Source organism: Aeromicrobium sp., from assembly GCF_049587115.1.
Lineage (GTDB): Bacteria > Actinomycetota > Actinomycetes > Propionibacteriales > Nocardioidaceae > Aeromicrobium.
In genome coordinates this window covers 1-55,853 of record NZ_JBAVDI010000010.1, presented here as the reverse complement: position 1 = coordinate 55,853, position 55,853 = coordinate 1, and the positions used below count along the sequence as shown (strand labels likewise).

At 67.7% G+C, this 55,853-nt stretch carries 57 protein-coding genes (1 of these 57 running past the window's edge); 39 read left to right on the top strand and 18 right to left on the bottom strand.

What is annotated here, in order from left to right; all coding sequences use genetic code 11:
* Positions 1-278, bottom strand: the 5' portion of a protein-coding gene (coaA, locus tag WB461_RS01025; protein ID WP_423850868.1) for a type I pantothenate kinase. It extends 664 nt beyond the left edge of the window; the window shows 278 of its 942 coding nt (coding positions 1-278); the start codon lies at positions 276-278; the stop codon falls past the left edge of the window.
* Between the two features lie 101 nt (positions 279-379).
* Between coaA and glmS the strand changes: the two genes are divergently transcribed.
* From glmS to WB461_RS00975, 10 genes are all read left to right on the top strand, one after another.
* Positions 380-2,224: a glutamine--fructose-6-phosphate transaminase (isomerizing) gene (gene glmS, locus WB461_RS01020; RefSeq protein ID WP_423850867.1), complete on the top strand. Its 1,845-nt coding sequence runs from the start codon at positions 380-382 to the stop codon at positions 2,222-2,224.
* Complete coding sequence (locus tag WB461_RS01015) at positions 2,224-2,577, top strand: holo-ACP synthase (protein ID WP_423850866.1); 354 nt, start codon at positions 2,224-2,226, stop codon at positions 2,575-2,577. Before glmS ends, WB461_RS01015 begins: the two co-directional genes overlap by 1 nt.
* Positions 2,571-3,968, top strand: coding sequence for a bifunctional ADP-dependent NAD(P)H-hydrate dehydratase/NAD(P)H-hydrate epimerase (locus WB461_RS01010; RefSeq protein WP_423850865.1), 1,398 nt, complete (start codon positions 2,571-2,573; stop codon positions 3,966-3,968). Before WB461_RS01015 ends, WB461_RS01010 begins: the two co-directional genes overlap by 7 nt.
* Entirely contained in the window at positions 3,965-5,086 is a 1,122-nt protein-coding gene (gene alr, locus WB461_RS01005) for an alanine racemase (protein WP_423850864.1), read from the top strand. Before WB461_RS01010 ends, alr begins: the two co-directional genes overlap by 4 nt.
* Positions 5,083-6,069: an alpha/beta fold hydrolase gene (locus tag WB461_RS01000; protein WP_423850863.1), complete on the top strand. Its 987-nt coding sequence runs from the start codon at positions 5,083-5,085 to the stop codon at positions 6,067-6,069. The genes alr and WB461_RS01000 overlap by 4 nt, the downstream gene beginning before the upstream one ends.
* Complete coding sequence (gene tsaE, locus WB461_RS00995) at positions 6,066-7,067, top strand: tRNA (adenosine(37)-N6)-threonylcarbamoyltransferase complex ATPase subunit type 1 TsaE (protein WP_423850862.1); 1,002 nt, start codon at positions 6,066-6,068, stop codon at positions 7,065-7,067. Before WB461_RS01000 ends, tsaE begins: the two co-directional genes overlap by 4 nt.
* Before the next feature lie 9 nt (positions 7,068-7,076).
* A complete protein-coding gene (gene tsaB, locus WB461_RS00990) occupies positions 7,077-7,712 on the top strand; it encodes a tRNA (adenosine(37)-N6)-threonylcarbamoyltransferase complex dimerization subunit type 1 TsaB (RefSeq protein WP_423850861.1) in 636 nt (211 codons plus the stop codon).
* On the top strand, positions 7,709-8,140 hold the full coding sequence (locus WB461_RS00985; protein WP_423850860.1) for a GNAT family N-acetyltransferase: 432 nt from the start codon (positions 7,709-7,711) through the stop codon (positions 8,138-8,140). The genes tsaB and WB461_RS00985 overlap by 4 nt, the downstream gene beginning before the upstream one ends.
* 61 nt (positions 8,141-8,201) lie before the next feature.
* A complete protein-coding gene (locus tag WB461_RS00980) occupies positions 8,202-8,594 on the top strand; it encodes a DUF5709 domain-containing protein (RefSeq protein WP_423850859.1) in 393 nt (130 codons plus the stop codon).
* Positions 8,595-8,656: 62 nt separating this feature from the next.
* Positions 8,657-9,421, top strand: a complete 765-nt coding sequence (locus WB461_RS00975; protein WP_423850858.1) for a lysophospholipid acyltransferase family protein — start codon at positions 8,657-8,659, stop codon at positions 9,419-9,421.
* 52 nt (positions 9,422-9,473) lie between these two features.
* Here the strand turns inward: WB461_RS00975 and WB461_RS00970 are convergent, their stop codons facing one another.
* Positions 9,474-9,974 carry a DUF664 domain-containing protein gene (locus WB461_RS00970; protein ID WP_423850857.1) on the bottom strand — a complete coding sequence of 167 codons (501 nt, stop codon included), beginning with the start codon at positions 9,972-9,974 and terminating at the stop codon, positions 9,474-9,476.
* A 63-nt stretch (positions 9,975-10,037) separates the two neighbouring features.
* Here WB461_RS00970 and tsaD point away from each other — a divergent pair, with 63 nt between their 5' ends.
* Positions 10,038-11,081 carry a tRNA (adenosine(37)-N6)-threonylcarbamoyltransferase complex transferase subunit TsaD gene (tsaD, locus tag WB461_RS00965; RefSeq protein ID WP_423850856.1) on the top strand — a complete coding sequence of 348 codons (1,044 nt, stop codon included), beginning with the start codon at positions 10,038-10,040 and terminating at the stop codon, positions 11,079-11,081.
* A 48-nt stretch (positions 11,082-11,129) separates the two neighbouring features.
* Positions 11,130-12,749 carry a glycoside hydrolase family 3 protein gene (locus WB461_RS00960; protein WP_423850855.1) on the top strand — a complete coding sequence of 540 codons (1,620 nt, stop codon included), beginning with the start codon at positions 11,130-11,132 and terminating at the stop codon, positions 12,747-12,749.
* Here the strand turns inward: WB461_RS00960 and WB461_RS00955 are convergent.
* The 4 genes from WB461_RS00955 to WB461_RS00940 are packed head-to-tail and all read right to left on the bottom strand — an operon-like array spanning position 12,746 to position 16,079.
* Positions 12,746-13,594: a biotin-dependent carboxyltransferase family protein gene (locus tag WB461_RS00955; RefSeq protein WP_423850854.1), complete on the bottom strand. Its 849-nt coding sequence runs from the start codon at positions 13,592-13,594 to the stop codon at positions 12,746-12,748. The two genes, WB461_RS00960 and WB461_RS00955, sit on opposite strands and share 4 nt — an antisense overlap.
* Positions 13,591-14,172 (bottom strand): 5-oxoprolinase subunit B family protein, encoded by a 582-nt coding sequence (locus WB461_RS00950; protein ID WP_423850853.1) that lies wholly within the window; start codon positions 14,170-14,172, stop codon positions 13,591-13,593. Before WB461_RS00950 ends, WB461_RS00955 begins: the two co-directional genes overlap by 4 nt.
* Entirely contained in the window at positions 14,169-14,885 is a 717-nt protein-coding gene (locus tag WB461_RS00945; protein ID WP_423850852.1) for a LamB/YcsF family protein, read from the bottom strand. Before WB461_RS00945 ends, WB461_RS00950 begins: the two co-directional genes overlap by 4 nt.
* Positions 14,886-14,924: 39 nt before the next feature.
* The gene (locus WB461_RS00940) at positions 14,925-16,079 is read right to left on the bottom strand and encodes a THUMP-like domain-containing protein (RefSeq protein ID WP_423850851.1); all 1,155 of its coding nucleotides are present in this window, start codon (positions 16,077-16,079) and stop codon (positions 14,925-14,927) included.
* Positions 16,080-16,334: 255 nt separating this feature from the next.
* Between WB461_RS00940 and groES the strand changes: the two genes are divergently transcribed.
* The 3 genes from groES to WB461_RS00925 all read left to right on the top strand — a co-directional run bounded on the left by groES (position 16,335) and on the right by WB461_RS00925 (position 19,810).
* A complete protein-coding gene (gene groES / locus WB461_RS00935; protein ID WP_056209271.1) occupies positions 16,335-16,628 on the top strand; it encodes a co-chaperone GroES in 294 nt (97 codons plus the stop codon).
* 83 nt (positions 16,629-16,711) lie between these two features.
* The gene (gene groL / locus WB461_RS00930) at positions 16,712-18,316 is read left to right on the top strand and encodes a chaperonin GroEL (RefSeq protein WP_423850850.1); all 1,605 of its coding nucleotides are present in this window, start codon (positions 16,712-16,714) and stop codon (positions 18,314-18,316) included.
* Between the two features lie 69 nt (positions 18,317-18,385).
* Entirely contained in the window at positions 18,386-19,810 is a 1,425-nt protein-coding gene (locus WB461_RS00925) for an RNB domain-containing ribonuclease (protein WP_423850849.1), read from the top strand.
* Between the two features lie 32 nt (positions 19,811-19,842).
* Here the strand turns inward: WB461_RS00925 and WB461_RS00920 are convergent, their stop codons facing one another.
* Positions 19,843-20,448, bottom strand: a complete 606-nt coding sequence (locus WB461_RS00920; protein ID WP_423850848.1) for a TetR/AcrR family transcriptional regulator — start codon at positions 20,446-20,448, stop codon at positions 19,843-19,845.
* A 106-nt stretch (positions 20,449-20,554) separates the two neighbouring features.
* On the opposite strand from WB461_RS00920, the gene guaB reads away from it, so the two are divergent.
* From guaB to WB461_RS00870, 10 genes are all read left to right on the top strand, one after another.
* A complete protein-coding gene (gene guaB, locus WB461_RS00915) occupies positions 20,555-22,066 on the top strand; it encodes an IMP dehydrogenase (RefSeq protein ID WP_423850847.1) in 1,512 nt (503 codons plus the stop codon).
* A 68-nt stretch (positions 22,067-22,134) separates the two neighbouring features.
* Positions 22,135-23,259, top strand: coding sequence for an NYN domain-containing protein (locus tag WB461_RS00910; protein WP_423850846.1), 1,125 nt, complete (start codon positions 22,135-22,137; stop codon positions 23,257-23,259).
* Positions 23,260-23,285: 26 nt separating this feature from the next.
* Positions 23,286-24,392, top strand: a complete 1,107-nt coding sequence (locus WB461_RS00905) for a GuaB3 family IMP dehydrogenase-related protein (RefSeq protein ID WP_423850845.1) — start codon at positions 23,286-23,288, stop codon at positions 24,390-24,392.
* Positions 24,389-24,856: a GNAT family N-acetyltransferase gene (locus WB461_RS00900; RefSeq protein ID WP_423850844.1), complete on the top strand. Its 468-nt coding sequence runs from the start codon at positions 24,389-24,391 to the stop codon at positions 24,854-24,856. The genes WB461_RS00905 and WB461_RS00900 overlap by 4 nt, the downstream gene beginning before the upstream one ends.
* On the top strand, positions 24,856-25,662 hold the full coding sequence (locus WB461_RS00895) for an MOSC domain-containing protein (protein WP_423850843.1): 807 nt from the start codon (positions 24,856-24,858) through the stop codon (positions 25,660-25,662). Before WB461_RS00900 ends, WB461_RS00895 begins: the two co-directional genes overlap by 1 nt.
* 117 nt (positions 25,663-25,779) lie before the next feature.
* Positions 25,780-26,148 (top strand): cupredoxin domain-containing protein, encoded by a 369-nt coding sequence (locus tag WB461_RS00890; RefSeq protein WP_423850842.1) that lies wholly within the window; start codon positions 25,780-25,782, stop codon positions 26,146-26,148.
* Positions 26,149-26,245: 97 nt separating this feature from the next.
* On the top strand, positions 26,246-27,976 hold the full coding sequence (locus WB461_RS00885) for a GMC oxidoreductase (protein WP_423850841.1): 1,731 nt from the start codon (positions 26,246-26,248) through the stop codon (positions 27,974-27,976).
* Positions 27,977-28,203: 227 nt separating this feature from the next.
* Positions 28,204-29,763: a glutamine-hydrolyzing GMP synthase gene (guaA, locus tag WB461_RS00880; protein WP_423850840.1), complete on the top strand. Its 1,560-nt coding sequence runs from the start codon at positions 28,204-28,206 to the stop codon at positions 29,761-29,763.
* A 49-nt stretch (positions 29,764-29,812) separates the two neighbouring features.
* On the top strand, positions 29,813-30,457 hold the full coding sequence (locus tag WB461_RS00875) for a hypothetical protein (protein ID WP_423850839.1): 645 nt from the start codon (positions 29,813-29,815) through the stop codon (positions 30,455-30,457).
* A 179-nt stretch (positions 30,458-30,636) separates the two neighbouring features.
* A complete protein-coding gene (locus tag WB461_RS00870; protein ID WP_423850838.1) occupies positions 30,637-31,068 on the top strand; it encodes an SRPBCC family protein in 432 nt (143 codons plus the stop codon).
* Between the two features lie 49 nt (positions 31,069-31,117).
* On the opposite strand, the gene WB461_RS00865 is transcribed toward WB461_RS00870, so the two are convergent.
* Together WB461_RS00865 and WB461_RS00860 are read right to left on the bottom strand one after the other, a co-directional pair.
* Entirely contained in the window at positions 31,118-31,330 is a 213-nt protein-coding gene (locus WB461_RS00865) for a CDGSH iron-sulfur domain-containing protein (RefSeq protein WP_423850837.1), read from the bottom strand.
* Positions 31,327-32,271, bottom strand: coding sequence for an iron-containing redox enzyme family protein (locus WB461_RS00860; protein ID WP_423850836.1), 945 nt, complete (start codon positions 32,269-32,271; stop codon positions 31,327-31,329). The genes WB461_RS00865 and WB461_RS00860 overlap by 4 nt, the downstream gene beginning before the upstream one ends.
* A gap of 279 nt (positions 32,272-32,550) precedes the next feature.
* Between WB461_RS00860 and WB461_RS00855 the strand changes: the two genes are divergently transcribed.
* The 3 genes from WB461_RS00855 to zwf all read left to right on the top strand — a co-directional run bounded on the left by WB461_RS00855 (position 32,551) and on the right by zwf (position 36,621).
* On the top strand, positions 32,551-34,047 hold the full coding sequence (locus WB461_RS00855) for a gamma-glutamyltransferase (protein ID WP_423850835.1): 1,497 nt from the start codon (positions 32,551-32,553) through the stop codon (positions 34,045-34,047).
* Positions 34,048-34,054: 7 nt separating this feature from the next.
* Complete coding sequence (locus WB461_RS00850) at positions 34,055-35,092, top strand: glycerophosphodiester phosphodiesterase (RefSeq protein WP_423850834.1); 1,038 nt, start codon at positions 34,055-34,057, stop codon at positions 35,090-35,092.
* Between the two features lie 92 nt (positions 35,093-35,184).
* Positions 35,185-36,621, top strand: a complete 1,437-nt coding sequence (zwf, locus tag WB461_RS00845) for a glucose-6-phosphate dehydrogenase (protein ID WP_423850833.1) — start codon at positions 35,185-35,187, stop codon at positions 36,619-36,621.
* Between the two features lie 4 nt (positions 36,622-36,625).
* Here zwf and WB461_RS00840 read toward each other — a convergent pair whose 3' ends face one another.
* Genes WB461_RS00840 through WB461_RS00830 form a run of 3 tightly spaced genes read right to left on the bottom strand, consistent with a single transcriptional unit; the run spans position 36,626 to position 37,629 of the window.
* Positions 36,626-36,784, bottom strand: coding sequence for a hypothetical protein (locus WB461_RS00840; protein ID WP_423850832.1), 159 nt, complete (start codon positions 36,782-36,784; stop codon positions 36,626-36,628).
* A 42-nt stretch (positions 36,785-36,826) separates the two neighbouring features.
* On the bottom strand, positions 36,827-37,180 hold the full coding sequence (locus tag WB461_RS00835; RefSeq protein ID WP_423850831.1) for a GntR family transcriptional regulator: 354 nt from the start codon (positions 37,178-37,180) through the stop codon (positions 36,827-36,829).
* A complete protein-coding gene (locus tag WB461_RS00830) occupies positions 37,177-37,629 on the bottom strand; it encodes a GNAT family N-acetyltransferase (RefSeq protein ID WP_423850830.1) in 453 nt (150 codons plus the stop codon). The genes WB461_RS00835 and WB461_RS00830 overlap by 4 nt, the downstream gene beginning before the upstream one ends.
* A gap of 71 nt (positions 37,630-37,700) precedes the next feature.
* Between WB461_RS00830 and pcrA the strand changes: the two genes are divergently transcribed.
* Positions 37,701-40,049, top strand: coding sequence for a DNA helicase PcrA (gene pcrA / locus WB461_RS00825; protein ID WP_423850829.1), 2,349 nt, complete (start codon positions 37,701-37,703; stop codon positions 40,047-40,049).
* A 55-nt stretch (positions 40,050-40,104) separates the two neighbouring features.
* On the opposite strand, the gene WB461_RS00820 is transcribed toward pcrA, so the two are convergent.
* Both WB461_RS00820 and WB461_RS00815 read right to left on the bottom strand, forming a co-directional pair.
* Complete coding sequence (locus WB461_RS00820) at positions 40,105-41,037, bottom strand: DUF559 domain-containing protein (RefSeq protein ID WP_423850828.1); 933 nt, start codon at positions 41,035-41,037, stop codon at positions 40,105-40,107.
* A 175-nt stretch (positions 41,038-41,212) separates the two neighbouring features.
* Positions 41,213-41,887, bottom strand: coding sequence for a M23 family metallopeptidase (locus tag WB461_RS00815; protein ID WP_423850827.1), 675 nt, complete (start codon positions 41,885-41,887; stop codon positions 41,213-41,215).
* A 282-nt stretch (positions 41,888-42,169) separates the two neighbouring features.
* Between WB461_RS00815 and WB461_RS00810 the strand changes: the two genes are divergently transcribed.
* Positions 42,170-42,454: a hypothetical protein gene (locus tag WB461_RS00810; RefSeq protein ID WP_423850826.1), complete on the top strand. Its 285-nt coding sequence runs from the start codon at positions 42,170-42,172 to the stop codon at positions 42,452-42,454.
* Here the strand turns inward: WB461_RS00810 and WB461_RS00805 are convergent.
* On the bottom strand, positions 42,411-43,301 hold the full coding sequence (locus tag WB461_RS00805) for an alpha/beta fold hydrolase (protein ID WP_423850825.1): 891 nt from the start codon (positions 43,299-43,301) through the stop codon (positions 42,411-42,413). The two genes, WB461_RS00810 and WB461_RS00805, sit on opposite strands and share 44 nt — an antisense overlap.
* A gap of 140 nt (positions 43,302-43,441) precedes the next feature.
* On the opposite strand from WB461_RS00805, the gene sucC reads away from it, so the two are divergent.
* Both sucC and sucD read left to right on the top strand, forming a co-directional pair.
* A complete protein-coding gene (gene sucC, locus WB461_RS00800; RefSeq protein WP_423850824.1) occupies positions 43,442-44,608 on the top strand; it encodes an ADP-forming succinate--CoA ligase subunit beta in 1,167 nt (388 codons plus the stop codon).
* A 1-nt stretch (position 44,609) separates the two neighbouring features.
* Positions 44,610-45,491, top strand: a complete 882-nt coding sequence (gene sucD, locus WB461_RS00795; RefSeq protein ID WP_423850823.1) for a succinate--CoA ligase subunit alpha — start codon at positions 44,610-44,612, stop codon at positions 45,489-45,491.
* A gap of 57 nt (positions 45,492-45,548) precedes the next feature.
* Here sucD and WB461_RS00790 read toward each other — a convergent pair whose 3' ends face one another.
* Positions 45,549-47,360, bottom strand: a complete 1,812-nt coding sequence (locus WB461_RS00790) for a hypothetical protein (protein ID WP_423850822.1) — start codon at positions 47,358-47,360, stop codon at positions 45,549-45,551.
* Between the two features lie 68 nt (positions 47,361-47,428).
* On the opposite strand from WB461_RS00790, the gene WB461_RS00785 reads away from it, so the two are divergent.
* The 3 genes from WB461_RS00785 to purH are packed head-to-tail and all read left to right on the top strand — an operon-like array spanning position 47,429 to position 50,734.
* Entirely contained in the window at positions 47,429-48,643 is a 1,215-nt protein-coding gene (locus WB461_RS00785) for a DUF6350 family protein (protein ID WP_423850821.1), read from the top strand.
* Positions 48,537-49,181: a phosphoribosylglycinamide formyltransferase gene (gene purN, locus WB461_RS00780; protein WP_423850820.1), complete on the top strand. Its 645-nt coding sequence runs from the start codon at positions 48,537-48,539 to the stop codon at positions 49,179-49,181. The genes WB461_RS00785 and purN overlap by 107 nt, the downstream gene beginning before the upstream one ends.
* Complete coding sequence (gene purH / locus WB461_RS00775) at positions 49,178-50,734, top strand: bifunctional phosphoribosylaminoimidazolecarboxamide formyltransferase/IMP cyclohydrolase (RefSeq protein WP_423850819.1); 1,557 nt, start codon at positions 49,178-49,180, stop codon at positions 50,732-50,734. The genes purN and purH overlap by 4 nt, the downstream gene beginning before the upstream one ends.
* A 39-nt stretch (positions 50,735-50,773) precedes the next feature.
* Here the strand turns inward: purH and WB461_RS00770 are convergent, their stop codons facing one another.
* The gene (locus WB461_RS00770) at positions 50,774-51,421 is read right to left on the bottom strand and encodes a TetR/AcrR family transcriptional regulator (RefSeq protein ID WP_423850818.1); all 648 of its coding nucleotides are present in this window, start codon (positions 51,419-51,421) and stop codon (positions 50,774-50,776) included.
* A gap of 66 nt (positions 51,422-51,487) precedes the next feature.
* Between WB461_RS00770 and WB461_RS00765 the strand changes: the two genes are divergently transcribed.
* Together WB461_RS00765 and WB461_RS00760 are read left to right on the top strand one after the other, a co-directional pair.
* Positions 51,488-52,339, top strand: coding sequence for a bifunctional methylenetetrahydrofolate dehydrogenase/methenyltetrahydrofolate cyclohydrolase (locus WB461_RS00765; protein ID WP_423850817.1), 852 nt, complete (start codon positions 51,488-51,490; stop codon positions 52,337-52,339).
* The gene (locus tag WB461_RS00760) at positions 52,336-52,611 is read left to right on the top strand and encodes a DUF3017 domain-containing protein (RefSeq protein ID WP_423850816.1); all 276 of its coding nucleotides are present in this window, start codon (positions 52,336-52,338) and stop codon (positions 52,609-52,611) included. Before WB461_RS00765 ends, WB461_RS00760 begins: the two co-directional genes overlap by 4 nt.
* Positions 52,612-52,683: 72 nt before the next feature.
* Here the strand turns inward: WB461_RS00760 and WB461_RS00755 are convergent, their stop codons facing one another.
* Positions 52,684-53,673, bottom strand: coding sequence for a malate dehydrogenase (locus tag WB461_RS00755; RefSeq protein ID WP_423850815.1), 990 nt, complete (start codon positions 53,671-53,673; stop codon positions 52,684-52,686).
* Between the two features lie 121 nt (positions 53,674-53,794).
* On the opposite strand from WB461_RS00755, the gene WB461_RS00750 reads away from it, so the two are divergent.
* Both WB461_RS00750 and katG read left to right on the top strand, forming a co-directional pair.
* Complete coding sequence (locus WB461_RS00750) at positions 53,795-54,247, top strand: Fur family transcriptional regulator (RefSeq protein ID WP_423850814.1); 453 nt, start codon at positions 53,795-53,797, stop codon at positions 54,245-54,247.
* Between the two features lie 15 nt (positions 54,248-54,262).
* The coding region (gene katG, locus WB461_RS00745) for a catalase/peroxidase HPI (protein WP_423850813.1) at positions 54,263-55,853 on the top strand (1,591 nt) is incomplete at its 3' end.

Genomic DNA, 55,853 nt, shown 5'->3' with positions numbered 1-55,853 from the left:
GAACCGGCGATGCCGATGACGAACGGCGTGCGCCTGGTCTGCGGCTCGTGCAAAAAAGCCTCGGTGGCCTGGTAGAGCGCGCCGGCGAGGCGGACGCGCATGCTGATGAGCTGGGTCATCGGCAGATAGACCTGACGGACCTCCTCGAGGTCCAGCTCGTCGCCCAACCCCCGAACCCGCTCGATCTCGGCCGGTTGGAGCGGCTGGGGGGCGTCCCCTGCCAGCTCCGCCCACGCAGCGCGCTCGAGCTCGACATACGGTGACTGGTCGCGCGGCATGCTGCCATTGTCCCGCGTGCTCCCGCGGGGTCATGCACTCGGCCCCCTCCACGGCTCACAGTGCGCACCTTCCGCGCCTTCGGCGCTAGTACCCTGATCCCATGTGCGGAATTGTCGGATATGTCGGTCATCGGTCAGCCCTGGACGTCGTGATGGGCGGACTCCGACGACTGGAGTACCGCGGATACGACTCGGGCGGGGTCGCCCTGGTGCACGAAGGTGCGATCGTCTCAGCCAAGAAGGCTGGCAAGCTGGTCAATCTCGACGCCGAGCTGGCGGCCCGCCCGCTGCCGGTCGCGCACACCGGCGTCGGGCACACCCGGTGGGCCACGCATGGCGCGCCGAACGATCGCAACGCCCATCCGCATCTCGATGAGACCGGGCGCATCGCCGTGGTGCACAACGGCATCATCGAGAACTTCGCGACGCTGCGCGCCGAGCTCGAGGCAGGCGGCCACGAGCTGAAGTCCGAGACCGACACCGAGATCGTGGCTCACCTTCTGCACGACGTGCTGGAGACGACCGGCGACCTGTCCGATGCGGTCCGCACGGTGTGCCGCCGTCTCGAGGGCGCTTTCACCCTGGTGATCTGCGACGCGCGCCAGCCCGACGTCGTCGTCGGTGCCCGTCGCAACTCGCCACTGGTGGTCGGCCGCGGCGATGGGGAGAACTTCCTCGGATCCGATGTCTCGGCGTTCATCGAGTTCACGCGTGAAGCAATCGAGCTCGGCCAGGACCAGGTCGTCACGATCACGCCGGACGACATCGTGGTCACCGACTTCGACGGCGAACCGGCTGACACCAACGCGTATCACGTTGACTGGGACGTCTCCGCGGCCGAGAAGGGTGGCTATGACTGGTTCATGCTCAAGGAGATCGCCGAGCAGCCGCAGGCCGTCGGTGACACCCTGTTGGGTCGGCACTCGGCCGATGGTCGCCTGCAGCTTGACGAGATGCGGCTGTCCGACGACGAGCTGCGCGAGATCGACCGGATCATCATCGTGGCGTGCGGCACGGCGGCGTACGCGGGCCTGGTCGCGAAGTACGCGATCGAGCACTGGACCCGCATCCCGTGTGAGGTGGAGCTGGCCTCGGAGTTCCGCTATCGCGACCCGATCATCGACCGCTCGACGTTGGTCGTCTCGATCAGCCAGTCCGGCGAGACCATGGACACCCTGATGGCGGTCCGTTACGCGCGCCAGCAGAAGGCGCGGGTGCTGTCGATCTGCAACACCAACGGATCGACGATCCCACGTGAGTCAGACGCCGTGATCTACACCCACGCCGGGCCCGAGATCGCTGTCGCCTCGACCAAGGGGTTCCTGGCCCAGATCGTCGCGTGCTACCTCCTGGCGTTGTACCTCGCCCAGGTCAAGGGCACGAAGTACGGCGACGAGATCGCCGACATCATCTCCGAGATCGAGAAGATCCCGGCCGCGATCCAGCGCCTGCTCGACGAGGGCGACCAAGTGCGCAAGATGGCTGCCGAGCTGTCTGGCTCGCGGTCGATCCTGTTCCTCGGCCGGCACGCGGGCTATCCGGTGGCGCTCGAGGGAGCGCTCAAGCTCAAGGAGCTGGCCTACATCCATGCCGAGGGCTTCGCCGCCGGCGAGCTCAAGCACGGGCCCATCGCGTTGATCGAGGAGGGGCTGCCGGTCTTCGTCGTGGTTCCTCCCAAGGGCCGCGACCAGCTGCAGGAGAAGACCGTCAGCTCGATGCAGGAGATCCGCGCCCGCGGCGCCCGGACGATCGTGCTGGCCGAGGACGGCGATGATGACGTCGTGCCGTACGCCGATCACCTGATCCGGCTGCCCAAGGTCCCGACCCTGCTTCAACCGCTGGTCGCGGTGGTCCCGCTGCAGATCTTCGCCTGCGAGTTCGCCAGCCAGCTCGGCCACGATGTCGACCAACCCCGCAACCTGGCCAAGTCCGTCACGGTGGAGTGATGGCCATCCTGGGAATCGGGGTCGACGTCGTGGACCTCGCCCGCTTCACCGCGACGCTGGAGCGCACACCGACGATGCGCAGCCGGCTCTTCACCACGGCGGAGGCTGATCTACCCGTGGAGTCCCTCGCCGGACGGTTCGCCGCCAAGGAGGCGTTCGTCAAGGCTCTGCGGGCGCCGGCGGGCATGTCGTGGCAGGACATCGAGATCGTCAACGGGCCCCAGGGTGCTCCGGAGTTCCGGCTCCACGGAGCCGCCCTGGACCGCGCCACCGAGCTGGGCATCACGACGGCTCACGTGTCGATCTCGCACGACACCAGCGTGGCCACGGCATTCGTGGTGGCCGAATGCTGAGGGTTCACCGCGTCGAGGATGTCCGCGCCGCCGAGGAAGCTCTCGCTGCGACGCTGCCGGCGGGCGAGCTGATGCGACGCGCGGCTCGTGGGCTCGCAGACCACCTCGACTGCATTCCTCCGGGCGACCTGGTTCTGCTGCTGATCGGTCCGGGCAACAACGGCGGTGACGCGATGTACGCGGCCGTGCACCTGTTGGATCGCGGCGTACGGGTCGACATGAGCCTGCTCGACGCCGACGCGGTACACGCGCCCGGCCTCGCCGCCGCCACAGGCGCGGGCGCGCAGGTCGTCGACGGGCCGAGCGACCAGCGGTGGTGCGTCGATGCGGTGTTCGGCATCGGCGGTCGCGGCGGACTGACCGGTCGAGCGGCTGAGTGGGCCTCCTGGCTGGCAGAACGGCGGCCGTTCACGATCGCCGTCGACGTCCCGTCCGGCGTCGACGTCGACGGCGCGACACTCCCCATGTCGCATGTGGTGGCAGACCGGACCGTCACCTTCGGAACGCGAAAGGTCGCGCTGCTCGTCGACCCTGCGGCGGCCGTCGCCGGACCCTCGTCCCTGGTCGACATCGGGCTGGCAACGCACCTGCCTGCCCCTGCGCTGGAAGCGCTGGAGTCGAGCGACGGCGAGCTGCTCAGGTCGGTCGTGCCGGGTGGGGTTGCCCACAAGTACACCCGCGGGGTCCTGGGAATCGCGGCCGGATCCGAGCAGTATGCCGGCGCGGCACACCTCTGTGTGGCCGGCGCCCAGGCCGGACCGGTCGGGATGATCCGGTTCGTCGGCACGCCCGAGCTGGGCCGCCGGATCGTCGACCGCACGCCCGAGGTCGTCGCGGGACGCGGCCGTGTGCAGGCGTGGGTGATCGGGCCGGGCAGCGGTGACGACGCGGCCGATCAGCTGGCGATGGCGCTGGAGGATGGCGTCCCGGTCGTGGTCGACGCGAGCGCCCTGCAGCACCTGCCCGGCCGATTCGACGTGCCAGCTCTGCTGACCCCGCACGCCGGCGAGCTCGCTCAGATGCTCGGTACGACGCGCGAGGCGGTCGAGGCGGATCCACTCGGCCACGCCTCGGCAGCGGCCGAGCGGTGGAATGCGACGGTGCTGCTGAAGGGTCGACGGAGCCTGATCGCGCAGGCTGGCGCACCGACCCGGGTCAACCTGAGCGGAACGCCATGGCTCGCCACGGCTGGAGCCGGCGACGTCCTGGCCGGCTTCGCCGGATCCCTGCTGGCCGCGGGCCTCGAACCGCTCGACGCGGGCGCAGTCGCGGCATATCTGCACGGGGTCGCTGCGGAGCGTGCCAATCCAGGCGGCCCGATCGTGGCGACGGACGTCGCTCTGGAGCTGCCGGCCGCGGTCGCCGCCTTCATCCGCGGGAGCCTCGCATGACGGCACCACAGGCCGAGGCGGTCATCGACCTCGAAGCGTTCGGGACCAACATCATGGCGCTGGGAGGGTGCGCTCCCGGATCAGCGCTCATGACGGTCGTCAAGGCCAACGCGTATGGGCACGGGATGCTGCCGATGGCGCGGGCGGCCCGGCAGGCCGGGTCGGCGTGGCTCGGGGTCGCCACGATCGACGAGGCGCTGGCGCTGCGACGCGCGGGTGACAGCGGTGACGTGCTGTGCTGGCTCGCGGCGCCGGGGGCGGACTTCGCAGCGGCAGTCGACGCCGGTATCGAGGTGACCGCGTCCTCGACGGAACAGCTGGCCGAGATCCTCTCGGCGCCCACCTCGGTGCGCCCCCGGGTACAGGTCAAGGTCGACACCGGTCTCTCGCGCAACGGCGCCTTCGGTGAGCAGTGGAGCAGGCTTGCGGTTGCTGCCGCAGCGGCACAGTCGGCCGGCCATGCTGAGATCACCGGGGTGTGGTCGCACTTCGCCGCCGCAGACCAGCCGGGTCACCCGGCCAATGAGGCCCAGGAGTCGGCGTTCGCGGCAGCCGTGGCGGAGCTGGCGGACGCTGGGGTCGAACCGGCTCTTCGCCATCTCAGCAACTCTGCCGCCACCCTCGTCCGACCCTCGGCGCACCTCGATCTGGTGAGAGTCGGTATCGCGGCGTACGGCATCCGTCCTGACCCCGGGCTGAGCTACCCGACCAGCCTCACGCCGGTCATGACGTTGCGTGGCCGGCTCGCCGCGGTCAAGCGGGTGCCTGCAGGAGCTGGGGTTTCGTACGGGCACACCTGGATTGCCGAGCGGGAGACGACGCTGGGTCTGGTGCCGCTGGGCTACGGCGAAGGGATCGCCCGTACTGCCTCCAACCGTGCCGAGGTCGGCTTCGCAGGTGGTCGTGCACCGATGCGCGGGGTGGTGTGCATGGACCAGTTCGTCATCGACCTCGGCGACGCGACCGCGAACCGGGGCGACATCGTGACCCTGTTCGGCCCGGGCACTGATGGTGAGCCCCTCGCCGAGGACTGGGCGATCGCGGCAGGCACCATTGCCTACGAGGTCGTGACGCGCCTGGGTGGCCGCATTCACCGTACCTATCGAGGAGCCAAATGAGCCGCACAGCCAAGATCGCGACGACCGCGGGCGCCTTCGTGGCGGCCGGCGCGGTGGCGACTCTGTTCAACGGCCGGCAGCGGCGGCAGCGGCAGCGGCGACGTGGCGAGGATGTCGCCTTCGGTTCGGTGCACAGCGACCGCCAGCGGATCACCGCCTCTGACGGTGTCGTTCTCAACGCCGAGATCGACGAGATGGAGGAGGTCGATCCCGCGGCGCCGACGGTCGTGTTCGTGCACGGCTGGCTCGAGTCGATCGACGTGTGGCACTACCAGCGACTCGCGCTCAGGGGGTCGGTGCGCATGGTCTTCGTCGACCTCCGTTCGCACGGCCGGTCGGGACGTTCCTCCCGGGCGACCTCGTCGTTCGCGCACCTCGCGGACGACCTGCGTGACGTGCTCGGTCAGCTCGTTCCCGACGGCCCGATCGTGCTGGTCGGACATTCGATGGGCGGCATGACGATCATGCAGCTCGCGTCGACTGAACCCGATCTGTTCGGCGATCGGGTCAGGGGAGTCGTGCTGATCGGGACCAGCGCAGGACGGTTGATGCGCAGCAGCCCGGGCCTGCGCCACCTGATCCCGCTGCTCAGGATCGCCGCGCCGGCGCTGGACTGGGGGCGAGCCTTCAACAGCTATTCCGTCGTTCGGCGTTGGGGCCTGGGACCGCACGCGCAGGAACGCCACGTCGACATGACCAACGAGATGATTCTCAAGGCGCCGACCCACGTGCTGATGGACTTCTATCCCAACTTCATGTCGCTGGACCTGACGGCAGGCCTGGACGCACTGGGCCGGGCACGCACGGTGGTGGTGGGTGGCACGGCCGACATGATGACGCCGGTCAAGCACAGCCGGCGGCTGGCCGATCTGATCCCGGACGCCAAGCTCGTGGTGCTGGACGACGTCGGTCACATGGTGATGTTCGAGGAGCACCAGAGGGTCACCGAGATCATCCAGGACATCCTGGGGGCGATCACATGACCGGCAACGCGCTGAATGTCATCGACGCCCAGCCCGAGCACGCCGGCGTCATCGTCGACATCATCCACCGCTCGTTCGGTGCCCGGCCCAAGCTCGAGCCCCGGTCCACGGCGCTCGACGAGACCGTTGATTCCGTGGCGCGCCAGCTCGCGAGCGCCGGTGGCCTGCTGGTCGAGCGGCGTGGACTGCCGATGGGCGCGATGCTGTTCGACGAGTCGCGTCCGGGCCAGCTGGGTCTGCGGCGGGTCTGCGTCGACCCGGACATCCAGGCTCGCGGGGTCGCGTCCGCGATGCTGGGTGTCGCTGAGGACACCGCCGAGGAGCGGGGCAAGGACGGTATCTGGCTCGACGTGCGCGAGGAGCTGCCCGAGACCATTCAGTTCTGGTCGCGGAGGCTCTATCACCCGGTCGGACGGGACGAGCCGTTCATCGAGTTCGGGAAGACGTTGTGGTTGGCCCGTGAGGTGCCGACCCCCGACGAGATGCACGCGCTGGCGGCCAGCCTTGCGACCTTGCTGCGCGCCGGTGACCTGCTGGTACTGTCGGGCGATCTCGGCGCCGGCAAGACGACGTTCACGCAGGGCCTCGGCGAGGCCATGGGAGTTCGCGGTCCGATCACGTCGCCGACCTTCGTCATCGCACGCAGCCATCCATCGCTGGTCGAGGGAGTGCCACTGGTCCACGTCGACGCCTACCGGTTGGGCAATGCGGCCGAGCTCGACGACGTCGACCTCGACGCCACGACCGACGAGGCCGTGACGGTCGTGGAGTGGGGTGATGGGATGGCCGAGCAGCTCGCTGAAAGCTGGCTGCACATCCGCATCGAGGTTCGCGGTGCACGACCCATCGACCCGCTCGGAACCTCGCACGAAGGTGACCTCGTCGACGAGGCCGAGCCGCGCGTCGTCACGGTCAAGCCGCACGGCCCTCGCTGGGTCGGAGTTCCGCTGCGTTCGACCCTCCTCGCCACCTCCCCGCACGCTCCTTCGCAGCGTTAGGGTGCTGACGTGCTTCTGCTCGCGTTCGACACCGCCACCCCGGTCATCACCGTCGCCGTCCACGACGGCTCGCGCGTCGTGGGCCAGGCCGCCGGCGAGGGGACCATGGCGCACGGCGAGCTGCTCGCGCCGGCCATCCGCGACGCCGTCGCCCAGGCCGGCATGACGATGGCTGACCTGACCGACGTCGCTGTCGGGGTGGGCCCGGGGCCGTTCACGGGCCTGCGGGTGGGTGTCGTCACGGCACTGACCCTCGGTTCGACCCTTGGTCTGACGACCCACGGCGTGTGCTCGCTGGACATCCTTGCCGCCGACGTCCAGATCGAAGGAGAGTTCCTGGTGGCGACCGATGCGCGCCGCAAGGAGGTCTACTGGGCCCGCTACGGCGCAGATCACGTCCGTCTGGACGGTCCACACGTCGCGACCCCCGCCGATCTCGCCCGCCAGCACCCCGCCCTCCCGACCTACGGCCGGGGCGGCCAGCTCTATCCGGACGTCCTGCGTCCGGCCGGTGACGCGAGCGATCCGCACGCAGTGGCCCTCGCCCGGATCGTGATTGCCGGCTCCGTGCGGGAGCTCCCGCTCGAGCCGCTGTACCTCCGCCGGCCGGACGCCGTCCCGCAGGTGTTCCCCAAGCGCACATGATCACCGCCACCACGGCCGATCTCGACGCGATCGTGGCGATCGAGCTGGACTGCTTCGGGCCCGAGGGGTGGAGCTCTGGCCTCGTCGCCGCCGAGCTCAGCAGCGATCGACACATCGTTCTGGTCACCGAGGACCGGGACGGGTACGGCGCGATCTCGCTGGCCGGTGAGACCGCCGATCTCGACCGGATCGCCGTGCTCACCACGTCGCGAGGGCGGGGCCTGGGGAGCGGACTGCTCACCGGCCTGGTGGATCGTGCCCGGGACGTTGGTGCAGGACGCATGCTGCTGGAGGTCGCGGCCGACAACGGGGTCGCGATCGCGCTGTACGAGGCATCCGGCTTCGACACGATCAGCACCCGCACTGCCTACTATCCCGGCGGTGTCGACGCGCTCGTCATGGAGCTCACGATCCGGGAGTGGCGGTGAGAATCAGGTCGGTCATCTCGCGAGAGGTCGCGCTCTCGGTCTGGCGTGCAAGGCTGGGTTCATGACGCAGACACCTGATGACGTGAGTGGCGACGACTACCCGGACCAGGAGGCCCTGGTCGAGGATGTCGACGAGATGATGGACACGAGCTACTCGCCGCCGGAGAGCTACCGCGGCGAGGGATTCGGCACGACCGCCGACGAAGCCCTGCAGGGTGAGTCGATCGACGAGCGCATGCGGCAGGAGGAGCCGGATGTCGACCCGTACGCCGAGCAGGGCGAGGACCTCGACGACGGCGAGGTCGGGTCGACCCGGGCCGGGCGCCTGGTCGACCCGGACGAGGGCAGCGGCGACGACACGGAGAAAGACCTCGTGGGCGATGACGTCGGTATCGACGGAGCGGGCGCCAGCGCCGAGGAGGCCGCGGTGCACATCGTGGCCGAGGATGGATGAACGGTGGCATGAGCGGCTCTCGCTCAGGCTGCGGGGCGGCCCGGGTGCTCTAGTCTGACCTGATGCGCGACTACACCTATCCGGCCACGATCATCACGGCCAAGGCCTTGTTCAAGGCATTCGGGATGAAGTTCCAGATGTCCGGGACCGAGCACATTCCGCGCACCGGGGGAGCGATCCTTGCGGCCAATCACATTGGGTACGTCGACTTCATCTTCGACGGTCTCGCCGCACAACCCAGCAATCGACTCGTGCGATTCATGGCCAAACGGGATGCCTTCGAGCACAAGATCTCCGGGCCGATCATGCGGTCGTTCCACCACATCTCGGTCGATCGCGATCACGGCCAGGCGTCATACGACCAGGCGGTCGAATACGCGCGCAATGGCGAGATCGTCGGAATCTTCCCCGAGGCAACGATCAGCCGCTCTTTCGAGATCAAGGAGCTCAAGACCGGAGCCGTCCGCATGGCGGCCGAGGCGGGCGTGCCCCTGATCCCGATGGTCACCTGGGGAACGCAGCTGCTCAAGACCAAGGATCACGAGCCCGACCTGAAGCGGCGTGGACGGACGATTGGACTGCACGTCGGTGAGCCGCTCGAGGTCACAGGAGACGATCCGGTTGCCGAGACCATGCTCCTGCGGGACGCCATGAGCGCCCTGCTGGACAAGGCGATCACCGAGTATCCCGTCAGCCCGGAGGGGCAGTGGTGGGCGCCCGCGCGTCACGGCGGCACGGCGCCGACCTTGGCGGAGGCAGCGAAGCTCGACGAGCAGGAGCTCAGCGATCGCGCGGCGAGGCGAGCTTCGAGGAACGAGCAGTCCTGATGGCGGACGCCGCCCGGAATTGATACCGGCCGCGGCGCCGGAAGTCGCTGCCTCAGTCGCCGACCGCTCCGTCGGCCATCTCGCGCAGCAGGTCGAGGTGACCATTGTGGCGGGCGGTCTCCTCGATCAGGTGTCCGACGACCCAGCGGACCGTGGGATGGAAGTCCGCGAGCGCCTGCTCGGTCTCGGCGTCGAACGACAGCTCGGCCAGGAGCCTGCGGGTCAGCTGGACCTGGTTGCTGTACCCGTCGATGATCTCCTCGATCGGCAGCGTGAGCCCCTGCTCGAGCTCGCCGTCGGGGTTCTCGTCGCTCCACGGCGCGCGGTCCTCGCGCCCCATGGTGATGACCTCGACCCAGTAATGCTCGTTCCAGCGCAGATGGTGCAGGAGCGAGGCGGGGTTCGTCAACGGAGAGGTCGCCACCGGCGCCTTTCGCGCGAGCTCCTGGCTGAGACCGCGGACCTTGAACAGCGCGGTCTGCTGGACGTACTCCAGGAGCTGCATCTGGACTGAACGCTCATCGCCGGCGGCAGGCGTGTCGGTACGAACCATGCATTCACTCTGCCACGCTGGTCGGCCGCCGGAACCATTGCGCGACCCTGCCACAATGATCTGGTGAGCGAACCCCTGGTGATGGGCATCGAGTCGTCGTGCGACGAGACCGGCGTCGGCATCGTGCGCGGCACTGAACTTCTGGCGCACGCCCTCAGCTCGAGCATGGAGCAGCACGTCCGCTTCGGTGGGGTCGTGCCTGAGGTAGCGAGCCGCGCCCACCTCGAGGCGATGGTTCCGACACTGGAGCAGGCGTACGCCGAATGTGGCGTTCGAGTGCAGGATGTCGACGCCATCGCAGTCACCAGCGGCCCCGGGCTGACCGGTGCGCTGCTGGTGGGGGTCGCCGCAGCCAAGGCCCTCGCACTGGCCCACGACAAGCCGCTCTACGGCGTCAACCACCTCGCGGCGCACGTCGCGGTCGATCAGCTCGATCACGGCCGCTTCGACGAGCGCGTCGTGGCGCTGCTGGTCAGCGGCGGGCACACCGAGATCCTGCTGGTCGACGACATCGTCACCGACATCACGCTCCTGGGCCAGACGATCGACGACGCGGCAGGGGAGGCATTCGACAAGGTTGCCCGGCTGCTCGGCCTGCCCTATCCCGGTGGTCCGCACATCGATCGAGTGGCCCGCGAGGGCGATCCGACCACGATCGCCTTCCCCCGAGGCCTGACGGGGCGGGACCTGGACAAGCATCGTTACGACTTCTCGTTCTCCGGACTCAAGAGCGCCGTGGCCCGGCACGTTCAGCACGAGGACCGGATGGGGCGCAGATTCGCGGTCGCCGACATCGCGGCATCGTTCCAGGACTCGGTGTGTGACGTGCTGACGAGCAAGGCAATCGCGGCGTGCCTCGACCATGACGTCGAGACACTGATCATCGGCGGTGGGGTGGCAGCCAATGGCCGACTCCGGCACCTGGCCGAGGAACGCGCAGCCAAGGCCGGCATCCAGGTCCGCGTGCCGCGCATGGGCTTGTGCACCGACAACGGTGCGATGGTCGCTGCGCTAGGGGCCGAGGTCGTGCGCCGTGGAGTAGCGCCGTCGTCGCTGGACCTGCCGGTCGACTCGAGCATGCCGGTGATCCAGGTCGTGGCGGCGTAGCGGATGGCGCACCCAACTGACGGCGGGCGTCAGCGTGCCGCCGTCAGGATGACCCTTGCGCTCATGCTGGTCCTCGGCGGCGCGGGCTGGGCGGCTGAGATTGCGGGCCCCGGCGACGAGCGCACCACCCCAGCGGTGGTGTCCCCGACGACCACTGCGCCGACAGCCGAGCCCGCTCCCGAACCGGTCGGCTGGGTGCCGACCGATGCCGAGCGGGCCAGCGGTGCGTCGCTGGCAGCAGAACTGAGTCTGGACGAGCTCGCCGGTCAGCTCATCGTGGCGAGAAGCTTCTCCCACGAGTCGTCTCTCGCCCTCGTGCGGGACAAGCACTTTGCAGGGGTCATGGTCACGGGCCAGCAGATCCTCGACGTCACGACGAACGATCCGCTCGACCAGGTCAAGGCGTTCAACCAAGAGCTCCAGGACGCAGGTGAGGGGCGCGGTTATCCCGTCATGGTGCCGATCGATCAGGAGGGCGGCCTCGTGGCCCGGTTGACCGATCCGTTGACCACCTTCCCGACCTTCATGTCGGCCGGTGCGGCGATCACTGGCCACGGCCGCGACGGTGAGCTGGCCGTCACCGCGGCAGCACGCGCTTCCGGTGCCGAGCTGCGAGCAGCGGGCTACAACATGGTCTTCGCGCCGAGCGGTGACATCACGATCGGTCCGGCCGACCCGATCATCGGTAGTCGCTCGGCCGGGTCCGATCCCGACATCGTGGCGCGCGCCGTCGTCGCGGCGATCGACGGGTACTCCGACGCAGGTCTCATCTCGGCGGTGAAGCACTTCCCGGGCCACAACGTCGCGACCGACAGCCACCGTGGACTGCCGGTCCTCGACAGCGACCGAAGTCGCCTGCGCAATCACGATCTCGTCCCGTTCGTGGCGGCGATCAGCGCTGCAGCGCCCGGAATCATGACGGGTCACCTCGATGTGCCGTTGATCGAGCGGGGGGTTCCGGCTTCACTGTCCTACAAGGCTGTGACGAAGGGACTGCGAGACGACCTCGGCTACGACGGCATCGTGATCAGCGACTCGCTGGGGATGGGCGCAGTGATGTCCCGCCACCCCGGAGGCGATGCCACCGTCGCGGCGCTCAAGGCTGGCAGTGACCTGGCCCTGATGCCTGCCGACAACGAACAGGCCCATGCCGCTGTCCTGAAAGCGCTCAAGTCCGGCGAGCTTCCGGAGCAGCAGGCCCGCAAGTCTGCGGCCCGGGTGATCGCCCACCTGTTGCACGTGCAGCAGCTCCAGACGCTGCCCGGCACCCCAGGGAGCCATACCGAGGAGTCCGAGGCGCTCAGCGCCCTGGCGGCAACCGTGGTCGCCCACCCGTGCCCCGTGCCGGCGGTGACGGCGATCGTCCCGACCGGCCAGGCGTCGGCCGTGGCCGCCTTCCGGACGGCCGCGCAGGAGCTGGGTCTGCCACTGGGTGCTGGGACGTCGATCGCTTTCCTGGGCCCGGGCTACCGGTCGGCCAGCGCCGACATCGTGGTGTCGACCGACACCCCGTATGGGCTGGCGAGCAGCGCAGCGCCCACGAAGGTTGCTCTGTACGGAGCCGACGTGCCCGCGATGCGGGCCCTCGTCAAGATCCTGCTCGGGCGGCAGCGCGCTCTCGGTCGGCTGCCCGTCGAGGTCGGGCTCCCGGCCACGACCCGCTGCTAGAAGGTTCGACGGAATCGCACGACCTGGCCCGGTCGGACCTGGGCGAGCCGGTCGCCGTGCGTGTCGGCCACGACGGCCATGACTGGATAACCGCCCGTCACAGGATGATCGGGGCCCAGGACGATGGGCTGACCGTCGGACGCGATCTGGATGCTTCCGCGGACACACGGCTCGCTGGGCAGCTCGTCGTGCCGTGATCGTTCGAGAGTGGCACCGACGAGGCGGACGCCGATGCGGCTGGAGTCCGGGCTGACCTGCCACGAGTGCTGCAGCAGCAGTCGGACGGCCTCAGGTGTGAACCAGTCGTCGCGCGGACCCAACATCACGTCGAGGGTGGCGTCCCCGCTGCTCCCGAGCGGTGGGACGTCCTCCAGATCGGGTATCGCCGAGGACGGCCCAACCGCGAGACGTTCGCCGGATCGAAGGGGAGCGGGGCCGAGCCCCGACAGCGTGTCCGTGGACGCTGAGCCGAGCTCAGAACCCGGGTTGAGCCCCCCGGCGACGCCGACGTACGTGCGCATGCCTGTCGTGGGGATGCCGAGCCGCAGGACCTGTCCGGGTCGCAGCAGGACAGCCCGCCCGTAAGGCGCAGTACGTCCATCCACCGCGATGTCGCTGGAGGCGCCGGTCACCGCGACGGCGTGAGCGGACTCCGCGCGCAGCACGAGCCCGCCCAGGGACTCGATGAGGGGACGGCCGACCGGATTGGCGAGGATCGCGTTGGCCTGCCGGGCCGCACGGCGGTCGAAGGATCCAGACGGGCTGACGCCGAGATGGCCCAGCCCTGGCCGACCCAGGTCCTGGACCAGGCTCAGCGGCCCGGGCAGCTCGACAAGAAGTGTCATGAAGCCACGAACCGTACGGCCATTCCGGGGTGGAGCAGCGCCGGCGGCTCACGTCCGGAGTCCCACATCGTGGTGGCCGTGCGGCCGAGCAGCTGCCACCCGCCGGGCGACTCGCGGGGATAGATCCCACTGAACTCGCCGGCCAGGCCGACAGATCCCGCCGGGACCGAGATCCGGGGCGAGGCTCGTCGCGGCACCTGCAGGCGGCAGTCACCGTCGACCAGGTAGGAGAATCCCGGGGCGAATCCTCCGAACGCCACCCTCCACGAGGAGCCGGTGTGTGCTGCGATCACCTCCCGCGACGTCAGCCCGGTGAGTCGAGCCACCTCGTCGAGGTCCGGGCCGTCGTAGACGACGTCGATCTCGACCTGCTCCACCACTCCCGGGCCAGACGGTTCGGACAGCGAGGTACGTGCGACCAGCGCCCGGAGATCGGCTGGTCTGCCGCGGAGCAGGACGCTGCGCGCTCCGAGCACCACGTCGGCCTCGTTCCGCAGTGCCTCGAACCAGATCTGCGCCTCCGCCAGCGACCCGCAGTCCAGCAGGAGGGCGGTGTCTCCGCACGGTCTGATGTTCACGGTTCGACGCTCGCCAGCTGCGCGCCGGCCGCCTCGAGACCCGTCCGGGCGGCTCGGGCCAGGACCAGGGCGCCGGGGCTGTCGCTGTGAACGCACACCGACTCGACGCTGCCCATCAGTCGAATGGCCTGGGCTGCGACGAGATCCGGGTCATCGAGCACTGCGCCGGGCTCGCTGCGTGGGACGAGGCGCCCCTGGGACGTGTAGGCGCGGTCGGCGAACCCTTCGCGGATGCCCCGGATGCCAGCGGCCTCGGCAATCGCCAGGGAGACCGAACCCGGCAGGCCGAGCAGAGGCAGCTGCTCGGTGAGCGAGATCATGGCGTCGACGACTGCTCGGGCCTGCACCTCGTCATGGACGATCGTGTTGTAGAGCGCGCCGTGCGGCTTGACGTAGGTCAATCGGCCGCCGACCGATCGGACGATGTGGTCGAGCAGATTGATCTGGTCGCGCACCTCGTTGGTCAGCACGTCATCCGGCAGGTCGACGTCCCGGCGGCCAAAGGCTTCGCGATCGGCATAGCCGACCTGTGCACCGATGGCGACGCCGCGTCGTACGGCGGCCTCGCACGTCGCCCGCATCAGATCAGGATCACCCGCATACGCCCCACAGCAGACGTTTGCGCTCGTCACGATGTCGAGCAGCGCGACATCGTGCCCGGACTCCCAGCGCGCCCAGGACTCTCCGAGGTCGGCGTTGAGGTCGATCCGCATGTCCCGAGGGTAGCGCCGCAGTTCATGCCACCCGGTGGTTCAGAGTCGGTCGACCAGAAATGCGCGGCCCTCGCCCAAGACCCGAGTCATGACGACCGTCGCGGTGTTGGGCCCCTTGAGCTTGAGCCTGCGGATGACCTCTTCGGGAACGATGTCGACGCCGCGCTTCTTGATGGTCAGGGTCCCGATTCGTCGGACCTGGAGTGCCGCCTTCAGGGGCTTCTCCCGAAAGGGCAGCTCATCGACGATCCGGAAGCCACGCGCCAGCGGCGTCGGGTGGACGCCGTCTGACGCGATGTACGCGATGTGAGGATCGGGCAGCCAGCCGCCGAGCTTCGCCGCCAGCTCGCTCACGAGCCCGGCGCGGATGACCGCGTCGTCCGGCTCGTAGAGATACGGGCCGACGTCGGCGACCGCGGCCGGCTCACCGGTCGCGACGAGCTCAGCGCCGGAGGGCAGCACGGTGGCTCGTCGGGTTGCGGACGCGAACGGCGCGCCCCAGAGGCATGCCTCGACCAGACTGCCGCGATCGCTGACCCACTCGGCTTCGACGCCGTGTGGGACGACATCGTGAGCCAGACCCGGCATGAGCTTGGCGACGGCCCGTCCGGCCAGCAGATGGCGCACCCAGTCCCATGGTGGCTGCAGCTCCGCGGTCGAGAAGGTGCGCCCGCGGCCGTCCCGGCGCGCGGGGTCGACGAACGCGACCTCGTCGGGTCTGATCGCCGCCTCTCGCACGTCGCCGCAGATGACCTCGCCATCCAGCTCGAGCGCGCCCAGGTTCGCCGTGGCGATGGCCGCTCGTACGGGGTCCAGCTCGACGCCGCGTGCCCGCAAGCCAGCCCGGGCCAGCGCGGCGAGGTCGCCCCCGATGCCGCACCCGAGGTCGACGACGGCGGTCGCACCGTGGGTCCCGAGCCGCGCGGCGCGGTGGTCGGCGACGGACCTGCGGGTCGATTGCTCGAGGGCGTCGTGGGTGAAGTACATCCGGGCGGCGTCGTCCCCGAACTTCGCCACTGCCTTGCCCCGCAGGTGGTTCTGGGTGACCGCGGCTGCCACCAGGCCCGGTACATAGGTCTTGCGGAGTCGGGTCCCGAGCGCCAGATCCGATTCGACTCCGGCCCGCTCGGCGATCTCCGCGAGCAGCAGCTGACCCGCGGGGGTCAGCAGCTGCTCGAATGTCTCAAGATCCATGGAGTGAAGTGTGCCGTGCCGGTCGACCCGACCACCACCAGGAGGGTCGCGGGGAACCGTTCGGCGCGAGCGGCGAGATCCACACGAGCTCGAGAGGGGTCCGGTTAGCAGTCCCTTGGGTCGAGTGCCAGCGGCGTGCTAGATTTCGTATTGGCACTCTCACTATGAGAGTGCCAAGCATCGGTGAGTGCGACCCCCGCGACGGCGCGCCCACCAGCATCCACTGTTCCACCGCCTGAAAGGGGAGGTCGACACGTGTCGGTCACCATCAAGCCGCTCGAGGACCGTCTGGTAATCCAGGCCGTCGAAGCCGAGCAGACCACTGCATCAGGTCTGGTCATCCCGGACACCGCCAAGGAGAAGCCGCAGGAAGGCAATGTCATTGCCGTCGGACCCGGTCGGGTCGACGACAACGGCAACCGCGTTCCGCTGGATGTCGCCGTCGGCGACAAGGTCATCTTCAGCAAGTACGGCGGCACCGAGGTCAAGTACGACGGCCAGGAGTACCTCATCCTGTCCGCTCGCGACGTCCTCGCTGTCGTTTCGTGATCTGATGCCCCGGCGCCCCCACCGAGGGGCGCCGGGGCCTCTCACGTTTCCAGTCGCACCCACATTTTTCGAAAGAAGCTGACATGCCCAAGATTCTCGAATTCGACGAGACCGCCCGCCGCTCGCTCGAGCGCGGCGTCGACAAGCTCGCCAACACCGTCAAGGTGACGCTCGGTCCCAAGGGACGCTACGTCGTGCTGGACAAGAGGTGGGGCGCCCCCACGATCACCAATGACGGGGTGACCGTCGCTCGCGAGATCGAGCTCGACGACCCGTTCGAGAACCTTGGCGCCCAGCTGGCCAAGGAAGTCGCCACCAAGACCAACGACGTCGCCGGTGACGGCACCACGACCGCCACCGTGCTCGCTCAGGCGATGGTCCACGAGGGCCTGCGTGCCGTCGCGGCCGGCGCCAACCCGGTCGGTCTCAAGAAGGGCATCGAGGCCGCCGTGGCAGCCGTGGTCGAGCAGCTCCACACTGTCGCCCGGGATGTCGACGACATCAAGGACATGACCGACGTCGCGACGGTCTCCTCCCGTGACGGTGTCATCGGCTCGCTGATCGCCGAGGCATTCGACAAGGTCGGCAAGGACGGCGTGATCACGGTCGAGGAGTCCAACACGATGGGCACCGAGCTGGAGTTCACCGAGGGCATGCAGTTCGACAAGGGTTATTTGTCGCCCTACATGGTGACCGACACCGAGCGCATGGAGACCGTTCTCGACGATCCGTACATCCTGGTCAACCAGGGCAAGATCTCTTCGGTCAGCGACCTGCTGCCGATCCTGGAGAAGGTCGTCCAGGCGGGCAAGCCGCTGTTCATCATCGCCGAAGACATCGAGGGCGAGGCGCTCTCGACCCTCGTCGTCAACAAGATTCGCGGCACCTTCACCTCGGCGGCAGTCAAGGCTCCCGCCTTCGGTGATCGTCGCAAGGCCATGCTGCAGGACATCGCGACACTGACTGGCGCACAGGTCGTCACCCCGGACGTCGGCCTGAAGCTCGACCAGATCGGCCTCGAGGTGCTGGGCACGGCACGCCGTGTCGTGATCACCAAGGACAACACGACGATCATCGACGGCGGTGGCGACAAGGGCGAGGTCGAGGGTCGCGTGAGCCAGATCAAGGCCGAGATCGAGTCAAGCGACTCGGACTGGGATCGCGAGAAGCTCCAGGAGCGCCTGGCCAAGCTCGCCGGTGGCGTCTGCGTGATCAAGGTCGGTGCGGCCACCGAGGTCGAGCTCAAGGAGAAGAAGCACCGCATCGAAGATGCCGTCTCGGCGACTCGTGCGGCGATCGAGGAGGGCATCGTCGCCGGCGGCGGCTCGGCTCTCGTCCACGCCGTGTCGGTGCTCGACGACAACCTCGGCCTGACCGGCGACGAGGCAGTCGGTGTTCGCATCGTCCGCATCGGTGCTGACGCTCCGCTGGAGTGGATCGCCCGTAATGGCGGCGTCTCCGGCGAGGTTGTCGTCAACAAGGTCCGAGAGACCGGTCAGGGCTACAACGCGGCCACCGAGGAGTACGGCGACCTGGTCGCCCAGGGCGTTCTCGATCCGGTCAAGGTGACGCGCTCGGCGCTGGCCAACGCCGCATCGATCACCGCCATGCTGCTCACGACCGAGACGTTGATCGTCGAGAAGCCCGCTGACGAGGCGGACGACGCGCACGCCGGTCACCAGCACTGATCAGCACCACCTGAGAGCGGGCCGCCCCATCGGGCGGCCCGTTCTCGCTTTCCCCGATACATTCGTGCGATGACCGCAATCCCGCACGACTTCGACGGAGTGCGGGCGGAGCTCGAGCTCCCTTCCGCGACGTCGACAGACAGCTTCCCGCCCGATGTCCTGGCTGAGGCGGCGACGATCGCTGCGGCCCCCCGCGACGACCGCGAGGATGCGACCGAGGTCCCCTTCGTGACGATCGATCCGCCCGGCTCGAAGGATCTGGACCAGGCAGTCTTCCTCGAACGTGTGGGCGACGGCTTCAGGGTCCATTACGCCATCGCCGATCTGGGGTCGGCCATCCCGGCCGGTGGGGCCGTCGACACCGAGGCGCGACGCCGCGGTCAGACGATCTATCTGCCGGACGGGCGCGTCCCACTGCACCCGCCGCTGCTGTCCGAGGGAGAGCTGAGCCTGCTGGCGGGTCAGGATCGTGCGGCCGCAGTCTGGACCATCGAGGTGGGGTCGGACGGGGTCGCCGGTCCCGCCTCCGTGCGTCGCGCGGTCGTGCGCTCGGTCGCGCAGCTGGACTATGAGGGTGTCCAGGCCGCTTTCGATGCCGGCACTCCGCATCCGTCGATCGAACCGCTGGCGGATCTCGGCAGGCTGCGCCTGCAGGTCCGAGTCGAGCGTGGGGCGATCGAGCTCGCACTTCCAGAGCAGGAGGTGGTGCACGTTGGCGACAACTGGCGGGTGCGAATGCGAATCCGGACTGCCGTCGACGCATGGAACGCGGAGATCTCGCTGCTGACCGGGATGGCCGCCGCACAGCTCATGATCGAGGCCCGAATCGGCCTGCTGCGGACACTGCCGCGCGCAGATCACCGGGTCGGCGTGGAGTTCCTGCGCACCGCGAGGGCGCTGGGCGTGCAGGTGCCAGACGGGGCGACTCCGGCGCAGGTCATCGCAGGCCTCGATCCGGACCAGCCGGCCGCGATCGCATTGATGACCGAGGCGACCCGACTGCTTCGTGGCGCTGGCTACGAATCGTTCGACGGCTCGGAGCCCGAGCAGGCCGACCACGCCGGGATCGGCGGACCGTACGCACACGTCACGGCCCCACTGCGCCGGCTGGCCGACCGATTCGGCACCGAGGTGTGCCTCGCGCTGTGCACTGGGAGCAAGGTCCCGGAGTGGGTGCGCGATGCGTTGCCCACCTTGCCGGACATCATGCGCACGTCGGACCAGCGCGCTGCCGGGGCCGATCGTGCGTGCATCGACCTGGCCGAGGTGTGGATGCTCACGGGCCGTATCGGGGAGGCCTTCGAGGGTGTCGTGGTGCACGCCGACGAAACCGGTGGCGAGGTCATGCTGGTCGAGCCGCCGGTCATCGCGCGGTGCATCGGGGCTGGACTGGTCGAGGGGGCACAGGTCAGCGTGGTGCTCAGCACGCTGGATCCGCAGGACCGTGAGATCGAGTTCAGCTACACCGGTGGACGCCCGGCGTCGGCGACATGAGGTGAACGTGCGACGGCGACAGGCATCCGGGGCTACGAGTCGACGCGACGGGTACGCAGACCGGCCATGAAGATGTCGCGCTTGCGAAAGTAGAAGCCGCGACCGACCCACACCTCGTCGATGTCGTAGGCCTTGAGGACGAGGAGGCCCTTGCGATCAGGATGCGCTGCCTGCATCGCGGCGTAGTTGCGCATGTGCGCTGAGCAGTCGAACACCAGTGTGATGGCGAACTCGACCGCGACCGCAGCGTCCTCGGAGAGGAAGCGCTGATCCTGAAGTGACTCGATGTACTTCTCCATCCGGGCCAAGACGCTCGGTGCAGGTCGAGGAATCTGCTGGAAGGCTCGGTCAAGCCCCGGATAGCGTTCGCACATGCGCCACACCGTCTCGGAGATCTCGCTGAGCAGCTCTTCCCACGGCAGGTCGGGCTCAGGCCACGACTCGCGGTCGGCCGCCACGTCGAGTGCCTGCACGAGCAGGTCGTCGCGATCCTCGACGTAGCGATAGAGCCCGGAGTGCGCCACGCCGAGCCGTCGGGCGACTGACGGCATGCTGAAGGTGCCGATCCCGTCGTCGAGTGCGGCTTGCGCGATGGCCTCGACGGTGAGTCCTCGGGGACGTCCGGGCTTGCGGTTCATCGTGTGATCATACCTGCGGTACGGGTCAGGAGCCGTCTGATCCGTCAGTCGCCCGAGCTGCATGCTCCCCGCCCCGGCGACTTCGCCCGGGAGATACCATCAAGCCATGGAGCAGACGGGCATTCCTGACAAGTTCGCATCCCTCGGGCTCACGTACGACGATGTGCTCCTGCTGCCGGGGGAGACTGACGTGATTCCCAGCGAGGTCGACACCACGGCCCGCCTGACCCGCGAGCTTGATCTGCGCATCCCGCTGTTGTCCAGCGCCATGGATACCGTGACCGAGTCGCGCATGGCGATCGCGATGGCGCGCGAGGGTGGGATCGGAGTCCTGCACCGCAATCTGTCGATCGAGGACCAGTCGTACCAGGTCGATCTGGTCAAGCGCACCCAGACCGGCATGATTCCCAACCCCGTCACGATCAATCCGAAGGCGACGCTGGAGGAGCTGGACGAGATCTGCGGCGAGTACCGCGTCTCGGGCCTGCCGGTCGTCGACACCGACAACAAGCTGCTCGGCATCATCACCAACCGCGACCTGCGGTTCGTGCCGGTCGCCGAATGGGCCACCCGCACCGTGGGCGAGATCATGACGCCGATGCCGTTGATCACCGGGCCGGTCGGCATCAGCCGGGAGGATGCGTCCTCGCTGTTGCGGGCGCACAAGCGCGAACGGCTGCCGATCGTCGATGCCGAGGGACACCTTGCCGGGCTGATCACGGTCAAGGACTTCGTCAAGTCCGAGCAGTACCCACTCGCCAGCAAGGCCGAGGATGGACGGTTGCTGGTGGGTGCCGCAGTCGGCTTCTTCGGTGACTCGTGGGAGCGTGCCAACTCGCTGCGGGAAGCCGGCGTCGACGTCATCGTGGTCGACACCGCGCACGGTCACGCCCGACTGCTGTTGGACATGGTGCGTCGAATCAAGGCCGACCGAGCCTTCGACACGGTGCAGGTCATCGGCGGCAACATCGCGACTCGGGCCGGTGCGCAGGCCCTGATCGACGCCGGCGTCGACGCCGTCAAGGTCGGTGTCGGGCCGGGGTCGATCTGCACGACGCGAGTCGTCGCGGGCGTCGGTGTCCCGCAGATCACCGCGGTGTACGAGGCCTCACTGGCCTGCGCTCCGGCTGGCGTGCCGCTGATCGCCGATGGTGGTCTGCAGTACTCCGGGGACATCGCCAAGGCGTTGGTCGCCGGTGCTGACACCGTCATGGTCGGATCTCTGCTGGCCGGCTGCGAGGAGAGCCCCGGCGAGCTCATCTTCATGAACGGCAAGCAGTACAAGAGTTATCGCGGGATGGGCTCGCTCGGGGCGATGGCCTCGCGCGGCAAGCAGTCCTTCTCGAGAGATCGCTACTTCCAGGCCGATGTCGTCAGCGACGACAAGATCGTGCCCGAGGGCATTGAGGGCCAGGTGGCCTATCGCGGCCCCCTGTCAGCGGTCGCGCACCAGCTGGTCGGCGGTCTCCACCAGTCGATGTTCTACGTAGGGTCGCGCACGGTGCCTGAGCTCAAGGATCGCGGCAGGTTCGTCCGGATCACGACGGCGGGGCTCAAGGAGAGCCACCCTCACGACATCCAGATGACCGCCGAGGCTCCGAACTACGCATCGCGCTGAAGCCGGACGGTTGCACTCCGAGGCGTGGTGCGGTCACCGACCGGTGCGACCACCGTTAGCCTCGTGACGTGACCAATCGCAACGTTGCCGTCTTCATCGACGCGGAGAACCTGTTCAAGGGCTACGGCAAGCTCGAGATCCCCGACGTGTCGATGGACGACATCCTCGATCAGCTCGAGAAGGCGGCATCCCGCGAGGCCGGCGCCGGCAGCATCGCGCTGGCTCGCGCGTACGCCGACTGGGGTGCTCTCGGCATCGATGACTACCGCCGGGACGTCGAGCGCAGCGGCGTCGAGCCGATCCAGGTCTTCTCGGTCGGGAAGGCCGACAAGAACGCCGCTGACATCGTGCTGGTCGTGGACTGCCTGCGGGCTGCGGCCGACCTGGAGCACCTCGAGGTCTTCATCATCGTGTCGGCCGATGGGGACTTCGTCCCGCTCGTCCGCCGGCTTCACGAGCTGGACAAGTACGTCATCGGCGCGACGCTGGCTGACCATCCGGTGAACTCGGTGCTGGAGCAGGAGGTCGACCAGTACGTCGCGCTCAAGACCAAACCGACCCCGCCCGCCGCGGGGCTGCAGCCGGTCTTCTCTGCCGAGTCCGCGTCCACGACGTCCCCCGCGAGCAAGCCGGTCGCCAAGAAGGCAGCGAAGAAGGCCGCCAAGCAGCAGCCCGAGCCGGGTTCGCAGGGGGGGGACACGCATCGGCCGCCCGCGAAGAAGCAGGAGCCGAAGCCGACGAAGAAGCAGGAGCCGAAGAAGCAAGAGCCGAAGCCGACGAAGCAGCAGGCGGCCGCGAAGAAGCCGAGCGGAAAGGCCAACTGGCACGAGATGGCCAAGGAGATCTCGGTCGTGCATGCGGGCCCGGCGAAGTCTCCGGAGGACTACAAGAACATCGTCAAGCAGGTTCTGTCGGACCCGAAGGTTCGCAGCTTCTCGGACAAGCTGGCGAATGCTGGCGGAACGCTGCCGATCCTCGCGATGGCTATCAAGGCCGCGGCCCCGCAGCTCAGCCCCTCAGACGCACGGGTGAGCACCCTGTCGCGGGCGCTGCGGTTCGCGCTGGCGGGCACGCAGTACGCATTGGCGCGCGAGAGTGACGATGTCCAGCCGGTACTGGTGCGGCGCACGGCGAATCCGGCCGGGATGTTGTCGGACCTCTCGCTGGACGACATCGAGCGAGGCGTTCAGTAGTCCGGGACCACCACTAGGCTGTACCCATGGCAGATATCGAGATCGGCACGGCCAAACGGGGACGCCGCGCGTACTCCTTCGACGACATCGCGATCGTGCCGAGTCGGCGCACCCGCGACCCCGAAGAGGTCTCGACAGCCTGGCAGATTGACGCCTACCGCTTCGAGCTCCCGGTCGTTGCCGCACCGATGGACTCGGTGATGAGCCCGGAGACCGCGATCGCCCTCGGCAAGCACGGCGGGCTGGGCGTCCTTGACCTGGAAGGTCTGTGGACCCGCTACGAAAACCCCGAAAAGCTGCTCGACGAGGTCGCCGGGGTCGAGGGAGGCCTGGCGACCAGACGGTTGCAGGAGATCTACGCCGAGCCGATCAAGCCGGAGCTCATCACGGCGCGGCTGCAGCAGATGCGCTCGTCGGGGGTGACGGTCGCCGGGTCGTTGTCACCGCAGCGGACCAAGGAGTTTGCCGACGTCGTCGTCGAGGCCGGAGTCGACCTGTTCGTCATCCGCGGCACGACAGTCTCGGCCGAGCACGTCTCAGGACAGACCGAGCCACTCAACCTCAAGGAATTCATCTACGAGCTCGACGTCCCGGTCATCGTGGGCGGATGCGCGACATATCAAGCGGCGCTGCACCTCATGCGGACCGGAGCCGCCGGCGTGCTGGTCGGCTTCGGCGGCGGCGCTGCGCACACCACGCGAAGCGTGCTCGGCATCTCGGTGCCGATGGCGTCGGCAGTCGCGGACGTCGCGGCAGCGCGCCGGGACTACCTGGACGAGTCCGGCGGCCGCTACGTGCACGTCATCGCGGACGGGTCGATCGGTCGCAGCGGCGACATCGCCAAGGCGATAGCCTGCGGCGCTGATGCGGTCATGATCGGCTCACCCTTCGCCCGCGCGGTGGAGGCACCGGGTCGTGGCTTCCACTGGGGGGCAGAGGCGTGGCATCCCGATCTGCCACGTGGCGCCCGGGTCGAGATGGGCACCGTGGGAGATCTTGAGTCGGTGCTGTTCGGGCCGTCCTCGGTGCCGGACGGCACGATGAACCTGATCGGCGCACTGCGCCGGGCGATGGCGACAACCGGATACACCGACCTCAAGGAGTTCCAGCGGGTCGAGGTCGTGATCGGTTGAGCGGCGGCTACGAGCTCGAGCGGGTGCCGTTCGAGCATCCCGATGCCGTGGCGCTGCGCGCCGAGCACGTGGCGTTCGGCGATCAGCTGTACGCGTCGGACCCTGCGGCTGCGCATCGCTCGGGAGCCGAAGGCATCGACCCCAGCTCTGTCGTCACCACCGTCGTCGCGTACGCCGAGGCGGGTCCGATCGGACACGCATGCCTGCGCCGTCTGGACGGTCAGCTCGAGATCAAGCGGATGTACGTCGTTCCCGGCAGCCGGGGCTCGGGGGTCGCCGACGCACTGCTGTCGGAGATGGAGGACGCGGCATGCCACGAGGGCGCCCAGCGCATCGTGATCCATACGGGCGACCGGCAGCACGCGGCGCTACGGTTCTACGCGCGTCACGGCTACACGCCGATCCCGATCTATCCGCCGTACGAGCAGGCCACCTACTCACTGTGCTTTGAGAAGCTGCTCTGATGCAGGTCGGTTCCATTCACATCCACCCCATCAAGGCCACCGCTCCCGTCGGTCTGACGCACTCCAAGGTTGATCTCGCCGGGCTGCGCGACGACCGGCGCTGGGCGGTGGTCGACCCGTTCGGCAGCCGGCTCAACGCGACGACGCACGATCTGCTGCTGACCGTGACCGCCACGCCGCACACCGACGGGGCGCTGACATTGACGCGATCCGGCTCGGCGCCACTGCATGTGCGGGTCCCGCACGACGGCGAAGAGGTCGCGGTCAATGTCTCGCGCCTGCCGACCATGATCGATGCCGGCGATGAGCCGGCTGCGTGGCTCGGCGCGGTGCTGGGTGAGTCGGTCCGTCTGGTGTGGCAGGACGATCCGGGTCGTAGGCCGATCTCCAACCTGCACGGTGGGCGTGGAGCCGAGCCGATGAACTTGGCCGATGCGGGGCCGTTGCTGGTGGCGACCAGCGCCTCGCTGGCCCAGCTCGATGCGTGGATCGCCGAGGATCACGAAGCCGAGCCGATGGTCATGAGCCGGTTCCGACCCAACATCGTGATCGATGGCTCTGCCACCCCGTTCGTCGAGGACCACTGGCGGCACATCCACATCGGGGAGGTGGCGTTCCGGTTTGCCGAGCACTGCGATCGATGTGTCGTCACGACGATCGACCCGGTGACCTTGGCGCACGGCAAAGAGCCAATCCGGGCGCTGGCACGACACCGAAGGTGGGACGGCAAGACGTGGTTCGGCATCCGGGTGGTCCCGTTGGAGACCGGCACGGTGTCGGTCGGGGACCCCGTCATCGCGTCCTGACTAAATTCGCTCGAGCGTGCGGCTGCGGCCGGCTGGTGACACGAGCCGTCAGTGTTCTAGCATGGTGAGGCTTGCCTTATCGGCAAGGCAAGCACCTCTGATCCGAAGGAATCCTGCATGAGGCAGTTCATGGCGCTGGTCGTCGTTGCGACCGTCACCCTGGGCGTCGGCGCGTGCGCCAAGGACGCCGGCTCCTCCGGCTCGTCCAGCTCCCTGACGGTCGACGCGGGGGATTCGTCGTGCATCATCTCGGAGACCGAGCTCGAGGCCGGCGAGTCCACGTTCAAGGTCACCAACACCGGCAACAAGGTCACGGAGTTCTACCTGTACGCCAGCGGTGACCGGATCGTGGGCGAAGTCGAGAACATCGGGCCGGGGCTGTCACGAACGTTGGTGGTCAACCTGGCTCAGGGCAGCTATGAAGGTGCCTGCAAGCCCGGCATGACCGGTGACGGCATTCGGCAGAAGCTCACAGTCGTCGGCTAGTCCGCAGTGTCGCGCTGCGGCTGGAGGGGCCGGGGGCACAGCGCGCGGCAGCCATTCGTCGTTGGCCATGCGCCACCGTCGATGTCATACTTTGAGTATGCCGCGATCCTCGCGGGCTTCTGGAGGAGGAAACGCCGTGCCTGAGTTCGATCACGACGTCGTTGTCATTGGTTCTGGTTTCGGTGGCAGCGTCTCGGCTCTTCGCCTGACCGAGAAGGGCTACCGGGTTGCGGTGCTCGAGGCTGGCAAGCGGTTCGCGGACAAGGACTTCGCCACGAGCTCGTGGCGGCTGCGCAAGTTCCTCTGGATGCCGCAGATCGGGTGCTACGGCATCCAGCGCATCGACAAGCTCAAGGACGTCCTGATCCTTTCGGGCGCCGGGGTCGGCGGTGGATCGCTGGTCTACGCCAACACGCTTTACGAGCCGCTCGACCCGTTCTACCGGGACACCGCGTGGGGCCACATCACGGACTGGAAGTCTGAGCTCGCGCCGTACTACGACCAGGCCAAGCGGATGCTGGGCGTCACGGTCTATCCGTACGTGTCACCGGCCGACGAGATCGTCAAGAAGGTCGCTGAGCAGATGGGTGTCGGCGGTACGTTTCATCACACGCCCGTCGGGGTCTACTTCGGTCAGCCGGGCGAGAAGGTTGCCGATCCGTACTTCGGCGGCGCCGGCCCCGAACGCAATGCCTGCCTCAACTGTGGTGAGTGCATGACTGGTTGCCGGCACAACGCGAAGAACACCCTGGTGAAGAACTATCTGCATCTCGCCGAGTCCGCCGGGGCGGAGGTTCACCCGATGACGACCGTCACGGCTGTGCGCCCACTGCCTGGTGGTGGCTACGAGATCGAGACCCGGCGAACCAATCGGCGCTTTCGCCCGCACCAGAAGATCACCGCAGAGCAGGTGGTGTTCTCAGCCAGCACGATGGGGACTCAGAAGCTGCTGCACGCCATGAAGGATCAAGGGAATCTGCCACATGTCTCGGACCGGCTCGGCCTGCTGACCCGGACGAACTCGGAGGCCCTCCTGGGCTCGATCGCCGACGGCAAGGATGTCGACTACAGCGAGGGCGTCGCGATCACGTCGTCGTTCCACCCCGACGAGTTCACCCACATCGAGCCGACCCGCTACGGCAAGGGCTCCAACGCAATGTCGCTGATGCAGACTGTCCTGACCGACGGCAGCGGCGACACCCCGCGTTGGCGCGTGTGGCTGAAGGAGATGTGGAAGCAGAAGCGCAACCTGCTCAAGCTGTACGACCTGCGGCACTGGTCGGAGCGGACGATCATCGCGCTGGTCATGCAGACGCACGACAACTCGATCACGACGTACACCAAGCGCGGCATCACCGGCCGACGCAAGCTGACGTCCAAGCAGGGCCACGGCGCTCCCAACCCAGCATTCATCGAGCCCGGTCACCGCGCTGTGCAGATGATGGCCGAGGAGATGGGCGGCACCCCCGGGGGCACGATCGGGGAGCCGTTCAACGTGCCGCTCACGGCTCACTTCATGGGCGGTTGCGCGATCGGCGACTCGCCGGAGACCGGCGTCGTCGACCCTTATCAACGACTCTTCGGCCACCCCGGCCTCCACGTCGCCGACGGTTCGGCGATCACCGCCAACCTCGGCGTCAACCCCTCGCTGACGATCACGGCCCAGACGGAGCGGGCCATGTCGTACTGGCCCAACAAGGGAGAGCCGGACGTGCGGCCGGCCGTCGGCGAGCCGTACCGCTCGGTGGACCCGATTGCGCCAAAGCACCCGGTGGTCCCGGCGGACGCTCCTGCTGCACTGAGACTGCCGATCGTCGGCGTGTCCTGACGGCCAGCCGCTCGCTCGCGGGCCGCAGACCGTCCCGTGACGCACATGTCCCGTAACGCACAGAGCCCGACCGGGAGGGAGCTCACGGGTCGGGCCCTGTTGTGCCACGAGGAGCAGCACATGATCTAACGGGAGGGAGTGTTGTTAGATCCACTCTGTAAAACGACCCCGCTCTCGCATGGTTACGACGTTTCACCACTTATTTTCGGGCCGATAGGATGTGCCACGTGACCGCTGATCATGACCTTGTTCTCGTCGTCGATTTCGGCGCGCAGTACGCCCAGCTGATCGCGCGCCGCGTGCGGGAGGCTCAGGTCAACTCCGAGATCGTCCCGCACACCATGCCGGTCGCGGAGATGTTGTCCAAGCAGCCTGCCGCGATCATCCTGTCCGGTGGGCCGTCGTCGGTCTACGAGTCCGGTGCGCCGCGGCTCGACGCCACGTTGTTCGACGCCGAAGTCCCCGTCTTCGGTATCTGCTACGGCTTCATGGCGATGGCGCAGGCTTTGGGCGGCAACGTCGCCCACACCGGACAGCGAGAGTACGGCCGGACATCGGTCGACGTCCTCGAGCCCGGCACCCTGCTCGCCGGACTTCCCGAGACGCTCACCTCCTGGATGTCCCACGGCGACGAGGTGGTCGCTGCCCCGGAGGGGTTCGTCGTCAACGCCAATTCCGCGGGCGCGACCGTTGCCGCGTTCGAGGACACCGGCCGCAGACTCGCCGGCGTCCAGTGGCACCCCGAGGTCTTGCACAGTGAGCATGGTCAGCGGATCCTCGAGTCGTTCCTCGTCGACATCGCCGGTTGTCGGCAGACCTGGACCAGCAGCAACATCGTCGAGGAGCAGGTCGCGCTGATCCGGGCCGAGGTGGGCGATGCGCGGGTGATCTGTGGACTGTCCGGCGGCGTCGACTCCGCGGTGGCCGCAGCGCTCGTGCAGCAGGCGATCGGCGACCAGCTCACGTGTGTGTTCGTCGATCACGGCTTGCTGCGTGAGGGCGAGGCCGAGCAGGTCGAGACCGACTACGTCAAGGCGACCGGCGTGGACCTCAAGGTTGTCGAGGCGAGCGAGCAGTTCCTGGGATTTCTTGCCGGCGTCTCCGATCCGGAGGTCAAGCGCAAGATCATCGGCCGCGAGTTCATCCGCACATTCGAACAGGCGGAGCGCGAAGTGCTGGCGACGCCGGGTCCGCCGGTGCGATTCCTCGTGCAGGGCACGCTCTATCCCGACGTGGTCGAATCCGGCGGCGGCGAGGGCGCCGCCAACATCAAGAGCCACCACAACGTCGGCGGACTGCCCGAGGACCTGGAGTTCAGTCTGATCGAGCCACTTCGCACGCTGTTCAAGGACGAGGTGCGCGACGTCGGCCGCCAGCTGGGCCTGCCCGAGGGCATCGTCGGGCGCCACCCATTCCCCGGACCGGGCCTGGCGATCCGCATCGTCGGCGCGGTCGACGCCGAACGGCTGCGGATCCTCCGCGAGGCCGATGCGATCGTTCGCGCGGAGACCACAGCCGCAGGGCTCGATGGCAAGATCTGGCAGTTTCCCGTGGTGCTGCTCGCCGACGTCCGCTCGGTGGGGGTCCAGGGCGACGGTCGCACGTACGGTCATCCTGTCGTGCTGCGACCGGTCAGCAGCGAGGACGCCATGACAGCCGACTGGAGCCGACTCCCGTACGAGGTCCTCGAGCGCATCTCGACCCGCATCACCAACGAGGTCGACGAGGTCAACCGGGTTGTCCTGGACATCACCAGCAAGCCGCCCGGCACGATCGAGTGGGAGTGATCGCTCCCGGGCTTGTTAGGATCTGGGCATTCGATCAGAAGGAATCGCCGTGAGCCAGACCGCCGCGCAGAGGCCCAAGAAGGCGCTTCTGATCGTTGTCGCGCTCGGTCTTGTCGCGGTGGTGGCCTTCGCGCTGTGGCGTCTGGGCCGAGACGACCAGGCGACGCCACTGTCGGCAGGCACGCAGGGCACGACAGAGCCGTTCACCACGATCCCGACGTCCGAGGCGACCACGTCGAAGCGCGCCCCGAAGGCGACGGCCGCACCGACCTGCGAGGGTCCGGGCACCCTGTTCAACGTCGAGGGTGTCGAGCAGGACAGCCTGCTTCCGGACTGTGGCGTCACCCCAGTCTCCACCGGGCAGCAGCAGAAGTCCGGGCTCGGACTGGGCTGCGGCGGCACCTACCCCGTGATCCTCTACAAGACGACGACCACGAACGCGAAGACCTCGATCTGCGGCAAGGACGCCTCGGGCGAGTCCTTTCGGTTCGTCACCAGACCGACCGGCGGTGAGGTCATCGATCTTCCGGGCAGCTACGCATCGCAGCTCGACGCGTTCGTGGCCAAGCAGAATGGCACCTCGTTCACCGTGCAGGCCTATGACGGCACGCTGCTGATCAGGAAGAACGGCTCGACCACGACGCAGAAGTCCTCGGAGTTCATCTCCTTGGACAACGAGTCTGACTACGACTGATCCTCGTTCTGGTGGTCGGTTCGACACCTCTCATTGCCTCAGGGTCTGTTCGAGATCCCGGTGTCGGGCGCAGCAAACGGGCCCGCAGCCGTCGTGCGGTTTGTCGGCCCTCGACAGGGGTACGACCACGGCATGCAGGAATCACTCACGCAGTGTGCGCCGTGACGTCGAACCGGCGCATGATCACCGCGACGCCGGACGAGGTCTGGGACGTGCTGGCCGACGGCTGGCTCTATCCGCTCTGGGTCGTGGGGGCGACCAGAATTCGGGACGTCGATGAGGACTGGCCCGCAAAGGGCAGTCGCATCCACCACTCGGTCGGCGTGTGGCCGGTGATGATCGACGACCACACCAGAGTGCTCGCTGCCGTCCCAGGACGATCGATCACGTTGCGCGCCCGGGCGTGGCCGATGGGTGAGGCTGACGTCGTCATCCGTCTGGAGGACGTCGGAGTGCAGACCGAGGTCACGATCGAGGAGGAGGTCGTGGCAGGTCCGGGCAAGGCCATACCTGCGCCGATCACAGGACTGTCGCTGAAGTGGCGCAACGTCGAGACGCTGCGGCGACTTGCCTTCGTGGTCGAGGGCCGGCGGGGCACCTCCCACACCTAGGCCGGTTGGTTCAGGTCGGCCGACGACGCTCCCTCTGCCGGTGGGAGTTCTAGGGCCTGGTCCGGTCGGGCAGCACCTTGTGGGTGCCATCGCACCATGGCTGGGTGCTGGACTTGCCGCACCGGCACAGGGCGCTGACCGGGCGCCGGGTTGGGTGGAGCAGGCCGTCGGCGTCCTCGATCAGATGATCTCCGCGAATCAGCATGGGTCCGCCCGGGCAGAGGATCACGTCCGGATGCTCGATCCGGTGGTCGTCGGTCACGCCGCCCACTGCTCGAGCATCCGGCGGGCGTAGCGATCGGCCAGGTCCAAGCAGGTGAACGCCCCGAACATCACGTCGTCGACCAGCTGTGGTTCGGCTTCGACCAGTGACCCGCAGATCGTCCGTACCGCGAGCTGCTCGTGAACCGCATCGGCCTCGACATGCTCCGCGTAGTACGCCACGATCTCTGCGGGGAAACCGAGCCGGGCCAGACCTTGCGCCATGCGCCGCGACGGCAGCGAGCTGGTGGCCTCGAAGGCCGCGAGATGGCCCAGGGCCGCGGCCCTCAGGCGACGGTGCAGTCCGAACAGCGACATGGCGTTGTTCTCCTCCAGCGTCTCGACCGGGACGTCATCGATGTACGCGCCATAGTCCGAGCGCAGACCAGAGGCGTCCAGTCCGAGCGCGAAGAGATGTCCGTGCAGCCGGTTGGGGTCACCGCCGCCATATTCGTCGAATTGCAGCTCCATCAGCGCTGCTTTCGGGACGGTCGGGAGCCGCGGAACTACCCATGCGACCGGATCGGACTCCTTGAGATGGTAGATCGTGCGGTGCCGGAGCAGCTCCAGTACCTCGTCGCGGTCAGCGTGGCGCTGCACGTGCGTCGCCAGCGAGGCGCCGTCGTGCGCTTCGACGAAGGCGAAGAAGTGCTCCGCGAACGGGGCCTCGGATGGCGTGACCCGGTGGCGGCGACGCAGCGTGTGTTCGAACTCGGTCTCCAGATCATTGCGCAGCTCGAGGACGCCCGGGTGCCACTCCATCATGTCGTCGACGTCCTCGAAGCCGCTGTAGTGCAGCTCGTACATCGCCCACAGCCCGATCTGGGCGTCGTCGTGATCGGTGGGGTTGATGCCCCTGACCCCCGAGATCTGGTCACCACCCTGGCGGAGTGCGTCGAACAATGTCTGGCTCAGGTCGCCGCGCGCCTTCGGGAGCAGCATCGGGGTCCTCATCGTGGTGGCCAACAGCCATCGATGCACGTGGCACATGACCGGGCGGAACAGGTCGGCACGGACGTACCCCTTCGCGGACCCGACAAACAGCCAGACCAACGATTGTTGCGAGGTGCTCCGACTGCTGTCGGAGGGATTTTCACAGCCTTACCCACAGATTGTGGACTAGTCAATTCGAACTAATCGTGTAGTCAGTTGTGACTGGGGTCACACAGTGGGGGATGTGGTTGCGGCGCGAGTGATCGGCTCCACGGGTAGCCTGCGGTCATGCCGGACGTCGCGCTCGCCGCGCCCAACGAGGCTGCAGCCGACGCGGGTGAGCAGGTGGCCCGGTCCGGAGGCAACGCGGTCGACGCCGCGCTGGCAGCGGCCCTGGTCACGATGGTGAACGAGGTCGGCATCGTCTCGCTGAGCTCAGGGGGGTTCATCACGGTACAACCCGCTGACGGCAGCCCACCACAGACTGTTGACGGTTGGATGGACATGCCCGGCCGGGGCCGCGACCTCGGGGGTGGCACCTGGGACATCGAGACGGCGTACGGCGGCGGGGTCACCGTCACGATCGGGCCGGGGTCCGTCGCCGCGCACGGGTCTCTTGCCGCGTTCGGCGAAGCACACAGCAGGTGGGGGAGCGTCCCGTGGCGGGAGATCGTGGCGCCAGCGATCGCGGTCGCCCGAGGCGGTTTCCGACTGGGATCGGCCTCTCGCTACTACCTGGAGTACGTCCACGACGACATCTTCGGCTGGGATCCACAGAGCCGCGCCGCGGTCCACGACGCGGACGGCGAGCTCGAGACCGGGCTCATCGTTCTGCCTGATCTGGTCGGCTCCCTCGAATTGATCGCGAGCGACGGTCCCCGAGTCCTGCACACCGGCGACCTGGCCAGCCTGATCAGCGCGGACGTGCTGGACCGAGGCGGGATCCTGGCCCCGGACGATCTCGCCGCCTACCGCCCGGTGGTTCGCCCAGCCCTGCTCGCGACGGTAGGGGACTGGACCTTCGGCACCAATCCGCCACCTTCGGTCGGTGGCGTGTGCATCGCGGCGATGCTGCGCCTGCTGGAAGGGCGGCCGAACGCGCACTGGGACGCCGAGGATGTCGCTCACCTCGTTCGGGTGCAGCGAGCGGTGCTGGGCCACCGGCTCGAAGTGCTCGACCACAGCGACGACCTCGAGCGCGACGCCGCGGCATACCTGCGCCTTGTCGACCGCAACCATCTCGCGGTGCTGGAATCCGGCTCGACGGCACACATTTCAGCGACCGACAGCGATGGCGGGGCATGCGCGGTGACGGTGTCCTCGGGATACAGCTCCGGCATGATCGCCAAGGGCACCGGAATCTGGCTCAACAACTGCCTGGGTGAACAGGAGCTCAACGCCGGTGGTCTGCACGGGCTGCAGCCCGGTGCTCGGCTGCTGTCGAACATGGCACCGACCGTTGGCCACCACGTCGATGGCTCTGTCCTTGCGATCGGCTCGCCCGGTGCTGACCGGATCACGACCGCGATCGTGCAGGCGCTCGCTGGATTCGTGGGCGGGATGGGCCTGCAGCAGGCCATCAATCACCCGCGTGTCCACGTTCACCGCGCTGGCCGGATCGAAGAGGTCGTCAAGACCGAGACCGACCTGACGATGTATTACGGCGGCGTGGCAGCGACGCTTCGTCGGCACGACGGACACCTCGTCGCGGCCGCCGACCCCCGTCGCGATGGTGCGATCCGGCTCGTGCGCGCCGCCCCGGATCCCGTACCCGATGCGCTTTGATGGTGGGGTGTCCCTGACACCGCCCATCGTGATCGCCCACCGTGGAGTGCCCGGCGAACGGCTGGAGCACACCCGCCCGTCGTACCTGCTTGCGATCGAGCAGGGTGCCGACTACATCGAGCCGGACGTCGTCAGCACCAAGGACGGTGTCCTGGTGGTCCGCCACGAGAATGAGATCAGCGGCACGACGGACGTCGCGGAACGACCTGAGTTCGTCGAGCGCAAGATCTCCAAGTTCATCGACGGGGTGCCGCACACGGGGTGGTTCACCGAAGACTTCACGCTCGCGGAGATCAAGACCTTGCGGGTGCGCGAGCGGCTACCGGCGCTGCGTCCGCAGAACATCCGGCTGGAGCACGCCGAGCAGATCCTGACCTTTGACGAGGTGCTGCTGATCGCGGAGGAAGCCGGCCGGAGGAGGCCGATCGGGGTGTACGTCGAGACGAAGCATCCGACTTATTTCGCGGGCATCGGTCTGGACCTCAACGACCTGCTGATCGAGGCGCTGGAGCGCCGAGGAGTCAACCGGACCGGCACTCATGTCATCATCCAGTCGATGGAGACCGGCAACCTGCGAGGACTGCGGGACCGGACACCGTTGCCCCTGATCCAGCTGATGGACCGCAAGGGCGCTCCGTACGACTTGATGGATGCTCGTGACCCCCGGACGTATGCGGCCTTGACCTCCCCCGCCGAGCTGGCAGCGATCGCCACCTACGCCGACGGGATCGGGCCCAACAAGAGCCAGGTGATCGCGCGCGACAAGAGGTACCGGCTGGCTGGCGAGACCGGGCTGGTCGGTCGCGCGCACGATGCCGGGCTGCTGGTGCACATCTGGACGATGCGAAGCGAGAACAACTTCCTCCCGACCGAGCTGCGTTCCAGCACCAACAAGGCCGCGCACGGCGACGCGGAGAGCGAGTACCTCTCCTTCTTCGAGGCCGGGGTCGACGGGGTCTTCTCCGACTACACCAAGACCGCCGTGCTGGCGCGCTCCCGGTGGGAGGAGCGCCGCTCGTTGGCCGCCACCCGAGCCACTGCGTAGGCGTCTCCAGATCGCCAAGGAACATCGCCCGAACTCGGCGCGGGCCCCGTTGGGGAGCGCCCCGGCCAGCGAGGAGGGTCTAGCCTGACGACATGGACGAGCCACACCTGATCGTGCTGTTCGGTGCCACGGGCGATCTCGCCCGCCGCAAGCTGCTTCCCGGGATCATGCACCTCCTGCAGTCGGGGCTGGTCTCGGACTCCCGCATCATCGGGGTGTCGTTGGACGACTTCGACGATGACAGCTTCCGCGAGTTCGCGGGGGAGTCTTACCGAGAGTTCAGCACCCGTGAGGTCGATGAGCAGAAGTGGCGCGAGTTCGCGCCCAAGTTGTCGTACGTCAACGTCAAGGCCGGGCCGGAAGCGCTGGCGGCGGCGGCGTCCGAGCTGGAGGCCGAGCTGGGCGGAAGTCCGCGGCGGTTGCACTATCTGAGCGTTCCGCCCAAGGCGGCGCTAGACGTCGTGCACACCCTCGCCGCGGCGAAGCTCGTCGATCGGGCCCGCATCATCATGGAGAAGCCCTTCGGCACCGACCTGGACAGTGCAAGATCGCTCAACTCCGAGCTCCACGAGGTGTTTGCGGAGGACCAGATCTTCCGCATCGACCACTTCCTGGGCAAGGAGGCGGCGCTCAACATCCTCGCGTTCCGCTTCGCGAATGGACTCTTCGAACCGATCTGGAACCGCAACTTCATCGATCATGTCCAGATCGACGTCCCCGAGACGCTTTCTCTGGAGGGCCGCTCAGGCTTCTTCGAGGGCACGGGCGCCTTCAAGGACATGGTCGTGACGCACCTGTTCCAGGTTCTGGCCTTCATGGCGATGGAGCCGCCGACGTCGCTGGACTCGGACTCCATCAGCGAGGAGAAGAACAAAGTCTTCCGATCGATGTTGCCGCTGGACCCGCGTCACGTCGTTCGCGGCCAGTATCAGGGGTACCGGGACGAGGAGGGTGTTCCGTCGCACTCCGAGACCGAGACATTCGTCGCGCTGCGGGCCGAGATCGACAACTGGCGATGGGCGGGTGTGCCGTTCTTCCTGCGCACCGGCAAGAAGCTCGCCGAAGGAGCGCGAATAATCTCGATCGCATTCCGGGAACCACCCAAGAGCATGTTCCCCGCCGGCTCCGGGGTTGGTCGTGCCGGTCCGGACCATCTGACCTTCGACCTGGCGGACTCCTCGCGGATGTCGCTGTCGTTCTATGGCAAGCGTCCCGGTCCGGGCATGCGCCTGGACAAGCTCAGCATGCAGTTCGCGATGCAGGAGACCGAGCGGGCCGGCGAGGTCCTGGAGGCGTACGAGCGGCTGATCTACGACGCCATGCGGGGTGAGCGGACGCTGTTCACGACCGCTGAGGGCATCGAGCGGCTGTGGGAGATCTCTGCGCCGCTGTTGGCTGACCTCCCGCCGGTACGGCCGTACTCCGGTGGCACGTGGGGACCGAACTCGGTGCACCAGCTGATCGCGCCGCGGGCTTGGCGCCTGCCGTTCGAGCGCACGTGGCGCAGGCCCAACACGATGGCAGAGTGACGGTCTAGGAGTCCGGGTTGTTCAGGCGCTCCTGGACGTCGTGCCCGGGCAATCGCGGCGGCGGCTGGTCGGAGCGGTCGGGGGCGCCATAGCCGGTGAGCGTCAAGGCCATCAGGGCGAGTCCGCCGATGAACAGGAGTCCGAGGACGAGGTGGAAGGGCACGCCACCACGCTACTCCGGCGTCGCAGGACCGCGCGGCTCGGATCAGGCCCAGTCCCGCTCGACGAGCCGATGCGCCTCGGCGAGCGAGAGGCCCTGGCGGCGGGCCACGGCCACGAACTGTGCCGCAGCCGCAGCTGCTTCGGTGTCGTCCATGCGCCGGCTGGCGATGAACGTACCTGCACGGCCACGACTCTCGGTCACGCCATCGGCTTCCAGTGCGCGATAGGCCTTGGCGACGGTGTTGGTCGCGAGGTTGAGCTCGACGGCCAGTGCCCGGACGGTCGGCAGCTGGTGCCCGGCCTGCAGGATCCCCTCGGACGCCTGCCCGGCAATCTGGCGGCGCACCTGCTCGAATGGCGGTTCGGTGCTGTGGGCCTCGATGGTCACGATGCTCATGGTTGCTCCTGCCGTTCGAGATGGACGATCGCCGCTGGCCGACCAGCCACATCGGTGGAGTCGCGCCGGGTCTCGCTGAAGCCCTGCGAGTGGTAGAAGGCGAGTCCTGCGGCGTTGCCGAGATAGACCTCGACGCTACGTGGGCCGGCACCGTCTGCGATCCGAGCCAGCAGCGCCGGGCCGATGCCCGCGCCCTGGGCCTCCGGATCGATGTAGAGCAGCTCGACATGCGCATCGTGGGCCCCGACGAATCCGACGGGTCGGTCCTCAACCAGGGCGACCCACACATCCATCGACGGCAGGAGCAGGTCTCGGACACGAGGACGAAGGTCTGCGAGATGCCCGTCGGACATGAAGGAATGGGTCGGGCGCACGGCGCGCTCCCAGATGTCGGTGAGGGCGTCGAAGTCGGCCTCGCCGGCCAGCCTGATCGAGACGCCGTGGTCCATGGCTCGGGAGTCTACGTCCGAGGCGTCCGGCGCATCCGCTGTCCGCCTCGGCGACTAGGCTGGGAGGCACGATGACTTTGCCGTTCCCCGTCCCCTCGGCCGCTCCCGCCACGACCGCGGACCAGCGGCGCCCCCGCTCCGAGACCCTGCTCGAGGGCCTCAACGAGGCTCAGCAGTCAGCCGTGTCGCACCCCGGTGGGCCGCTGCTCGTCGTGGCTGGCGCGGGCTCGGGCAAGACCCGGGTGCTGACCCGGCGCATCGCCTGGCTGATCGCCGCCCGCGGTGCCCATCCGGGCTCGATACTGGCCATCACGTTCACCAACAAGGCGGCGGCCGAGATGCGGTCGCGGGTTGCCGAGCTCGTGGGTCCGCGGGCGCGGATGATGTGGGTCTCGACCTTCCACTCCGCCTGCGTGCGGATCCTGCGACGAGAAGCCGACAAGTTCGGCTTCACGTCGACGTTCACGATCTACGACTCCGCAGATCAGCGCCGACTCATGACGCTGATCTGCCGGGACATGGATCTCGACCCCAAGCGGGTCAACCCTCGCGCGGTGCTCAACTGGATCTCCAACCTCAAGAACGAGCTGGTCGACCACGAAGCCGCGGCGAGCCGAGCACAGAATCCGACCGAGGAGATCTATGCCGAGGCATACCGGACCTACCAGGCGCGCCTGCAGGCCGCCAATGCGATGGATTTCGACGATCTGATCATGAACACGGTGCACCTGTTCCAGGCCTGGCCAGACGTGTGCGAGACGTATCGGCGCAGATTCCGGCACATCCTGGTCGATGAGTACCAGGACACCAACCACGCGCAGTACCAGCTGATCAGGGAGCTGACCGATGTCGAGTCGGACCTGATGGTGGTGGGCGACTCGGACCAGTCGATCTACGCATTCCGTGGTGCCAACATCCGCAACATCATGGAGTTCGAGGACGACTTCCCCAACGCGGCGACGATCCTGCTGGAGCAGAACTATCGCTCGACCCAGACGATCCTGTCAGCGGCGAACGCGGTCATCAGCCGCAACGAAGGGCGCAAGGACAAGCAGCTGTGGTCCGCAGAAGGCGATGGCGAGAAGATCGTCGGCTACGTGGGCGACGACGAGCGCGACGAGGCGCAGTTCATCGCCGACGAGATAGATCGGTTGACCGACGACGCGCGGGCGGCTGCCAAGGACGTCGCGATCTTCTATCGCACGAACGCCCAGTCTCGAGTGTTCGAAGAAGTCTTCATCCGCGTCGGCCTGCCCTACCGGGTCGTCGGCGGAGTCCGATTCTACGAGCGCAAGGAGATCAAGGATGCGCTGGCGTACGTCCGGGTGCTGGTCAACCCGCGCGACACGGTTTCCCTGCGGCGCATCATCAACGAGCCCAAGCGCGGGATCGGTGAGCGGGCAGAGGCATCGATCCAGCGGCTTGCGACCGGCGAGGGCATCAGCTTCTGGGAGGCGCTGACCCGGGCCGACGAGGCACGCGATCTGGCGTCCCGCTCACGCAATGCGATCGAGTCGTTCACCGCGATGATGTCCGAGCTCATGGCGATGGCGGAGTCGGGCGTCGCGGCCGATGCCGTGCTCGAGGCGGCCCTGACCCGCAGCGGCTACCTGTCGACACTCGAGCAGAGCACCGATCCGCAGGACGAGACCCGGGTCGAGAACCTCGCCGAGCTCGTCGCGGTCGCCCGGGAGTTCGTCGTGGGCGCCAGCACGGTGCCGGACGAACCCGTGGTGGACGAGGAGCCCTCCGTAGCGGTGGACGCGATCTCCGACGACCCCGATCTGGCGGTCGGATCGCTTGCGGCATTCCTTGAGCAGGTGGCGCTGGTCGCGGACGCAGACCAGATCCCCGACGAGGGTGATGGTGTCGTCACGCTCATGACCCTTCACACCGCCAAGGGCCTGGAGTTCCCGGTCGTGTTCCTGACCGGACTGGAGGACGGCGTCTTCCCGCACATGCGGTCGCTGGCCGACACCAAGGAGCTGGAGGAGGAGCGCCGTCTGGCCTACGTCGGCATCACCCGAGCCCGCACCCGGCTGTACGTCACCCGGGCCTCGACCCGCTCGGCGTGGGGTGCGCCGTCGTACAACCCAGCGTCGCGCTTCCTCGACGAGCTGCCCGAATCGTTGGTCGACTGGCGACGGCTGGCGTCTCCGCCGACTCAGTGGACCCCGAGCTCGCCGTCCGCGTCGGCCCAGTCGGCATTCCGATCCTCCAACGTGGCGGCACGATCGAAGCGGGCGAGTCGCGAGGTCGTCGCGCTCTCACCCGGCGACCGGGTCAGCCACGACAGCTTCGGCCTCGGCACGGTCGTGTCCGTCGACGGAAGTGGTGACAAGATGCAGGCCAACGTCGACTTCGGCTCGCAGGGGGTCAAGCGCCTCCTGCTGCGGTACGCCCCCGTCGAAAAGCTCTAAACCCCGCGATTTGTGACGCTTTGCACCGTCTTCGACGCCGGAACGGTCGAACTCGTCACAAATCGCGGAGGGTGCGGATGCGTGCACGGTCGTAGACCGGTGCGGAGCCGGCGTACCCTGCCAAGCTGAGCGCCTCCCAGACCCTGGCCACCACTGACGTGGGATGCCCCATGTCATCGTGAGTGACGACGATGACGCGCCATCCGGCCGCCTCGAGACGTTCGCGTCGGAGGATGTCCTTGCTGCGTTGCTCGGCATTTCGCTCGTGGTGCCAACCGTCATACTCGATGACGATCTTCCATCGCCGGTAGACCAGATCGCCTCTGGCCAAGAATCGTCCGCGATCGTCGCGGATGACGCCATTCGTCTCAGGCTCGGGGAGGCGGCAGGCGACCAGCGTCAGGCGAACATCCGTCTCGCGAACCGAGTCCACCCGCTCGCGAACCAGCGTGGCCGACGACCTGGTACGGACCACCCCGTCGAGATGTCGCTGCTCGCTGTAGCGCTGCGCCACGTCGGGAGTGGTGAGGCCAAGCCGTACGAGCCAGTCACCGGCCCTGACGAGGTCGACCGAGTCGAGCACGGTCCCGCAGTCGACAAGCGTCCGGTCAGGTCCCAGGATTCGGACGCCGTGCAGCATGCGCGGATGCAGCGTCCCGAGCCGTCGGTGCAGCACGACATTCTTGAGCCGGGTCTGGGACGTCGAGTTCGTCGAGTAGTGCCGGGTCGAGGCCGAACCCACGGTCACGCCGTACCAGTGGAGCGCCGTCGTGTGGCTCAGGCAGACATCAGCGGGAAGGGTGAGGAGGTCTGCCGCGACGAGCACGGTGAGCGCCTGCTCAAGCTGGGCCGAGGCGTAGATGCCCGGGTGGATCTTGACGAACCGTGACCCTTGGAGCATGCGCCGGGACAGGCCGCAGGCGAGAGCCTCGGTGACGGTGAACGCACGGCTGGCGATTGAGGCCGGAAGCGGCCGACGGGATGCCATACCCGCCACGCTGCCGAATCCCGTTCGGAGGTATCCATGGCCGCCGCGTCAGCAGGGGAAACAGATAGGTGAGCGGACCCCCTGTGGACACCGCGATTTGTTGCGTTCTGCACCGTCCGAGGCTTCGGTACGGTTGAAACCGTCACAAATCGCGAGGGTTTGGAGCGGGGGAGGCTCAGGGGCGGATGCCGTGCTGGATCAGCTCGGGCTCGGGGTTGACCGGGCCGCCGCCGTTGGGACGGATCTCCAGGTGCAGGTGCGGTCCGGTCACGTTGCCGGTCGATCCGGTGTAACCGATGGTCTGACCGGGATCCACGCGGTCGCCTGGCTTGACCGCGATCCGGCTCTGGTGGCAGTACCAGACATCGGTGCCGTCGGTCAGCGTCACGACGGTGCGGTTGCCGTACGCGCCCTCGTAGCCCGTCGACTTCACGACACCGGCAGCGACCGAAACGATGGTCGAGCCGGAGGGGCCAGCAAAGTCGAGACCCGTGTGGACAGTCGACCACAGTCCGCTGCGCTGGCCGAAGCGTGCCGACAGGTGATAACCGGTCACGGGAAGAACCCACTGGTTCTTGCGCAACAGGTCGGACTGCTTGTCGACCTTCTTCGCCAGATCGGCCTGGGCCTGAATGACCTGCTCGGCCTGGATCTTGGCCTGCTTCTTGACCAGCGAACGGTTGAAGTCGCGGCTGACGTCGACCTTGCCGCCCGACGTCGAGTCGTCAGGACCGATGTAGCTCTGCGAGATGGTCTGGTACTTGCTGCTGGACAGCGAGTTGCCATCGGTCGTGTTGCCGAGAACCGTGGCGCAGAAGGCGGCCAGCACCAGGACGAACGCCCCGGCCATGGCTGGCGTCGGGCGAATCCCACGCTTTCGAACGTTTCGGCGTGCTGCGGTTCGCTTACCGGCGACTTTACGCGGGGTCTCTTGGCGTACATCGAGACGGCGTTTGGGCGCAGATGAACTCACGCAGAAAACCTCCGAGGCATGACGACAGGACCCCACGAGCCTAACGGACCAGAGCAAGGCAGTGAAACCGAATCGACTTCTCTGTCGAGATAAATCATGTTCCCCGCCTGACATGTGGACAAACTGTGACGACCTTCACGCTGTGGGAACATCGTCGGCATGGTCAGGGAGCGCACAGTGCTGGGAGCAACGGGCGGGGATGACGCCGTACGCCACGAGGCCCGCCGCCTGCGCGACGCGGGTCAGGAGGTGGTCTACGTCGGCGGCGGTCAGACGCCGGAACAGCTGGTCAGGACCGCGGTGGCCGAGGATGCCACGGCTCTGGTGGTCGATGCCGATCCTGATGCGCTGGGTGCGATCGCTGATCTGTGCGGGGCGCTCGGCGCCCCCGATCTCGTCGTCACGCCTCTCGACGCGACTCGCGTCGGGCGTCGATCTCGGTGACGTAGGCGCGGATCATGTCTGCGACGAGCGCGGGCTGGGTCTGCACGATCCAGTGTCCCGCCACGACGTCGACCCTGCGGACGTCAGGAGCGAAGTCGGCGACATCGGCATAGATCGCGGGTGACAGGAAGGCGTCCTTGGTGGGCACGACCAGCTGCACCGGTACCGATGTGACCCCACGGGAGAAGCTCAGGCCGTTGGCGCGGTAGAGGTTGACGCCGTGGCCGAAGTCGTCGTCGAACGAGTCATCCCAGTGGTTCTCGTCGAGCTTCTGACCGCGCGCGAGCAGGGCGCGAATCCGTCCGCCGAATCGTCGGGCGAGCAGCTCGGGCACGAGTGGTGTCTGGAACGCCAGGACATACCAGGAGTGCGCAACTTGGCGACCGACCGCCGCGAAGCGTCGATGGGCGATGCCGTCGCGCAGGAAGTGTCCGAACAGGTCGAGCCCCGGCCCGCTGATGGAGGTGTACGAAAGGATCCGACCAGTCAGGCGGGCATCGGAGGACTCGCGCATCACCGCGGCCCACAGCTGCACGGAGCCCCAGTCGTGTCCGACCAGATGCACCGCGCCGCCGTCGGGCTGCACGTGCTCCATCACCGCGACGAGATCGCCGACCAGCCTGCTGATGCGATAGCCGGACCGGGACCGGGGTGCGGTCGACCCTCCGGCGCCTCGCACGTCGTAGGTCACGACCCGAAACGTCGGAGTCAGCAGCGGGACAATCCGGTCCCACACTCTCTGGTTGTCCGGGAAGCCGTGGACGAGGATGATGACCGGGCCGTCATCCGGGCCCTCGACCCGAACCTGCAGGTGAACGTCGGAGGACGGGATGCTCTGGGTGGTCAACGAATTCCTCCGGAACGGGGTGTGACGAAGCCAACGCGCATGAACGGCGGGTTACGGGCTAGAGTCGCACAGGCTCAATTTCTGCCGGCCGTCGGCCGGCTCCCGAGCGTATCGGACGTCAACAGAGGACGGACTCCACCGTGGATTTGATGGAATACCAGGCGAAGGAGCTCTTCGCGAAGCACGATGTACCGGTCACCACCGGCATTGTCGCCACCACCCCTGACGAGGCGAGGGCAGCTGCGGAGCAGCTCGGCGTCGTCGTCGTCAAGGCACAGGTCAAGGCTGGCGGACGCGGAAAGGCCGGGGGCGTCAAGCTTGCCAAGACGCCGGATGAGGCCTTCGAGCACGCGTCGAACATCCTGGGCATGCAGATCAAGGGTCTGACGGTCAACCGGGTGCTGATCGCACCTGCCGCCAGCATCGTCGAGGAGTACTACTTCTCTTTCCTGCTGGACCGGGCCAACCGCAGCTACCTGTGCATCGCCAGCGTCGAGGGCGGTGTCGAGATCGAAGAGGTCGCCAAGACCAACCCGGACGCGGTCAAGCAGATCCCGATCGACGCCGAAACCGGTGTCGACGAGGCGAAGGCGCGGTCGATCGTGGCCGAAGCCGGCTTCCCCGAGGTCCTCACGGATCAGGCCGTCAAGACTGTCCTGACACTGTGGAAGACCTTCGTCGAGGAGGATGCCACGCTGGTCGAGGTCAATCCGCTCGCCCGACTCGAGGGCGACATCCTCGAGGCGCTCGACGGCAAGGTCTCGCTCGACGAGAACGCCGAATTCCGCCACGAGGACCACGCAGCCTTCGAGGACAAGGACGCGGCCGACCCGCTCGAGGCCAAGGCCAAGGCCAAGGGGCTCAACTACGTCAAGCTCGACGGCGAAGTCGGGATCATCGGCAATGGCGCAGGACTGGTCATGTCGACCCTGGACGTCGTCGCCTACGCCGGTGAGTCACACGGTGGTGTGAAGCCCGCCAACTTCCTGGACATCGGCGGCGGAGCGTCGGCGCAGGTCATGGCCGATGGCCTCGACGTGATCCTGAACGACGAGCAGGTCAAGTCGGTATTCGTCAACGTCTTCGGCGGCATCACGTCGTGCGACGCGGTCGCCAACGGCATCGTCGGCGCCCTGGACATCCTCGGCGACGAGGCAACCAAACCGCTGGTCGTTCGCCTGGACGGGAACGCAGTCGAAGAGGGCCGCGCGATTCTCGAGACGAGGAACCACCCGCTCGTGACCCTGGTGGACACGATGGACGGCGCGGCTGACCGCGCCGCCGAGCTTGCGAACGAAGGAGCCTGACATGTCGATCTTCTTGAACAAGGACTCCAAGGTCATCGTCCAGGGCATCACCGGCGGCGAGGGCACCAAGCACACCGCCCTGATGCTCAAGGCCGGCACCAATGTCGTCGGTGGTGTCAACGCGCGCAAGGCCGGTACGACCGTCACTCACGGTGACGTCGAGCTGCCGGTCTTCGGTACGGTCGCCGAGGCGATCGAGAAGACCGGTGCTGACGTATCGGTCGCGTTCGTCCCCCCGGCGTTCACCAAGGACGCCGTCATCGAGGCGATCGACGCCGAGATCGGCCTCCTCGTGATCATCACCGAGGGTGTGCCGATCCAGGACAGTGCCGAATTCTGGGCGTATGCGCAGGGCAAGCAGACTCGCATCATCGGTCCCAACTGCCCGGGCATCATCACGCCAGGCGAGGCGCTGGCGGGCATCACTCCGGCAACGATCTCCGGCAGTGGTCCGATCGGTCTGGTGTCGAAGTCGGGCACGCTGACCTACCAGATGATGTTCGAGCTGCGTGACCATGGCTTCACCACGGCGATCGGCATCGGCGGCGACCCGATCATCGGTACGACGCACATCGACGCCCTCGAGGCGTTCGAAGCAGATCCTGACACCAAGGCGATCGTCATGATCGGCGAGATCGGTGGCGACGCGGAGGAGAAGGCCGCGGCGTACATCAAGTCCCACGTCACCAAGCCGGTCGTGGGCTACGTGGCGGGATTCACCGCTCCGGAGGGCAAGACGATGGGCCACGCCGGGGCGATCGTCGCCGACGGTGCGGGTACGGCACAGGGCAAGAAGGAAGCGCTGGAGGCTGCTGGCGTCAAGGTTGGCAAGACGCCGTCCGAGACCGCCGAGCTGATGCGGGAGATCCTCAAGGGTCTGTGAAGCGCTCGACACGAAGCCCCCTCAGCGTCGGTGCTGAGGGGGCTTCGTCGTCACCGGCTACTCGGCGTACTTCAGCCGGGTCGCGGCTCGCTCTGCCAGGGACGAGAAGGCCCGCTGGGTGATGTCGTACGAGCCAGCCGGCGTGAAGGTCACCTGCGCCACATCAGCGCCGCGACGGATCAGCGCCGTGCGGTAGTAGGTGCGTTTGCCCTTGTTGATCTCCAGCCCCACCCGCCAGACCTTGCCAGAGAACTGCGGGCCCTTGACCGAGGACTTCTGGTCGATCTTGGCCGACAGGTTGTCCTTGGCACAGGAGTCGAGCCGTCGGCTGACCTTCTTGACGAACTTCTTGGCTGCCTTGGCTGTCGGGAACCGCCCGACGGTCTCGGCGACGCCGAACTGATCGGGCAGCTTGGTGGCTTGGTAGAGCACATAGATCCGGGCCCTGCTGAGATCGGCTCCTCCGGCGGAGAAGTCCGCCTTGTCGCACTGTGTGGAGGCCGGATTGGACTTGGCCGAGACTGGTGCGGCCGCCCACACCTTGTCGATGTCGCCGATCGGCGGCAGGTCGACGATGCCCAGGAAGCCGGGTCCATCGGTTGTCGGGGGCGGATCGGTTCGCCTGACCTGGATCGTGTCGCTGCACTTGCCGCCGCTGTCCTTGCACACCTTGGCGACCGAGTCGTCGAGGGTGCGGGCAAAGGCCTGGATGGTGGGTCCATCCGTGCCGTCCGCCTCGTGGACCAGGGTGCTGGTGATGGTGCCGGAGTGGCTGAAGCCCACCGTGAAGGTGCGTTCGGGAGAGCGGTGCGAGCGAAGCTTGAGGATCTGGAAGTCGCCGAAGGGGCGCTGCACGGTGTATGCCGCGACCAGCTGCACGCGAGGATGTTCGCAGTCGGAGTACCACTGGACAAGCCGTTCGTAGGCCTGCGAGGCGATGGCGTCGCTCCGAGACACCTCGATCGCCTGGGCCACCCGCTCGTTGGTGGTGCCTGACGCAGTGAACGTGCGCACGAAGACCTTCAGCGGGTCCGAGTCGGCATACCGCTTGGTCGGGCAGGTCGCGTACGGCGTCGTGTTGTTGACGTTCTCGTCCGTGCCGTCGACCGTCCACTTGCTCTGCGGGTCGAGCCCGCTGACCTGAGCCGCCGACAGCAGATTGCCCTTGTCGATCTTCTCGGAGTCGAGCAGGACGTCGGCCTGCTCCGCGCCAATCTTTTCTCGACGAGGCAGTGTGCTCCCGCTCGCCAAGGCATCACCGTCGGTTGCGACGAGCCCGCCGCCGAGCATGATGGCGATCGCTGCGGCGACCAGGAGCACCGTGTTGCGCTGTCGTCCGCGCTTGGCGGCGTCGCGCACCGTGGCCGGTGGTGGGATCTCGAGCGACTTGGTGGCCGATCCGAGCGCATGCATGCGACGCTCGATGACGTCGATGCTCTGTGCCAGCGAGATCTCGAGCCTGGACAGCGCCGTCGTGATGTTCTCGATGCCCTCCTCGGCGGGCAGACCGACCTCCCTCGAGGCCTCTTCGAGATCGGTGTTGCCCAGGGTCATCAGGACGATCAGCCGGCGGTCGTCGATTCCGAGCTCGGCGAGGGCCTCGAGCAGCTCGGTGTCCCCGTCCTCCTCGTGCCTGCGCCGCAGCGGGTGGGTCCCGCGGCTCAGGGGCGTGAGCTTCCACGCCTCGTTGCGGACGTAGCCGAGCGGGTTCCGGTCGCGAATCTTGGACCAGTCGCGCCAAGCGCGTCGGTATGCGTCGACCGTCGCCTCGAAGGCGACCTGCCGATCGCCACACACCGCGTAGGTGACCTCGACGGCCTGCGAGAAGGTCGAGGTGTAGAAGCTGTTGAACTCATCGACGCGAGTCATGACCCAGCCTCCTTCGACGTCCGGCGTGCCTGTCCATGACGCCGCTACTTTACAGGTTGGATGAAGGGGTGCCCCTGTCCGTCGAGTCCTCCTACCTCCGCCCAGCCATCCTGACGGCCCTGTCGGCGGCGGCCCTGTCGGTCCTGGTGGGCGCTGGCCTCGTCCTCGTCGCGGGCGGAGCGGAAGGCGCATCGCCGATCTCGATCGCGCGGGCATCGGTGCGCGCGTGGCTCGTCGCGGTGGGCTCGGGCATGGACGTGGGAGCTGTGTGGTTCAGTCTGGTCCCGATCGGCGCGACATTGCTCAGCATCGTTGTGCTCGCCGTCGTCGCGGCGTGGGTCGTCGCGGAGCCGCCCGAGGATCTGGCTGCCTACATCGCCACGTCCGCGGGCGTCTACGGCGTCATCGCAGGCATCACCTCGGCTGCCTCGGCGTCCGGCGACGTGTCCACCTCGGTCCCACGCGCGGCCTTCGGCGCCTTCGTCGTGGGTGGGCTCGGTGCCGCCCTGGGCGTCACCCGCCGGCACGGCCAGACCGAACGTCTGTGGTTCACGGTCTCGGCAGACGTACGACGGGCAACGCGCGCCGCTGTGCCCGGGGTCATCGTGGTGCTGGCTTCGGCCGCCGTGATCGTGGTCGTTCAGCTCGCGCGCAATGTGGACCGGGCTGGCGACATCTGGGCCGGCCTCGATCCGGGCGTGGGAGGTGGGATCGCACTGGCGTTCGGCTGCCTGCTGGCGGTGCCCACACTGGTCCTGTGGACCGCGTCGGTGCTGATCGGGCCCGGGTTCCTGCTGGGCGCCGACACCTCGGTCGACCTGTCCGGATCACAGCTCGGCAACGTCCCGGGCTTTCCGATGCTGGCCGCGCTACCGGCCCCCGGCGCGTTCCCGGGCTGGGTCGCCGTGCTGGGCGTGGTGCCCCTGATCGCCGGCATGGTGGCGGGGTGGCGGGTCGATCCAGGTCAGCGTGAGGGTGTTCTGGCGCGAGTCGCGCTGGGGGCAGCCGCCGGAGGGGTGGCAGGATTCCTGCTTGGCATCGCGATCGGACTGTCCGGGGGTGCGGTCGGGCCGGGTCGCATGGCTGAGGCCGGACCGTCGGCGTTGACTCCGTTGTTGGTCGCGGTGCCCGTCATGGCGGTGGGCGGCGCGCTCGGCGCGGCGCTGGCCCACTATCGTGGAGACCGTGCCTCACAGCCAGCGGACGCCAGCGCGCCTGGTCGTCCTCGTCTCTGGTGGCGGCACAAATCTGCAGGCGCTGATCGACGCGACGGCAAGTCCTGACTACGGCGCCGAGATCGTCGCGGTCGGTTCCGATCGGCCCGGGATCGAGGGCCTGGCGCGTGCGGAACGGAACGACGTGGCGACCTTCGTTCTCCCGGTCTCCTCATTCGATGATCGGGCGGCGTGGGACGTCGCGCTCGCCGAGGCTGTCGCTGCGCATGATCCCGACCTGGTGGTCCTTGCGGGGTTCATGAAGCTGACCGGCCCGGCCTTCCTTGCCTTGTTCGGTGGTCGCACCCTCAACACGCATCCAGCGCTCTCGCCGGCGTTCCCGGGCATGCACGGTCCTCGCGACGCACTGGCCTACGGCGTCAAGGTCAGCGGCGCGACCCTCTTCGTCGTGGACGAAGGCGTCGACACGGGCCCGATCGTGGCCCAGGTCGCCGTCCCGGTGCTCGACGACGACGATGAGTCGACCCTGCACGAGCGCATCAAGACCAGCGAGCGGGCCATGCTCGTCGAGTGGGTCGGCAAGCTGGCCCGCGAAGACTTCCACATCGATGACCGGGTCGTACGGCCCGGAGGAGCGAAACCATGACCGAAGAAACCCGCCCCCTCAAGCGAGCCCTCGTCTCCGTCTACGACAAGACCGGGCTCGAGGAGCTGGCTCGCGACCTTCACGCCGCGGGTGTCTCGGTTGTCTCGACCGGCTCGACCGCCAAAACGATCGAGGCCGCCGGGGTGCCCGTGACACCTGTCGAGGAGCTCACCGGCTTTCCGGAGTGCCTGGACGGGCGGGTCAAGACGCTGCACCCGCGGGTGCACGCAGGGATCCTGGCCGACCTGCGCCTCGATGACCACGTTCAGCAGCTCGCCGGGCTCGAGATCGAGCCGTTCGACCTGGTCATCGTCAACCTCTATCCGTTCCGCGAGACCGTGGTGTCCGGCGCGACGCCTGATGAGTGCGTTGAGCAGATTGACATCGGCGGTCCGTCGATGGTGCGTGCCGCGGCCAAGAACCACCCCAGTGTTGCCGTGGTCGTCTCACCCGGCGCCTACGACGACGTGCGGGCCGCCATCGCGTCCGGTGGCTTCACGTTCGACCAGCGCAAGCGGCTGGCAGCCGAGGCTTTCGCGCACACCGCTGCGTATGACGTCGCCGTCGCGTCATGGTTCGCCAGCACCTACGCACCTGCCGAGGACGGTTGGCCGGACTTCACCGGCGCGACCTGGGACAAGTCGGCCGTGCTGCGGTACGGCGAGAATCCGCACCAGGAGGCGGCGCTCTATCTGCACGGTCGCGGTGGCCTGGCGGCCGCCGAGCAGCTGCACGGCAAGGAGATGTCCTACAACAACTATGTCGACACCGATGCGGCCCGCCGTGCTGCTCATGACTTCGCCGGGCCTGCCGTGGCGATCATCAAGCACGCCAACCCCTGCGGCATCGCGGTCGGCGAGGACGTCGCGCAGGCCCATGCCCGCGCCCACGCGTGCGACCCCGTGTCGGCATTCGGTGGTGTCATCGCGACCAACCGGCCGGTCAGCGTGGCGATGGCCGAACAGGTGGCCGAGGTGTTCACCGAGGTCATCGTCGCTCCGGACTACGAGCCCGGCGCGGTCGACGTTCTGCAGGGAAAGAAGAACATCCGGATCCTCCGGGTGCCCTCTGACGAGCAGCCCGAACTGATCGAGTTCCGCGGCATCAGCGGTGGAGTACTCGTCCAGCGTGTCGACCACGTCGACGCGCCCGGCGATGACCCCGCGACATGGACGCTCGTCGCCGGCGAGCCCGCCGACGAGGCGACGTTCGCAGACCTGGAGTTCGCCTGGACGGCTTGCCGCGCGGTCAAGTCCAATGCGATCCTGCTGGCCAAGGACGGTGCTTCGGTCGGAGTCGGCATGGGCCAGGTCAACCGGGTCGACTCGTGCAAGCTCGCGGTCGAGCGAGCCGGCGCGGAGCGGTCGACCGGTTCGGTCGCAGCATCGGACGCGTTCTTCCCCTTCCCGGACGGTCCGGAGATCCTGTTCGCCGCCGGGGTGAAGGCCATCGTCCAGCCGGGCGGGTCGATCCGCGACGACGCTGTCATCGAGGCGGCGAAGGCCGCTGGTGTGACGATGTACCTCACCGGGACCCGCCACTTCTTCCATTGAGCGCGGAACGGGCACAGTCCCACCGAGCCCGGGAGACCGTCAGAGTGGGTGGGGGTGGATCTTGGCCAGGGCCCGGTCGACGGCCTCGGTGCCGAGAACGTGAGATGCGACCAGATTGCGTATCGCTGTCGTGAGCAGCAATGCCTCCTCCTGCTCGGAGTAGCGGCCGGACTGGCGCCGCATCGCCGTGCCGGTGAGCAGCGCGACGATCGCGGCCGACAGGGATTCTGGCTCCTGGACACCCACCCGTTCGAGCGTCGCCACGGCGAACGACTCGAAGGCCTCGACCGAGCGACGCGAGCTCTCCCGCAGCTCAGGGGTCCGTGCCGCGGCCAGGAAGATCGCCAGCTCGAGCCCAGCGATCTCGGGCCCGCGGACGGCGAAGACGTGCGCGATGAATCGTGCGACGTCGTCCAGGCTCATGTCCCCGTCGAAGCCGAGCTGGGTGAGCGCTTTGAGCTGACTGGTCCAGTGCGCGAGATGTTCGCCGAGCGCTTCCCTGATCAGGTCATCGATCGATTCGAAGTAGTACGTCGTGGTTGCCGGCGGGAGCCCCGCCCTGGCCGCGACGGCGCGGTGGGTGATGGCCCGCGAGCCGCCCTCGGCAAACAGCTCGATCGCCGCGGCCAGCAACTCATCGCGCCGCAGCCGACTGCGTTCTTGGGACAACTGTGCGCGGGTGGCCATGCAGGGAGTCTATGACGACCGGGCCGCCGGGCTTCGACCGATCGCGAGCGTGAAACACTCGTTCCTGTGACGGCGCAGATTCTCGACGGCAAGGCGGCAGCTTCCGCGATCAAGGGTGAGCTGCGCGTACGCGTTTCCGCCCTCCGGGACAAGGGGGTCGTGCCCGGTCTCGGCACGATTCTGGTCGGTGACGATCCGGGTAGTCAGTGGTATGTCGCTGGCAAGCACCGCGACTGCGCTGAGGTCGGCATCGAGTCGTTGCGCATCGACCTGCCCAGCAGCGCAACGCAGGCGGAGGTCGAGGCCGCCGTCGACCAGCTCAATGCCGACCCCACGTGCACGGGCTACATCGTCCAGCTGCCGCTGCCCAAGGGACTCGACGAGAACGCCGTCATCGGCCGGATCGATCCAGGCAAGGACGCCGACGGCCTGCACCCCACCAACCTCGGCTGGCTCGTGCTGGGCAGGGACGCGCCTCTGCCGTGCACGCCCCGGGGCATCATCGAGCTGTTGCGCCGCCATGACGTGCCGATCGCCGGGCAGCACGTCGTCGTCGTCGGTCGCGGCATCACGGTTGGTCGCCCCATGGGCCTCCTCCTGACCCGGCGAAGCGAGAATGCCACCGTGACGCTGTGCCACACCGGCACGCGCGACCTCGCCGCCGAAGTCAGCCGCGCGGACATCGTGATCGCCGCCGCCGGTGTGCCCGGCATCATCGGCGCCGACATGGTCAAGCGTGGCGCCGCGCTGCTGGATGTCGGTGTGAGCCGTGACGAGAACGGCATCGTCGGCGACGTCGACCCCACCGCCCACGAAGTGGCCGGATGGATCTCGCCGAATCCTGGCGGAGTGGGCCCGATGACCCGCGCGATGCTGCTGGCCAACGTCGTGGAGACCGCCGAGAGGCTGAACCCGTGATCGGACCGCGCAGCCGGGGATCGCAGTTCTATCTGCTGCACCTGCTCGCGGTTCTGGTCGGCCTGGTCCTCGTCGTGGCCGGGCCGTGGCGTGCGGGAGTCATCGTGATCGGCGTCGCGTTCGTGGTCGGAGCCGTGGCGCGCTCGGTCGTCCCGATCAGCCACATCGGCATGCTTCGGGTCCGCGGAAAGGCGTTCGACGTGTTCTGGATGACGACGCTGGGCGTCGCGCTGATCCTGCTGGCCATCGTGATCCCCGGTCAGCCCGGCTGAACGAAGTCGTGGCCTTGGATCCGGGCCGGAAAGAAGAAGTCTGACGCGGATCCGAGGCCACCACGGTATGACTCAGATCAGGCCGAGCTCCTTGACCGCGTCGCGCTCCTCAGTCAGCTCGGCAGCCGTCGCGTCCATGCGGCCACGCGAGAAGTCGTCGATCTCGAGGCCTTGGACGATCTCCCAGTCGCCGTTCTTGGTCGTCACGGGGTAGGAGTAGATCAGGCCCTCGGGGACACCGTACGAGCCGTCGGAGACGACGGCCATCGAGGCCCAGTCGCCCTCGGGGGTGCCGTACAACCAGTCGCGCGCGGCGTCGATCGTCGCCGAGGCGGCGGAGGCAGCCGACGACGAACCCCTCGCCTCGATGATGGCGGCTCCGCGCTTGGCCACCGTCGGGATGAAGTCGTTCTCTATCCAAGCCTGGTCGCCGACGACCTCGGCGGCGTTCCTGCCAGCGATCTCGGCGTGGAAGATGTCGGGATACTGCGTCGCCGAGTGGTTGCCCCAGATCGTCATCTTGCTGATGTCGGTGACCGGGGCCCCGGTCTTGGCAGCGAGCTGCGAGATGGCCCGGTTGTGGTCGAGGCGGGTCAATGCGCTGAATCGCTCCTGCGGGATGTCGGGGGCGTTGGTCATGGCGATGAGTGCATTGGTGTTGGCGGGGTTGCCGGTCACGCCGATGCGGACGTCGTCAGCCGCGACAGCATTGAGCGCCTTGCCCTGGGCGGTGAAGATCGCGCCGTTGGCCTCGAGCAGATCGCCGCGCTCCATGCCGGGACCGCGCGGTCGGGCGCCGACGAGAAGGGCGAGGTTGACCCCGTCGAAGATCGTGTTGGCGTCGTCGCCGATCTCGACGCCGGCGAGGGTCGGGAACGCGCAGTCGTCGAGCTCCATGACGACGCCCTCGAGTGCCTTGAGCGCCGGGGTGATCTCGAGCAGCTGGAGCTGGATCGGGGTGTCGGGGCCGAGCAGGGCGCCGCTGGCGAGGCGGAAGAGAAGGCTGTAGCCGATCTGGCCGGCCGCGCCGGTGACGGCGACCTTGACGGGGGTTGTGCTCACGGGGACGCTCCTTGATGCCTGGGGGATGCATCCGAAAATAGCCCACCGCGACTGCGCTGGAGCGTGCGGGGCGTTCGGGAGTCAGGGCCTAATCTTGAATCATTCCAAAAAGGGTGCTTCGATGAGTCCCATGCTGGCCATCGAGGACCCCGTCGCCATGTTGCGACGTGTGGGTCTGCGCGTGACCCGTCCGCGGGTGGCGGTCGTCGAGGCTCTGTCCCGAGCGCCCCACTCGGAGGTTGACCGCATCGCCGCGGACGTACGCGCGGTTCTCGGGGCTGTGTCGACGCAGGCTGTGTACGACGTGCTGCGGGCGCTGACCGATGTTGGCCTCGTGCGCCGCATCGAGCCCGCTGGCTCTCCGGCATTGTTCGAGATGCGTGTGGGCGACAATCACCATCACGTGGTGTGTCGCACCTGCGGCGCCGTCGCTGATGTCGACTGCGCGCACGGGAGCGCGCCGTGCCTCACCGCATCAGGCGACCACGGTTTCTCGATCGACGAGGCCGAGGTGACCTACTGGGGCACCTGTCCCGGCTGCGTCACCACTCCAGCTCTTGAACCGTCCATCTGAATCGGAAGGAAATCCATGCCAGACAATCACGACCACAACGCCGTCGTCGGCGACATGAATGACGAGGAGAACGAGGGTCAGGGCCAGTGCCCGGTCTCGCGTGGCGGGCGCGTACATCCGACCGAGGGATCGGCCAACCAGGAGTGGTGGCCCAACCAGCTCAACCTCAAGATCCTGCGCAAGCACACCGACGTCGCCAACCCCATGGACGACGACTTCGACTACGCGCAGGCCTTCGACAACCTCGACCTCGACGCCGTGCGGAGCGACCTCGCAGAACTCATGACGGATTCGCAGGAGTGGTGGCCTGCCGACTTCGGTCACTACGGCGGATTCTTCATCCGCATGGCCTGGCACAGCGCCGGCACCTACCGCATCAAGGACGGCCGTGGTGGCGCCGGAGCCGGCATGCAGCGTTTCGCACCGCTCAACAGCTGGCCGGACAACGGCAACCTCGACAAGGCGCGGCGGCTGCTGTGGCCGATCAAGAAGAAGTACGGCGCTGCGATCTCGTGGGCTGACCTGATGATCCTGACCGGAAACGTGGCTCTCGAGACAATGGGCTTCAAGACGTTCGGCTTCGGCGGCGGTCGAGCCGATGTGTGGGAGCCCGACGAAGACGTCTACTGGGGGCCGGAGGACGAGTGGCTCGGTGGCGACGACGGTGGCGAGAAGCGCTACACCGGCGAGCGCGATCTGGAGAACCCGCTCGCAGCGGTCCAAATGGGGCTCATCTACGTCAACCCCGAGGGCCCCGAGGGTGTGCCGGATCCGCTCGGCTCCGCCCGGGACATCCGCGAGACCTTCACCCGCATGGCGATGAACGACGAGGAGACCGTCGCGCTGATCGCCGGCGGCCACACGTTCGGCAAGACCCACGGCGCGGGTGACCCCGACCAGTTCGTCGGGCCCGAGCCCGAAGGCGCTCCGATCGAGGAGCAAGGGCTTGGCTGGAGGCAGTCTTTCGGCAGCGGCAAGGGCCGCGACGCCATCACCAGTGGTCTGGAGGTCACCTGGACTGCCACACCCACGACGTGGGACAACAGCTTCTTCGAGACGCTCTTCGGCTACGAGTGGGAGCTGACCAAGAGCCCTGCGGGAGCCAACCAGTGGGTGGCGAAGGACGGCGCGGGAGCTGACACCTTCCCCGATCCTGAGACCAACGAGCTCACGCGTCCGCCCACCATGTTGACCTCGGACCTCGCGCTTCGGTTCGACCCGATCTATGAGCCGATCTCCCGTCGTTTCCTGGAGAACCCGGATCAGCTCGCTGATGCGTTCGCGCGTGCTTGGTACAAGCTGACGCACCGCGACATGGGTCCGATCCAGCGTTACCTCGGTCCGCTCGTTCCGCAGGAGGAGCTCCTGTGGCAGGACCCGATCCCGGCAGCCACGGCGGACCTCACCAACGGCGACATCATCGACCTCAAGGCGCAGATCCTGGCGTCCGGGCTGACGGTCTCCCAGCTCGTCTCGACTGCGTGGGCGTCGGCATCGTCGTTCCGCAACAGCGACAAGCGCGGTGGAGCGAATGGTGCACGCATCCGCCTCGAGCCGCAGAACGGCTGGGAGGTCAACAACCCTGACCAGCTCGCCACGGTCCTGC

What these genes read in the sequence shown, in the direction of transcription:
- glmS (WP_423850867.1), top strand. Translation starts at nt 380, where the DNA reads ATGTGCGGAATTGTCGGATATGTCGGTCATCGGTCAGCCCTGGACGTC.
- WB461_RS01015 (WP_423850866.1), top strand. Translation starts at nt 2,224, where the DNA reads ATGGCCATCCTGGGAATCGGGGTCGACGTCGTGGACCTCGCCCGCTTC.
- WB461_RS01010 (WP_423850865.1), top strand. Translation starts at nt 2,571, where the DNA reads ATGCTGAGGGTTCACCGCGTCGAGGATGTCCGCGCCGCCGAGGAAGCT.
- alr (WP_423850864.1), top strand. Translation starts at nt 3,965, where the DNA reads ATGACGGCACCACAGGCCGAGGCGGTCATCGACCTCGAAGCGTTCGGG.
- WB461_RS01000 (WP_423850863.1), top strand. Translation starts at nt 5,083, where the DNA reads ATGAGCCGCACAGCCAAGATCGCGACGACCGCGGGCGCCTTCGTGGCG.
- tsaE (WP_423850862.1), top strand. Translation starts at nt 6,066, where the DNA reads ATGACCGGCAACGCGCTGAATGTCATCGACGCCCAGCCCGAGCACGCC.
- WB461_RS00985 (WP_423850860.1), top strand. Translation starts at nt 7,709, where the DNA reads ATGATCACCGCCACCACGGCCGATCTCGACGCGATCGTGGCGATCGAG.
- WB461_RS00980 (WP_423850859.1), top strand. Translation starts at nt 8,202, where the DNA reads ATGACGCAGACACCTGATGACGTGAGTGGCGACGACTACCCGGACCAG.
- WB461_RS00975 (WP_423850858.1), top strand. Translation starts at nt 8,657, where the DNA reads ATGCGCGACTACACCTATCCGGCCACGATCATCACGGCCAAGGCCTTG.
- WB461_RS00970 (WP_423850857.1), bottom strand. Translation starts at nt 9,974, where the DNA reads ATGGTTCGTACCGACACGCCTGCCGCCGGCGATGAGCGTTCAGTCCAG.
- WB461_RS00960 (WP_423850855.1), top strand. Translation starts at nt 11,130, where the DNA reads ATGACCCTTGCGCTCATGCTGGTCCTCGGCGGCGCGGGCTGGGCGGCT.
- WB461_RS00955 (WP_423850854.1), bottom strand. Translation starts at nt 13,594, where the DNA reads ATGACACTTCTTGTCGAGCTGCCCGGGCCGCTGAGCCTGGTCCAGGAC.
- WB461_RS00945 (WP_423850852.1), bottom strand. Translation starts at nt 14,885, where the DNA reads ATGCGGATCGACCTCAACGCCGACCTCGGAGAGTCCTGGGCGCGCTGG.
- WB461_RS00940 (WP_423850851.1), bottom strand. Translation starts at nt 16,079, where the DNA reads ATGGATCTTGAGACATTCGAGCAGCTGCTGACCCCCGCGGGTCAGCTG.
- groL (WP_423850850.1), top strand. Translation starts at nt 16,712, where the DNA reads ATGCCCAAGATTCTCGAATTCGACGAGACCGCCCGCCGCTCGCTCGAG.
- WB461_RS00925 (WP_423850849.1), top strand. Translation starts at nt 18,386, where the DNA reads ATGACCGCAATCCCGCACGACTTCGACGGAGTGCGGGCGGAGCTCGAG.
- WB461_RS00920 (WP_423850848.1), bottom strand. Translation starts at nt 20,448, where the DNA reads ATGAACCGCAAGCCCGGACGTCCCCGAGGACTCACCGTCGAGGCCATC.
- guaB (WP_423850847.1), top strand. Translation starts at nt 20,555, where the DNA reads ATGGAGCAGACGGGCATTCCTGACAAGTTCGCATCCCTCGGGCTCACG.
- WB461_RS00905 (WP_423850845.1), top strand. Translation starts at nt 23,286, where the DNA reads ATGGCAGATATCGAGATCGGCACGGCCAAACGGGGACGCCGCGCGTAC.
- WB461_RS00895 (WP_423850843.1), top strand. Translation starts at nt 24,856, where the DNA reads ATGCAGGTCGGTTCCATTCACATCCACCCCATCAAGGCCACCGCTCCC.
- WB461_RS00890 (WP_423850842.1), top strand. Translation starts at nt 25,780, where the DNA reads ATGAGGCAGTTCATGGCGCTGGTCGTCGTTGCGACCGTCACCCTGGGC.
- WB461_RS00885 (WP_423850841.1), top strand. Translation starts at nt 26,246, where the DNA reads ATGCCGCGATCCTCGCGGGCTTCTGGAGGAGGAAACGCCGTGCCTGAG.
- WB461_RS00870 (WP_423850838.1), top strand. Translation starts at nt 30,637, where the DNA reads ATGATCACCGCGACGCCGGACGAGGTCTGGGACGTGCTGGCCGACGGC.
- WB461_RS00860 (WP_423850836.1), bottom strand. Translation starts at nt 32,271, where the DNA reads ATGCTGCTCCCGAAGGCGCGCGGCGACCTGAGCCAGACATTGTTCGAC.
- WB461_RS00855 (WP_423850835.1), top strand. Translation starts at nt 32,551, where the DNA reads ATGCCGGACGTCGCGCTCGCCGCGCCCAACGAGGCTGCAGCCGACGCG.
- zwf (WP_423850833.1), top strand. Translation starts at nt 35,185, where the DNA reads ATGGACGAGCCACACCTGATCGTGCTGTTCGGTGCCACGGGCGATCTC.
- WB461_RS00835 (WP_423850831.1), bottom strand. Translation starts at nt 37,180, where the DNA reads ATGAGCATCGTGACCATCGAGGCCCACAGCACCGAACCGCCATTCGAG.
- WB461_RS00830 (WP_423850830.1), bottom strand. Translation starts at nt 37,629, where the DNA reads ATGGACCACGGCGTCTCGATCAGGCTGGCCGGCGAGGCCGACTTCGAC.
- pcrA (WP_423850829.1), top strand. Translation starts at nt 37,701, where the DNA reads ATGACTTTGCCGTTCCCCGTCCCCTCGGCCGCTCCCGCCACGACCGCG.
- WB461_RS00820 (WP_423850828.1), bottom strand. Translation starts at nt 41,037, where the DNA reads ATGGCATCCCGTCGGCCGCTTCCGGCCTCAATCGCCAGCCGTGCGTTC.
- WB461_RS00815 (WP_423850827.1), bottom strand. Translation starts at nt 41,887, where the DNA reads ATGGCCGGGGCGTTCGTCCTGGTGCTGGCCGCCTTCTGCGCCACGGTT.
- WB461_RS00810 (WP_423850826.1), top strand. Translation starts at nt 42,170, where the DNA reads ATGGTCAGGGAGCGCACAGTGCTGGGAGCAACGGGCGGGGATGACGCC.
- sucD (WP_423850823.1), top strand. Translation starts at nt 44,610, where the DNA reads ATGTCGATCTTCTTGAACAAGGACTCCAAGGTCATCGTCCAGGGCATC.
- WB461_RS00790 (WP_423850822.1), bottom strand. Translation starts at nt 47,360, where the DNA reads ATGACTCGCGTCGATGAGTTCAACAGCTTCTACACCTCGACCTTCTCG.
- purH (WP_423850819.1), top strand. Translation starts at nt 49,178, where the DNA reads ATGACCGAAGAAACCCGCCCCCTCAAGCGAGCCCTCGTCTCCGTCTAC.
- WB461_RS00770 (WP_423850818.1), bottom strand. Translation starts at nt 51,421, where the DNA reads ATGGCCACCCGCGCACAGTTGTCCCAAGAACGCAGTCGGCTGCGGCGC.
- WB461_RS00750 (WP_423850814.1), top strand. Translation starts at nt 53,795, where the DNA reads ATGAGTCCCATGCTGGCCATCGAGGACCCCGTCGCCATGTTGCGACGT.